The sequence below is a fragment of the Methanothermobacter tenebrarum genome (assembly GCF_003264935.1).
In the GTDB taxonomy this organism is placed as follows: Archaea; Methanobacteriota; Methanobacteria; order Methanobacteriales; family DSM-23052; genus Methanothermobacter_A; species Methanothermobacter_A tenebrarum_A.
In genome coordinates this window covers 1-54581 of sequence record NZ_QLOE01000010.1, presented here as the reverse complement: position 1 = coordinate 54581, position 54581 = coordinate 1, and the positions used below count along the sequence as shown (strand labels likewise).

54 protein-coding genes and 2 tRNA genes are annotated in these 54581 nt (G+C 39.0%); 24 read left to right on the top strand and 32 right to left on the bottom strand.

The window, feature by feature from the left end; translation table 11 throughout:
- Positions 1–741: pseudomurein-binding repeat-containing protein (locus DPC56_RS07245; RefSeq protein WP_281267927.1), on the bottom strand; the 741-nt coding region annotated here is incomplete at its 3' end.
- Positions 742–1191: 450 nt separating this feature from the next.
- A tRNA-Leu gene (locus tag DPC56_RS07240) sits at positions 1192–1275 on the bottom strand.
- 131 nt (positions 1276–1406) lie between these two features.
- Here DPC56_RS07240 and DPC56_RS07235 point away from each other — a divergent pair.
- The 3 genes from DPC56_RS07235 to galU are packed head-to-tail and all read left to right on the top strand — an operon-like array spanning position 1407 to position 2832.
- Complete coding sequence (locus DPC56_RS07235) at positions 1407–1715, top strand: DUF167 family protein (protein ID WP_112094407.1); 309 nt, start codon at positions 1407–1409, stop codon at positions 1713–1715.
- Positions 1712–1963 carry a hypothetical protein gene (locus DPC56_RS07230; protein ID WP_112094406.1) on the top strand — a complete coding sequence of 84 codons (252 nt, stop codon included), beginning with the start codon at positions 1712–1714 and terminating at the stop codon, positions 1961–1963. The genes DPC56_RS07235 and DPC56_RS07230 overlap by 4 nt, the downstream gene beginning before the upstream one ends.
- A gap of 11 nt (positions 1964–1974) precedes the next feature.
- Positions 1975–2832 carry a UTP--glucose-1-phosphate uridylyltransferase GalU gene (gene galU / locus DPC56_RS07225; protein ID WP_112094405.1) on the top strand — a complete coding sequence of 286 codons (858 nt, stop codon included), beginning with the start codon at positions 1975–1977 and terminating at the stop codon, positions 2830–2832.
- Here galU and DPC56_RS07220 read toward each other — a convergent pair.
- Entirely contained in the window at positions 2804–4060 is a 1257-nt protein-coding gene (locus DPC56_RS07220) for a tetratricopeptide repeat protein (RefSeq protein ID WP_112094404.1), read from the bottom strand. The genes galU and DPC56_RS07220 overlap by 29 nt on opposite strands.
- A gap of 15 nt (positions 4061–4075) precedes the next feature.
- The gene (locus DPC56_RS07215; RefSeq protein WP_245923965.1) at positions 4076–6052 is read right to left on the bottom strand and encodes a P-loop NTPase family protein; all 1977 of its coding nucleotides are present in this window, start codon (positions 6050–6052) and stop codon (positions 4076–4078) included.
- 99 nt (positions 6053–6151) lie between these two features.
- Here DPC56_RS07215 and DPC56_RS07210 point away from each other — a divergent pair, with 99 nt between their 5' ends.
- Positions 6152–7423 carry an MFS transporter gene (locus DPC56_RS07210; protein ID WP_181454422.1) on the top strand — a complete coding sequence of 424 codons (1272 nt, stop codon included), beginning with the start codon at positions 6152–6154 and terminating at the stop codon, positions 7421–7423.
- On the opposite strand, the gene galE is transcribed toward DPC56_RS07210, so the two are convergent.
- Positions 7416–8393, bottom strand: coding sequence for a UDP-glucose 4-epimerase GalE (galE, locus tag DPC56_RS07205; protein ID WP_112094401.1), 978 nt, complete (start codon positions 8391–8393; stop codon positions 7416–7418). The genes DPC56_RS07210 and galE overlap by 8 nt on opposite strands.
- Before the next feature lie 78 nt (positions 8394–8471).
- On the bottom strand, positions 8472–8990 hold the full coding sequence (locus DPC56_RS07200) for a metal-dependent hydrolase (RefSeq protein WP_112094400.1): 519 nt from the start codon (positions 8988–8990) through the stop codon (positions 8472–8474).
- Positions 8991–9256: 266 nt separating this feature from the next.
- On the opposite strand from DPC56_RS07200, the gene DPC56_RS07195 reads away from it, so the two are divergent.
- The 3 genes from DPC56_RS07195 to DPC56_RS07185 all read left to right on the top strand — a co-directional run bounded on the left by DPC56_RS07195 (position 9257) and on the right by DPC56_RS07185 (position 11185).
- A complete protein-coding gene (locus DPC56_RS07195; RefSeq protein WP_112094399.1) occupies positions 9257–9574 on the top strand; it encodes a DUF4064 domain-containing protein in 318 nt (105 codons plus the stop codon).
- A 7-nt stretch (positions 9575–9581) separates the two neighbouring features.
- Entirely contained in the window at positions 9582–9995 is a 414-nt protein-coding gene (locus tag DPC56_RS07190; RefSeq protein ID WP_112094398.1) for a hypothetical protein, read from the top strand.
- Between the two features lie 167 nt (positions 9996–10162).
- Positions 10163–11185, top strand: coding sequence for an adenylosuccinate synthetase (locus DPC56_RS07185; protein ID WP_112094397.1), 1023 nt, complete (start codon positions 10163–10165; stop codon positions 11183–11185).
- Here the strand turns inward: DPC56_RS07185 and thiD are convergent.
- Genes thiD through proS form a run of 4 tightly spaced genes read right to left on the bottom strand, consistent with a single transcriptional unit; the run spans position 11180 to position 14725 of the window.
- Positions 11180–11923: a bifunctional hydroxymethylpyrimidine kinase/phosphomethylpyrimidine kinase gene (thiD, locus tag DPC56_RS07180; RefSeq protein WP_112094396.1), complete on the bottom strand. Its 744-nt coding sequence runs from the start codon at positions 11921–11923 to the stop codon at positions 11180–11182. The genes DPC56_RS07185 and thiD overlap by 6 nt on opposite strands.
- Positions 11924–11929: 6 nt before the next feature.
- On the bottom strand, positions 11930–12607 hold the full coding sequence (cofC, locus tag DPC56_RS07175; RefSeq protein WP_112094395.1) for a 2-phospho-L-lactate guanylyltransferase: 678 nt from the start codon (positions 12605–12607) through the stop codon (positions 11930–11932).
- A gap of 22 nt (positions 12608–12629) precedes the next feature.
- Positions 12630–13304 (bottom strand): ARPP-1 family domain-containing protein, encoded by a 675-nt coding sequence (locus tag DPC56_RS07170; RefSeq protein WP_181454421.1) that lies wholly within the window; start codon positions 13302–13304, stop codon positions 12630–12632.
- A gap of 20 nt (positions 13305–13324) precedes the next feature.
- Positions 13325–14725, bottom strand: a complete 1401-nt coding sequence (gene proS / locus DPC56_RS07165; protein WP_112094393.1) for a proline--tRNA ligase — start codon at positions 14723–14725, stop codon at positions 13325–13327.
- Between the two features lie 148 nt (positions 14726–14873).
- On the opposite strand from proS, the gene DPC56_RS07160 reads away from it, so the two are divergent.
- Genes DPC56_RS07160 through rpiA form a run of 3 tightly spaced genes read left to right on the top strand, consistent with a single transcriptional unit; the run spans position 14874 to position 17037 of the window.
- Positions 14874–15920, top strand: a complete 1047-nt coding sequence (locus tag DPC56_RS07160) for an NAD(P)-dependent glycerol-1-phosphate dehydrogenase (RefSeq protein ID WP_112094392.1) — start codon at positions 14874–14876, stop codon at positions 15918–15920.
- A complete protein-coding gene (locus DPC56_RS07155) occupies positions 15921–16361 on the top strand; it encodes a UPF0179 family protein (protein WP_112094391.1) in 441 nt (146 codons plus the stop codon). It begins immediately after the preceding gene.
- A 13-nt stretch (positions 16362–16374) separates the two neighbouring features.
- The gene (gene rpiA, locus DPC56_RS07150; RefSeq protein WP_112094390.1) at positions 16375–17037 is read left to right on the top strand and encodes a ribose 5-phosphate isomerase A; all 663 of its coding nucleotides are present in this window, start codon (positions 16375–16377) and stop codon (positions 17035–17037) included.
- Between the two features lie 395 nt (positions 17038–17432).
- Here rpiA and DPC56_RS07145 read toward each other — a convergent pair whose 3' ends face one another.
- The 3 genes from DPC56_RS07145 to DPC56_RS07135 are packed head-to-tail and all read right to left on the bottom strand — an operon-like array spanning position 17433 to position 19839.
- Complete coding sequence (locus DPC56_RS07145; protein ID WP_112094389.1) at positions 17433–18230, bottom strand: metal ABC transporter permease; 798 nt, start codon at positions 18228–18230, stop codon at positions 17433–17435.
- Positions 18231–18240: 10 nt separating this feature from the next.
- Complete coding sequence (locus DPC56_RS07140; RefSeq protein WP_112094415.1) at positions 18241–18984, bottom strand: metal ABC transporter ATP-binding protein; 744 nt, start codon at positions 18982–18984, stop codon at positions 18241–18243.
- Positions 18985–18996: 12 nt separating this feature from the next.
- Positions 18997–19839 (bottom strand): metal ABC transporter solute-binding protein, Zn/Mn family, encoded by an 843-nt coding sequence (locus tag DPC56_RS07135; RefSeq protein WP_112094388.1) that lies wholly within the window; start codon positions 19837–19839, stop codon positions 18997–18999.
- 109 nt (positions 19840–19948) lie between these two features.
- On the opposite strand from DPC56_RS07135, the gene DPC56_RS07130 reads away from it, so the two are divergent.
- Positions 19949–20332, top strand: a complete 384-nt coding sequence (locus DPC56_RS07130) for a CopG family ribbon-helix-helix protein (RefSeq protein WP_112094414.1) — start codon at positions 19949–19951, stop codon at positions 20330–20332.
- Here the strand turns inward: DPC56_RS07130 and cobM are convergent.
- The 3 genes from cobM to DPC56_RS07115 are packed head-to-tail and all read right to left on the bottom strand — an operon-like array spanning position 20329 to position 21866.
- Positions 20329–21087: a precorrin-4 C(11)-methyltransferase gene (gene cobM / locus DPC56_RS07125; protein WP_112094387.1), complete on the bottom strand. Its 759-nt coding sequence runs from the start codon at positions 21085–21087 to the stop codon at positions 20329–20331. The genes DPC56_RS07130 and cobM overlap by 4 nt on opposite strands.
- A gap of 13 nt (positions 21088–21100) precedes the next feature.
- The gene (locus tag DPC56_RS07120) at positions 21101–21355 is read right to left on the bottom strand and encodes a TIGR00304 family membrane protein (RefSeq protein ID WP_112094386.1); all 255 of its coding nucleotides are present in this window, start codon (positions 21353–21355) and stop codon (positions 21101–21103) included.
- A 28-nt stretch (positions 21356–21383) separates the two neighbouring features.
- Positions 21384–21866 carry a methyl-coenzyme M reductase family protein gene (locus DPC56_RS07115; RefSeq protein ID WP_181454420.1) on the bottom strand — a complete coding sequence of 161 codons (483 nt, stop codon included), beginning with the start codon at positions 21864–21866 and terminating at the stop codon, positions 21384–21386.
- Positions 21867–21967: 101 nt separating this feature from the next.
- Between DPC56_RS07115 and DPC56_RS07110 the strand changes: the two genes are divergently transcribed.
- From DPC56_RS07110 to DPC56_RS07080, 7 genes are all read left to right on the top strand, one after another.
- Positions 21968–22411 (top strand): hypothetical protein, encoded by a 444-nt coding sequence (locus DPC56_RS07110; RefSeq protein ID WP_112094384.1) that lies wholly within the window; start codon positions 21968–21970, stop codon positions 22409–22411.
- A gap of 2 nt (positions 22412–22413) precedes the next feature.
- Entirely contained in the window at positions 22414–22905 is a 492-nt protein-coding gene (locus DPC56_RS07105; RefSeq protein WP_146737622.1) for a hypothetical protein, read from the top strand.
- Between the two features lie 139 nt (positions 22906–23044).
- Positions 23045–23422, top strand: a complete 378-nt coding sequence (locus DPC56_RS07100; RefSeq protein WP_112094382.1) for a roadblock/LC7 domain-containing protein — start codon at positions 23045–23047, stop codon at positions 23420–23422.
- A 2-nt stretch (positions 23423–23424) separates the two neighbouring features.
- Complete coding sequence (locus tag DPC56_RS07095) at positions 23425–24600, top strand: GTP-binding protein (protein WP_112094381.1); 1176 nt, start codon at positions 23425–23427, stop codon at positions 24598–24600.
- On the top strand, positions 24593–25300 hold the full coding sequence (locus tag DPC56_RS07090; protein WP_394339531.1) for an RAD55 family ATPase: 708 nt from the start codon (positions 24593–24595) through the stop codon (positions 25298–25300). Before DPC56_RS07095 ends, DPC56_RS07090 begins: the two co-directional genes overlap by 8 nt.
- A 15-nt stretch (positions 25301–25315) precedes the next feature.
- Positions 25316–25996 (top strand): RAD55 family ATPase, encoded by a 681-nt coding sequence (locus DPC56_RS07085; RefSeq protein ID WP_112094379.1) that lies wholly within the window; start codon positions 25316–25318, stop codon positions 25994–25996.
- The gene (locus DPC56_RS07080) at positions 25993–26868 is read left to right on the top strand and encodes a tetratricopeptide repeat protein (protein WP_181454419.1); all 876 of its coding nucleotides are present in this window, start codon (positions 25993–25995) and stop codon (positions 26866–26868) included. Before DPC56_RS07085 ends, DPC56_RS07080 begins: the two co-directional genes overlap by 4 nt.
- Here the strand turns inward: DPC56_RS07080 and DPC56_RS07075 are convergent.
- The 4 genes from DPC56_RS07075 to metG all read right to left on the bottom strand — a co-directional run bounded on the left by DPC56_RS07075 (position 26848) and on the right by metG (position 31877).
- On the bottom strand, positions 26848–27729 hold the full coding sequence (locus DPC56_RS07075) for an MraY family glycosyltransferase (RefSeq protein WP_112094413.1): 882 nt from the start codon (positions 27727–27729) through the stop codon (positions 26848–26850). The two genes, DPC56_RS07080 and DPC56_RS07075, sit on opposite strands and share 21 nt — an antisense overlap.
- A gap of 87 nt (positions 27730–27816) precedes the next feature.
- A complete protein-coding gene (locus DPC56_RS07070; protein ID WP_245923963.1) occupies positions 27817–28278 on the bottom strand; it encodes a helix-turn-helix domain-containing protein in 462 nt (153 codons plus the stop codon).
- Positions 28279–28328: 50 nt separating this feature from the next.
- Entirely contained in the window at positions 28329–29891 is a 1563-nt protein-coding gene (locus tag DPC56_RS07065; RefSeq protein ID WP_245923961.1) for a DUF530 domain-containing protein, read from the bottom strand.
- Between the two features lie 24 nt (positions 29892–29915).
- Positions 29916–31877 carry a methionine--tRNA ligase gene (gene metG, locus DPC56_RS07060; RefSeq protein ID WP_181454418.1) on the bottom strand — a complete coding sequence of 654 codons (1962 nt, stop codon included), beginning with the start codon at positions 31875–31877 and terminating at the stop codon, positions 29916–29918.
- A 453-nt stretch (positions 31878–32330) separates the two neighbouring features.
- Between metG and DPC56_RS07055 the strand changes: the two genes are divergently transcribed.
- Positions 32331–32636 (top strand): hypothetical protein, encoded by a 306-nt coding sequence (locus DPC56_RS07055; protein ID WP_112094375.1) that lies wholly within the window; start codon positions 32331–32333, stop codon positions 32634–32636.
- Between the two features lie 31 nt (positions 32637–32667).
- On the opposite strand, the gene DPC56_RS07050 is transcribed toward DPC56_RS07055, so the two are convergent.
- From DPC56_RS07050 to DPC56_RS07010, 8 genes are all read right to left on the bottom strand, one after another.
- A complete protein-coding gene (locus DPC56_RS07050; RefSeq protein ID WP_112094411.1) occupies positions 32668–34083 on the bottom strand; it encodes a Mur ligase family protein in 1416 nt (471 codons plus the stop codon).
- A 906-nt stretch (positions 34084–34989) separates the two neighbouring features.
- Complete coding sequence (locus DPC56_RS07045) at positions 34990–36054, bottom strand: hypothetical protein (protein ID WP_245923959.1); 1065 nt, start codon at positions 36052–36054, stop codon at positions 34990–34992.
- A gap of 1395 nt (positions 36055–37449) precedes the next feature.
- Positions 37450–37695 (bottom strand): hypothetical protein, encoded by a 246-nt coding sequence (locus tag DPC56_RS08235; RefSeq protein WP_181454417.1) that lies wholly within the window; start codon positions 37693–37695, stop codon positions 37450–37452.
- Between the two features lie 847 nt (positions 37696–38542).
- Complete coding sequence (locus DPC56_RS07030; RefSeq protein ID WP_181454416.1) at positions 38543–42091, bottom strand: cobaltochelatase subunit CobN; 3549 nt, start codon at positions 42089–42091, stop codon at positions 38543–38545.
- 41 nt (positions 42092–42132) lie between these two features.
- Positions 42133–43500, bottom strand: a complete 1368-nt coding sequence (locus DPC56_RS07025) for an ABC transporter ATP-binding protein (RefSeq protein ID WP_245923966.1) — start codon at positions 43498–43500, stop codon at positions 42133–42135.
- A 44-nt stretch (positions 43501–43544) separates the two neighbouring features.
- Complete coding sequence (locus DPC56_RS07020; RefSeq protein ID WP_112094369.1) at positions 43545–44294, bottom strand: energy-coupling factor transporter transmembrane component T family protein; 750 nt, start codon at positions 44292–44294, stop codon at positions 43545–43547.
- A gap of 18 nt (positions 44295–44312) precedes the next feature.
- Positions 44313–44864, bottom strand: coding sequence for an MptD family putative ECF transporter S component (locus DPC56_RS07015; RefSeq protein ID WP_112094368.1), 552 nt, complete (start codon positions 44862–44864; stop codon positions 44313–44315).
- Positions 44865–44883: 19 nt separating this feature from the next.
- Entirely contained in the window at positions 44884–46668 is a 1785-nt protein-coding gene (locus tag DPC56_RS07010; RefSeq protein WP_112094367.1) for a VWA domain-containing protein, read from the bottom strand.
- 179 nt (positions 46669–46847) lie between these two features.
- On the opposite strand from DPC56_RS07010, the gene DPC56_RS07005 reads away from it, so the two are divergent.
- On the top strand, positions 46848–47186 hold the full coding sequence (locus DPC56_RS07005; protein WP_112094366.1) for a hypothetical protein: 339 nt from the start codon (positions 46848–46850) through the stop codon (positions 47184–47186).
- A gap of 3 nt (positions 47187–47189) precedes the next feature.
- On the opposite strand, the gene DPC56_RS07000 is transcribed toward DPC56_RS07005, so the two are convergent.
- The 3 genes from DPC56_RS07000 to DPC56_RS06985 all read right to left on the bottom strand — a co-directional run bounded on the left by DPC56_RS07000 (position 47190) and on the right by DPC56_RS06985 (position 49352).
- On the bottom strand, positions 47190–47522 hold the full coding sequence (locus tag DPC56_RS07000; protein ID WP_112094410.1) for a DUF3147 domain-containing protein: 333 nt from the start codon (positions 47520–47522) through the stop codon (positions 47190–47192).
- Positions 47523–47599: 77 nt separating this feature from the next.
- Entirely contained in the window at positions 47600–48679 is a 1080-nt protein-coding gene (locus tag DPC56_RS06995; protein WP_112094409.1) for a DUF763 domain-containing protein, read from the bottom strand.
- Between the two features lie 499 nt (positions 48680–49178).
- Positions 49179–49352 carry a carboxymuconolactone decarboxylase family protein gene (locus DPC56_RS06985; RefSeq protein WP_112094364.1) on the bottom strand — a complete coding sequence of 58 codons (174 nt, stop codon included), beginning with the start codon at positions 49350–49352 and terminating at the stop codon, positions 49179–49181.
- 241 nt (positions 49353–49593) lie between these two features.
- Between DPC56_RS06985 and DPC56_RS06980 the strand changes: the two genes are divergently transcribed.
- A tRNA-Ala gene (locus tag DPC56_RS06980) sits at positions 49594–49665 on the top strand.
- A 316-nt stretch (positions 49666–49981) separates the two neighbouring features.
- Here DPC56_RS06980 and DPC56_RS08475 read toward each other — a convergent pair.
- Positions 49982–50104: a hypothetical protein gene (locus DPC56_RS08475; RefSeq protein ID WP_281267926.1), complete on the bottom strand. Its 123-nt coding sequence runs from the start codon at positions 50102–50104 to the stop codon at positions 49982–49984.
- A gap of 1215 nt (positions 50105–51319) precedes the next feature.
- Between DPC56_RS08475 and DPC56_RS06970 the strand changes: the two genes are divergently transcribed.
- From DPC56_RS06970 to DPC56_RS06955, 3 genes are all read left to right on the top strand, one after another.
- Positions 51320–52225, top strand: coding sequence for a C39 family peptidase (locus DPC56_RS06970; RefSeq protein ID WP_245923958.1), 906 nt, complete (start codon positions 51320–51322; stop codon positions 52223–52225).
- Between the two features lie 36 nt (positions 52226–52261).
- Entirely contained in the window at positions 52262–52717 is a 456-nt protein-coding gene (locus DPC56_RS06965) for a hypothetical protein (protein WP_112094362.1), read from the top strand.
- Between the two features lie 1268 nt (positions 52718–53985).
- Positions 53986–54581, top strand: a 596-nt coding sequence (locus DPC56_RS06955) for a pseudomurein-binding repeat-containing protein (protein WP_281267925.1), incomplete at its 3' end; no start/stop codon positions are given.

Genomic DNA, 54581 nt, shown 5'->3' with positions numbered 1-54581 from the left:
GGCGGTCAATTGGGCTGCAAGCGATCTTATACTTGGATCGTTCACCTGACAATTTGCCGTTGCAACCAAGTATTGGCTAAGTCCTGAATTGGAGGTGTTTCCTTGGTTTGTTGTGGATGATCCTGAACTTCCTGAATTGGAGGTGTTTCCTTGGTTTGTTGTGGATGATCCTGAATTTGTTGCTTTGATATATTTCACTGTAACATAATTGGGTAATCTATTGTTGTCATTATAGAATGCGAGTATCCTGGCCATTGTATAGGCTATGCTTTCTGGGTTTATCTTCCCGATAACGGTGGTTACATAATTGGGTAGTCTACCGTTTGTCTTTACGAAATTGGCCACTGAAGATGCTAATGTGATGTAATTTGATTTTGTTAGCGTGCCCGTTGCAGTCCCTGTTGGAGTGGGTGCTGATGAAACTTTTATTGGATTTATTGTGGTTGTTTTTTTACCGTCTCTGTTGATATTTAGAATGGCTTGTGCCATAAGGTATGTGAATTGTTCTTTTGTCACATTTTGATTTCTAACTTGTACAGTTGATGGAAGTGCATTATTTTTCTCTGTATAATCTTTTGCCTTTTTAGCCGCGGTTATCACATCTCCTGTTGTAACAGGTGTCTGGGCATCACCGGCTGCAGCATATAAGTTTTTGGCTTCTGCTTGAGTATTATTGGTTGTTATGTTATCTTGTGCATGACATGCCCCTAGATTCAATATGAGGAGGCATGCCATTAGCATATAGATTAACCCTTTAATCGAAATTTTACCGCCTCCATATCCCAGCACTCATATGGGGTGCTGAGATGATATAACATTGTGACACGGACCTACTATATAAATATTTTGGTCCAATTTTGAGAAAAAAATAATCTTAGAGCTTCTTAAAAACTAAAAGACGTTATTAAAAGTTTTTATTCATCTAAGGTGTTGGTTTAAATTATCGGAGAGTATTTTAAAAATTTGAACTCTAAACGATCCTATATTGTTCAACAAGATCATCTTTAAACTCATGAAGGCAATAGGATGTGAATGGTATTGGATAATCATCTATAAAGAAGCGTCCTTGACTCTTCTACCTTTGATATCCTCTCTTTTATATTGTCTCCTATCATATTTTCAAATGAATATAACAAAAGGGGGGTTATGCTTGGGATTATTCGCTGAAAAATAGGAGATAATTTATTATAATGCAGGGGACGGGATTTGAACCCGCGAAGGGACTCCCCCACTAGGCCCTCAACCTAGCGCCTTTGACCACTCGACCACCCCTGCATAAACTGGTAGAGAACAAGAACTGTTAAAGTGGGGGAAAACCTTTAGCTTCTCTGACTATTCGAATATTATAATAATGATGGTTATATAAATTTTTTGGAGTAAGCTTTTGACTTTATTTAGGTGATGATATGGGGATTAGAGAAGACAGTGACGGCGTTTTAGTTGATATAGAAGTTTCTGTAGGATCGTCAAAATTTGAAATAGGCGATTATAATCCATGGAGAGAAAGATTAGAAGTTAAAGTGAAATCTCCACCATCCAAAGGGAAAGCTAACAAAGAACTTATAAAAGAATTTTCCAATATTTTCGAAAAAGAAGTTAAAATTATACATGGTATCAAAAGTCCATATAAAACCTTAAGGATTAAAAAAATTAATAAAAGTGATTTTATAAAAAAATTAAAATTGGAGAAAGTTATCAAAAGAGGATCAGCATGATATTCACAATATCCGTGACAACCGGCAATATCCCGACCACGGGTCAGACCATGATATATGGGGTATTGGCAGTTATTACGCTCATAGCATTCCTTGGGTTGAAGGAAATCTTAAGTTCAGAGGAACTCAAAAACCAGCAGATAAAAGCTTTTATATCAGGACTCAACATAGTAATAATACCTCTATTAATAGTATTCCTATGTATATTAGTCTATAAAGTTGTCACAACATTAAAAATTATTATCTGAGGAGAGAGAATATGAAAGCTGTTATACCCGCAGCAGGTCTAGGCACACGATTTCTGCCCGTCACAAAAGCCCAACCAAAGGAAATGTTACCAGTATATGATAAACCAACAATACAATATGTCGTCGAAGAAGCTGTTGCATCAGGTATAGATGACATACTCATCATAACAGGAAAAGGTAAAAGATCAATCGAAGACCATTTTGACAAATCCTTTGAACTCGAATACTCCCTTAAAAAGAATGGAAAGCACAAACTTTTAGAAGACATTGAAAAAATCTCTGAACTGGCAGATATATACTATGTAAGACAAAAGGAACAAAAAGGCCTTGGGGATGCTATATATTGTGCCAAAAAGCATGTTGATGGCGAAGAGGCGTTCGCAGTACTTCTAGGGGATACCATAACAACGTCGGACATTCCATGCACTAGAAAACTTATAGATATCTATGAAGAGTATGGTTCATCAGTTATTGCAGTAGAGGAGGTTCCTAGGGAAAAAGTTGAAATGTATGGTGTGATTAAACCAAAGCCCATAAAAGACGACCTTTATATAGTAGAGGATCTTGTTGAAAAGCCTTCACAGGAGGAAGCCCCTTCTAATTTCGCCATAATAGGACGCTATATACTAGAAAGTGAAATATTCGATCATATAGAGAACACCCCACCAGGTGTAGGTGGTGAAATTCAACTAACAGATGCTATGAGGTTCCTCGATGAAATTTATGCTTACGTATTTAATGGCAAAACATATGATATTGGTAACAAGGTTGACTGGCTTAAAACATCCATAGAATTCGCATTAAAAGATGAAAATATAAAAGGGACGATTATAGAGCACCTCAAAGAGCTGCTAGATGGAAGGGCATAAAAAGGAATAGCATAAAATTGGATAATCCATGTGAGAATGTAACACCAAGGATGCTCCCAGTTTTTTGATACATATAACCATAGAATATGGCGATGAAGAATACTAATATGAACTCATAAATGGATCCCCATCCAATATGGCATATAGTAAAGAGTACCGAGGCATATAATAGGCCAGGTAAAACTCCCAGAAGCTTTTCCGAATTCTTTTGTAATATTCCTCTAAATAGTAGCTCTTCTGAAAATCCTACTAACAATAGTATGAGGAGACCTACAAGCAAATACAGAAAGTTTGATGTGGGTATAAATGGTTTCGGATATAGAATCATGAATTCAATATAACCTATGGGAAACCCAGTTAAAGCCACTAAAAACTGTAGTTTAGGTTTCTTCCAAGTTAGACCAACATCTCTACCCTTCAATTTCTGGGTCCTCATTAATACATAGGCTAGGGCAAAAAGTGGCAATGACATTATTAATAACCGATAAATTTCTGGAGTGTCCACTACAGGTATTGAAAAACTTACAATCCTAATCAATGGCAATATTGTCATGGAATTTAGAAGTCTTTTAAACTTTTCATCGGAAACAAGGGAAGAATGAGCTAATAAAGCAAATAGTATGAGGGCGTGGATTCCTAGGCCGGCTAAAACATTTATGTAGGTTGTTAGAATTTCAGCAAAGAGTATAAAAATGGGATATCCTATAAGTGATAGCCAACTTCTATTTTTATAGGATATAGGATGTTCTTGGGATAAATATTCTTCCATACTTTTTATTTTGGCATAGGACGCTAAAATTTTTCTATTATCATCCATTAGAGTGCAAAGTTTGTGATATTTCTTGTATACTTTGAGGGCATCTTCGAACCTGCCTTGTTTTTCTAATACTCTAGCATGATGGTATATAGCTGTAGCCTGGTTTTTGATGTCATTGAGTTTTTTGAATTTCTCACAAGCCTCTTTATACATTCTCTGAGCCTTTTCATATTCTCCTTTTTTATCATATATTTGCCCGACATTGAGGATTGACTGCGCTTCTCCTCCAATATTTTTGCATTTGTTGTAAAGTTTCTTGGCGTTTTCATAACTCTCGAGGGCATGATCTTCCATCCCATGTTCTTGGTAGATTTTACCTAATTTTAGGAGCGTTTTCGCCGTCTTTTCAAGATCTCCTATATGGGCAAACTCTAGGAGTTTCAGTTGAAGTTTCTCCAACTCTTTTTTCAATAAATCCTCTCCTTTTTATCTGGTTACTAGTTTGTGGAAGAGTTTTCCATCAACGTGTAGGTCTAATTGGCTTGCAGGTGGCAAGGATGCTTTCTCGAACTTTTTAACATCTTCTAGTAGGCTCATTTCTAGGATTGCTTCCATTGATCTTACACCATGTTTATAGGATGGTATCATGAGGAATGCTTTGAGTACACCTTGGTCTATTCTTAGCTTGCCTCTGCCGTCAAGAAGGTGGGGTGTTTTCCTTTCAAATAATGATCTTAGTAGTATAGCTCTTCTCAATATATAGAATCTGTCTTTTTTATCCATGGGGTCTGGGCCAATGATGTTCACATAACCTCGCAGTCTACTTATGAAATCTCGGACTTTAGCTCCTTTTAGGAGTTTTTTGTCTTGGGATTCGAATTCCTCGAAGGTATTGCTTGTACCACCAGCGAATATTAGTATCGATTTTCCTAGGGGGTGTGTGGTGTCTCCTTCTCTGAATTCTCCATCTTGCATTGGGGCTAGGAAATATTTTATCCATCCGAGTTTTTTACCCTTATATGGTGAATCGAATTCGTCGAAGAAAGCCTGCGGTATCTTACCCTTTAATACAGCGTCTCTTATCTGGTGGAAGGCGTCTATAAGATCGTTTTCTTCCCTAAATTGTGAAACGTTGAAGTTGAGCGTTTTTATTCTCTTCGGGTCCACGCTCGCGGCTAGTTGGGATACTGCGAATGATTTACCGGCTCCTGGAGGCCCGAACACTCCTATAGAAAGTGGTCTTTCAACTCTTTCATTTTTAAGGTATTCTATTATTATATTTCTTATACTTTGATATCCTTCTATCTCTGTTCTATCAGCAGTTATGAGCTTCCCGAAATGGGCTATTGGCAAGGGGTATTTCCTTTCCTTGTAACCTTCTATGACGATACGCTCTGATACTGATTTTATGTCGAAGTGTGGGGGTGATGTGGCTATAGTCCACCCTTCTAATCTTTCAAGCGGTGGTATTTCTACCGTGCCTATGTTGGCCTCCTCACCATTATAGAATATCTCCTTGGTGGGATAATCTGGTTTTGAACCGAAACCTTCATCCAGTAATCTCTGAGAAGCTTTTATACCCTCTATTATACCTCTTTCGATTTCTAACCCCCTTTGTAGAGCTGCTGTGAAGGCTGCTGTGAATGCACAACCATGGCCTTGCATTCTACCTGGAGATTGTTCGTTAAGGTTACCCTCAAATAATTGTGGATGGTAGAAAAGTTTAGCCTTTGACCCGGCCTTGTAGTATATGGCACCTTCTAGGTTTATTCTTACTATGAGATGTTTCAATTCTTTAAGTTGGGCTAATAGTGGATTATGGTGTATTTGCCAAATGAAGTCTTCTGCTGTGCGTTCCCATGAAAGTCTCCGGCTTATATTAGCGCCCATTTCTCTGAGATCATCTACTGTTATTATGACTACAAGATTTTCCTCGTGGTTTTCTTTGAGGTGGTGCCATAATTTGCCTTCAAAAAGTGGTGCTGACATTTTGAGGATGATAAGTGGCTTGTCTTCGATGATTGATGACGGCCATTTATCTTCTAGTTCTCTGAAGCCGTTGCCAGCATCATCTATCACTATAATATCTGCTTTTCTGTCTTTAAATTTGAATGGCAATTTTGGGAGCCCTTCTTCAGGTCCTGTGTATCCCAAGAAACTCTTTATAAGATATTTTCTGTTGTATAATTCTAGGTCGGCGAATGAGTGTATAAACTCTTCGGGGCTGGTATTTTCAAGTTTACTCAATATTTGGGGGTGTTCAACTCTTGGAACTAGTTCTTTCAACATTTTAGCAAGTAGGAGGGCCCCTCCTTCTAGGGCTTTTCTGTGGAATCCTAGGTGGGTTTTCCAGTTTTCGCTATAATCAGCTATTTCATGGGATTTTATGGGCCATTGTATCCAATCTATGGTGATGTCCCCTGTTACTATGGTTTTCATGTTATGAGTTTCATCAAATTTCATATAATAGCTTTTATAGAGTTTATCTATATGAGGATTATGGAGGATTCGCGATCATATGCTCTTCTCATGGCGATTTTGGCATCTTTTTTAACACCTTTTGTGGCTTCATCCATAAATGTGGCCCTTCCGAGTTTGGGTTCTGACCTTGGTATGGACCCTTTTATACTTGCATGGGTGCCTACTATCTATTTACTTGCTGTGGCTGTTTTACTTATCCCCATGGGCCGTCTTGCTGATATTTATGGTAGGAGGAGGGTATTCCAGTTTGGTATTATAATTTTCACGGTTTCTTCTATATTCGCTGGATTTTCTATTTCTGCAGAAATGCTTTTATTGCTTAGGGTTATTCAAGGTGTTGGGGGTGCTATGATTTTTAGTAATGTTTCAGCTATTATATATTCTGTTTTCCCACCATTTGAGAGGGGTTATGCTCTTGGATGGGCTGCTACTGGGACTTATTTCGGATTATTTTTCGGCCCCACCCTTGGAGGTTTTTTAACCCAATATTTTGGTTGGAGGAGTATTTTCTATTTTAACGTCCCATTGGGTGTTATTTGCGCCTATGCCACTGGTAGGATAGTATCTGAGTGGAGAGAGGCTGAAGATGAGGAATTTGATCTTCTAGGCGCGTTTTTAATGGCCCTTTCTCTGATTTTTGTTTTGGTGGGTTTTTCATCAATCATTTTCTATTATGGTTTTTTACTTTTTGTTGTGGGAATTTTCTTGTTATATTTTCTTTATAGGTATGAGTGTGGATGTGAGAGTCCATTATTTGACTTTGAATTGTTCGAAAATAGAAGTTTCACATGGAATGGTTTCACAACTTTTATAAGCTATTTTGCAGGGTATCCTGTGGTTTTCCTTTTGAGTTTGTATCTTCAATATTTTCATAGTTTGGATCCTTGGAGGACTGGTGTTATACTCTCTATCCAAGCTTTTCTTATAGCATTGGTGTCCCCTGTAGCTGGGAAATTTTCAGATAGGATGAGTCCAAGGATAATTGCCGCGGTGGGTTTGCTTGTCATAATCTTGGCTATGCTTATCTTTTCATTTTCAAGGTTTCTTTGTTGGATTATCATTGGTTTGGTTTTTATGGGTGTGGGTTTCGGGTTCTTTTCGGTTTCGAATAGTAAACTTGTCATGGGCTCTGTGGAAAGAAAGTTTTGGGGAGTGGCATCAGCGACCCTTGTAACATTTAGGGTGTTAGGTCAACTTATTGGCATGGGTTTAATAGTTCTTCTCGTTAATGTATATCTTGGTGGGGGATCTGTAGCTAATAATGGATCTTTCCGGGCTCTTATGATTGTCTCATTTATATTATTTGTCCTACTTTTGGTTGTGGGGCTCGTGTTAACATTGAAGGCTAAATAATTTCATTGTTAAGTTTCTGGTGCCATTCCCATGCTGTTTCAATTATGTCTTTTATATCAGAGAACTCTGGCTCCCATCTGAGGATCCTCTTGGCCTTTTTTGAGCTTCCGATCAGTATTGGTGGGTCTCCTGGTCTTCTATCCGATTCTATTGTGGGTATTTCTTCCCCTGTGACTTCTCTGCAAGTTTCTATAATCTCTTTCACTGAGAATCCATCACCATTGCCTAGGTTGAAGATTTCGCTTTTATCCTCTTCTAGGAGTTTGAGGGCCTTGTAATGTGCATCTGCAAGGTCCATTACATGGATGTAATCTCTTATACATGTGCCGTTTGGTGTTGGGTAATCTGTGCCAAAGATTTGAACATTTTCCCTTTTACCAATTGCAACATCTAATATTATTGGTATTAGGTGGGTTTCTGGTTCGTGCCATTCCCCTATCTCGGTTTGGGGGTCTGCGCCAGCGGCGTTAAAGTATCTTAGTGAGACATAATTGAAATCATATGCGTTACTATAATCTTCTAGGATTTTTTCTATCATGAGCTTGGAGCGGCCATAGGGGCTTATGGGATTGCACGGGTGGTCTTCGGTTATTGGAGTTTCTATGGGATCTCCATAGACTGCACAAGTAGATGAGAAAATGAATCTGTTAATATTATTCTTTTGCATGGCATCTAGGAGATTTAATGTATTCTTGACATTGTTCCTGTAATATGATCCTGGGTCTTTGATAGATTCTCTTACATCGGTGAGGGCTGCGAAGTGCATTACTGTAGTTATATTATATTCCTTGAAGATCTTATCAAGGAGTCTTTTATCTTTAAGGTCTCCTTTTATGAATTCTCCCCATTTAACAAATTCTTCATGTCCTTTACTCAGATTATCAAGTATTAGCGTCTTATATCCTTTCTTTGATAAAAATTTGTTAACATGGGATCCGATGTAACCCGCACCACCAACAATGAATATCATATCAGTGATATCTGAAGGTACTCATTATTATATAATTCGGGGGGATTTTCACACCATGGTGTGGGGTCCCTATTCATGTTACTGGTTCTTTCCCGCTTTTTTTGTTATTATAAATAGTGTGATGAATAGGAGGGCTGAGGTTATCCCAAAACCTGATATAATCCCGTTATATGTGTTAAAACCTGTTTCGAGTCTAGTGTAGGTTACTTGTATGAGAGAGCCTATGAATGAGAAACTGGGGCCATTAAAGGATATTCTTAGGGGGAATTCTATTATTATGCCAATATTTGAGAATGGGTAGAATGGGAATATTGGGGAAGCGTCTAGGAGGTCTAGTAAGAGATGGGAGAATATGAAGAAGGCTATTATACTTGTATAGATCCAGGATCTTTTTGCGATTTTTTCGATTATAAAAATGGGTAATATGATGATCGTTAGTGTAATGATGGAATGTAGGACACCTGGCAATCCCATGACCTTGTCGAGGTCTGGGAGTAGACCAAAGAAGGCTAAAGTGAGGATATAGTATGGGTTGGATTTCTTTTTTAGGAAATACACTATTGTCAAGGGTATGAATATATGAGCTAGTACATCCATTGTGTTATCTCCTTCTAGGTATTATCTCCTTTTTATATTCGTATGGGGGATATAACACTTTTAATATCTTTTTTCAGTTTTTTCAATAGAGTATATAATTAGGTCTATTCTGTATAGTATAGCATGATCTTTGTGTCTATATCCTATTTTACCTGAATTATTATTAATATTGCTGGTTTTATTACTTGATAATAGTTATATTTATATATTAGATGATTCAATATTTTATGTATACAATGTAATGGATATTGTGGAGAGTGGTTAAATTGGTTGAGGAAGTGCAAAATTCTAGGATACTTGAACTGGTGCTTGGGATAATTGGGAGCATCTTCGGACTCCTTGGCGGCCTTTTTGCAATCTTTTTTTCAGTGTTCAGATCGGAGGCGCTCTATCTTGGTATAAGCGCAATAATGGCGTCTATCCTTGGTATAATAGGGGCTGTTTATGTGCGTGAAAATCCAAGAAACGGCGGTATACTCTTGATTGTGAGTGCTGTATGGCTCTTGATAAGCATATCAGCGGTTGCGATCCCGGGGACAATATTCTTGGGTATAAGCGGTATTCTAGCCATTATAAGGAGGTGAGAAGGATATGAAGGCAATTGTACCCATAATATTATTAGTGGTGCTTACAGTGGCTGTGTGTGGATGTACCAGCACATCAGACACGGGCACTTCATCCGGAGGCGACCTAAAAGTAGAAGGTCTTGAAATAATCCCTGAAGGTTACGGTTTTTATTCCATAAAAGGCAAAATAACACCATCAAGGGATTTCGATTATCTTGAAATCGTTCTTAAATGGTACGACGCAGAAGGCAATGTCATACAAACAGACCCACTCGCATGGAACATTAACAATGCAAAGGCAGGTCAACCTATTAAATTCAGCACATACTCATACATAGATACAGGCACACCAGCAAAGGTTGATCTAATGATATTCGAGGATCCCTTCTCAGGTGGAGATGAAAGTTCAGCCATATACAAAACAACACTAAAACTTTAACAGCCTTCTTATTTTTCTTAAATTTTATTTTTTTGAGTAGACTTTTTTCATGTTTTAATCCACCAAAAGATTATTTTCTCTATCTCATAAGAGGATGAAAAAATTTTTATTAATTATCCCCCTTATATAAAAGAGGCAGAATAAAACTAAATCAGGAGATCATAAACATGACATGTACTGTGCTAGTAGGTGGCGGATGGGGTGACGAAGGTAAAGGAAAATGTATAACATACCTCTGTTACCATGATAAACCATCCATAATTGCCAGGGCTGGTGTAGGACCCAACGCAGGGCACTCAGTAGAATTCAAAGGCGAAAAGTACGCCTTAAGACTTACACCATCCGGTTTTGTTCATAGAGACGCTAAACTGCTAATTGGAGCTGGTGTACTAATAGACCCTGAAGTCTTCCTCTATGAAATGGAAAATCTGAAAAAATATAACGTTCGAGGAAGAACCTTCATAGACTATAGATGCGCCATCATCGAAGAAAAACATAAAATCCAAGACAGATCATCTGATTACTTGTCAAAGAAGATAGGAAGTACAGGTACAGGTTGCGGTCCTGCAAATGCAGAACGAGTCATGAGAACAGCCAAACTTGCAAAGGAAATACCCGAACTGGAAGAATATTTGACCGACGTCCCCCTCGAAATAAACAAGACCCTTGACGAAGGCGATGATGTTTTCATTGAAGGTTCACAAGGCTTTGGCCTCTCACTCTATTATGGAACCTATCCCTATGTCACTAGTAAGGACACCACCGCAAGCACAGCCGCAGCTGATGTAGGTGTCGGGCCAACACGCATAGACGAGGTTATAACAGTATTCAAAGCATATGCCACTAGAGTGGGTAAAGGGCCGTTTCCCACAGAGATAAGCCAGGAAGAAGCCGAGAAGATGGGATTAGAAGAGTATGGTACCGTTACTGGTAGGAGGAGGAGGATAGGCCTCTTTGACATGGACATGGCAAGGGAATCATGCATGATAAATGGTACAACACAGATAGCGGTTACTTGTGTCGATCGTTTATATCCAAGATGTGAAAGGGTCCGTGAATATTCCAAGCTCTCAGGCGATGCTAAAAGGTTCATTGAAGAGATAGAGGATGCTACAGGAGTTCCAGTAACTATAATATCCACCGGTCCAGATCTTGAGGATACTATTGATTTAAGGAGTGAACTTTTATAGTTTCCAGAATTGGTTGAGTGTCCCCCACTTGCCATGGCGTATGGCTTCCTTTACAAACCTTGTAGCCATTTTTATACTCTCTTCTAGGTTATGGCCTCTTGTTAGGTAGGCGACTATAGCCGCTGAAAATGAGCACCCACTTCCATGGGTATTCTTGCTCTTGATTAACTTCTCTTCGAATATTTTGACTTTACCATCGAAGAATATGTTTTTACCCTCTAGGTGGCCTCCTGTGATTATTACATTGCATTTTTTGCCTATTTTTTCAGCGGCTTGTTCAGCATCTTTAATTGTTCTTATTCTTGTGTTGGATAATGCTTCTGCTTCTTGTAGGTTGGGTGTTACTAGTATGGATTCTTTGAGTAGGTATTTTTTAAAAGCTTTTATCATCCCTTCTATTGCTAGCGGGGAGCCTGATTCTGCTATCATCACGGGGTCTGTGACTGTTTTAAGCTTGTATTCTCGTATCTTCTTTGCAACTGTTTTTATGATATCCTCTGAATATAGCATTCCTGTTTTCGCGTATTCTATGGGTAAGTATTCCATGATTAGGTCTATTTGTTCTTCTATGAAACTTGGAGGTAGAGGGTATATGCTGGCAACTCTATTTGGATTTTGGGCTGTTAGGGCTGTTATGGCAGCTGCCCCGTAAACTTTGAGGGCTGAGAATGTTTTAACATCGTTTAGGATGCCTGCGCCGGCGGATGGGTCGAATCCTGCGATTGTTAATGCGATCATCTAAAATTACCCTTTGGATTCTTTTTCTATTCGGAGTCTTTCAGCGCCTCGAGATGGCTTCACTTTTAATTTAAGATCTTCTAGATAGGATCTTGTGTAGGTGTTTTTTCCATGGAGTATTATTTCGCCGAGGTCTTCGGCTGTGTTAACATCTAGTGATAGGTAGAACGAATCATGGATTTTGATGGAGAGTTTTAATCTTTTAGCCTCTTTTATATGTTCGAAGAAGCTGCAGTCCCCGAAGCGCAATTTTATAGTCCTTGGGGGGAATAGGAGGGCGTTTGTCCCACCACCCTTGGCGGGGGCTATTATAATATCATATTTTTCCGCGTCTTGTATTAGGCCTTTTATGTTGGCTTTACCGATTAGTGGCACGTCTGAGGGTACTATTATGACTTTATCACATTTAGATTCGCACCATTCGACTGCCTGCTCTAGGGCCCCGTTGAGGTCTGTTTGGCCTTTTTCTTTGAGTGTTTGGACTTTTAATTCATCTGCGAAGTGGAGAACTTCCTTGTCGGCGCTTATGACAATTACTTCATCTACATTTTCTTTCAGGCTTTTTGTAACGTCTTTTAGCATGACCTTTAGGAGGTTTTTTCTTTCTGATGGTGATAGCGTTGGTGAGAGTCTTGTCTTTGCATGTGCGAATGGTGAGACAGGGATGATTCCATAAATTTTCATGTTTTTGGTCCCTCTAGTTTTTTTATTTTAGTCCGAGGAATTCCATGATTTCGTCTAGCAAGCTTTTGCCGCGTGAAAGGATTGTGCTGTTTATGTTTATGGAATTTATCTGTTCTTCGGTGAGGTTGAATTTTGCCATGAGCTCGGCTTTTGTAAATGATAGGTTTTCCTTGAATTGATAGAAATACATGTTGTTTGCCCTTACTGTATAATAGACTTCTCCACTGTATATGTCAAAGTTGGATCCTCTCGCCAGTAACCAGATTTTTAATTGCGTGTTAAACGCTTCTGAAGGATTTTCTGGGTTTGATGATTCTATGACCTCTTGTATCATCGGCGGGGCTTTATCTGACACGTTTAAGCGGCTTCCTTTAATTGCGCTTTGTTCTGGTTCTATGCAATAAGCAGGTATTGTACTGTTACCCTTTGGGGGTATTACTTCGTCCCTTGCGATTACAAGATCTTCTGATCCTGGGTTGGTTAAGATTGTCCCCTTTTCCACTTTCACAGGTTTTTCACTATTGGTGGAAATAAGTACCTGATGTGGGATTGTACCAGCAGGGGTTATCTGGGTTATGTTAATGTTCCCTTTGTCGTATGCTTCCTTGAGGGTTATACCTCCCTGCTGGAGGTAGCAGAGGAATCCTAGGCCTCCTGCGAAAATTATTATAAGGCTGATTAAAATCAGAGCCCTCAAGTTCATGGTATACTCTCCATTTAATATGTTTTAGCTAGGAAAGCTTTATATTCAGCCTCTTTTCCACAATTTATACAAGAACTTTTCTTCTCGGCCTCGGTTATCCCGAGGATGTCTACTCTTATTTTTTCTTCTATGCTTTTCCCGCATTCTTCATCTCCACACCAAGGGAATGAGATTATACCCTTCTTCTCTTTTATTATTTCTTTCGCTTCTTTGAGGTTGGTGGCTGTTCTTATATTCTTTTGCATTTTTGTCCATGCTTCTTCTCTTAGCGTGTTAGTAATATCATGTAGTATTTTATCTATTTCTTCTTCTAGGTTTTCTGTTTTTATTTCAATTTTTTCTTTGGTGTCCCTCCTTGCAAGTACTATCATGTTCTTTTTAAGGTCTCTTGGCCCGATTTCTATTCGAAGTGGCGCGCCTTTCATCTCCCATTCATAATATTTTCTCCCAGCCCTTATATCCCTATCATCTAGTTTCACTCGGAAACCAGCATCCTCTAATCTTTTTTTAATTCTTTCACAAGCTTTCATAACCTCTTCTGCTTCTTCTTTGAAAATTATTGGTACTATAATTATCTGGTATGGTGCGACCTCTGGTGGTAGGCGTAAGCCTGATTCGTCTCCGTGTACAGCTATTATAGATGCTATGACCCTATCAGATAGTCCGTAACAGGTTTGGTATGCGTATTCATGTTCACCTGTGGGTGTTTCAAATTTTATATCAAAGGTTTTGGAGAAGGTTTGTCCAAGGTTGTGAACTGTGGCGATTTGTAATGTTTTACCATCTGGCAATAGTGTGTCAAAGGCTATGGTATAGTCAGATCCTGGGAATTTATCCCATGGTGGCCTCTTAGTTATAATATATGGTATGGATAGGGTGTCGAAGAACTCCTTGTAGAGTCTGATGGCCTCCTGGACTTGCTCTTCGGCTTCTTCCATCGTTTCATGTACTGTGTGAGCTTCTTTAAATGTTGTGATTTCCCTTACACGTATAAGTGGCCTAGTATGCTTTGTCTCATACCTGAAAGTGTTAACTATCTGGTAGATTTTCAATGGGAGGTCTGTGTGGGATCTTATCCATAATGAGAACATGGGGTACATTGCTGTTTCACTGGTGGGTCTGAGGGCTAATTTCTTGTTTAATCTTGTAAGTCCTCCATGTGTTATCCAATAAACTTCATCCTCAAAACCTTTTACATGGACTGATTCTTTTTCAAGTTGATCCTCAGGTATTAAAAGTGGGAATAGGGTTTCCTGATGATCCCGGTCTAGGATGTTTCGGAGAATCTCCAAGGCGTGCTTCCGTAACTGGAAACCATAAGGTAACCATACATTCATACCTTTGATAGGATATCTTGAATCGATTATTTCTGCTTCTTCCAGGATATTATGGAACCATTCACTGAAATCTATCATTTTCATCCACCATTAATAGGATTAATATGCGGGTCCTAGAAAATCCTATAATCTTTTTTCTCCAAAAATATTTTTATCAGTAAATAAAGATCTTCAATGGTGAAAGATTATTTTATCTCACTACTTAAAGCTGTTGTTTGTGATGGAGATGAATCCTAGGAAAATAGAGCTACCAAGGGAAATACACACCGGCCCTGGTGTGATAAAAAATACAGGGATTATATGTAAAGATCTCAGATTCAAGGGTAAGGTGATGGTTGTCACAGGCTATAAAACTTTTAAGATAGCTGCTAAGGATGTTATAAACAGTCTTAAAGCCGAGGATTTTGAAACAGAGTATATGAAGGTTAAAGAGGCTTCTATGGAATCTGTTATGATGGTCAAAGAAAACCTTGATGATATCTCCCTTGTATTAGGTGTGGGTGGTGGTAAGGTTATAGATGTTGCCAAGATGGCAGCAACCCTCGCAGGTTTGTCTTTTATAAGTGTACCCACTGCAGCTTCCCATGATGGTATAGCATCCCCCAGAGCCTCGATCCGCGACGGTGAAAGAGGATCGGTTTCCATGAAGGCAACATCACCAATTGGGGTCATAGCAGATACCGATATAATAATTAAAGCACCATTCAGGCTCCTTGCCTCAGGTTGTGCTGATATAGTATCTAACTATACAGCCATACTAGATTGGAAACTTGCACACAGACTCCTCAATGAACGATATAGTGAATCTGCAGCGGCACTTTCACTCATGACAGCTAAAATGATCATCAAATCGGCTGACGCTATAAAAGAGGGCCTTGAAAGGAGCGCGCGCTTAGTCGTCAAATCCCTTATAAGTAGTGGTATAGCCATAAGTATAGCAGGTAGCAGCAGACCCGCAAGCGGATCCGAGCATAAATTCAGCCACGCCCTCGACAATATAGCTCCTAAACCAGCACTCCACGGTGAACAATGCGGTGTCGGTACAATAATGATGATGCACCTCCACGGAGGGGACTGGAGATTCATAAAAGACGCTCTCAAAAAAATGCACGCGCCCACAACAGCCTATGAACTCGGCATAGAACCGGAGTATATAATAGAGGCCCTTACAAAAGCCCACACCATCCGCAAGGAAAGGTATACTATCCTAGGTGACAGGGGCCTTACAAGGGACGCTGCTGAAAAACTTGCGAAAAAAACGGAAGTGATATAATTGATAACACTGATAGGGGAGAAACTTGCAAAAAAAGGATTAACCTTCATGTATTATGGGCCTGCAAAGGCTTGTGAAGATTGCAGATATAAGTCCGTGTGTATCGACCCCCTAGAGACAGGCAGAATCTACAAGATAAAAGAAGTGAAAGATACTGAACATCCTTGTCCAATACATGAAAGCGGAAAAGTAAAGGTTGTTGAGGTTGAAAAAGCTAACATAGAAGCATTAATAGATGCTAAAAAGGCCTTTGAAGGGTCTGTAATATTATTTGAAACCCTCAAATGTGATGAAAAGTGTGATATGAGGAGTTTATGCTTCCCAGAGGGGATAAAAGCCTCAGATAGATGTAGGATCTTGAAAAATTTTGGCAGGGTCAATGAATGCAAAAAAGGCTACAAATTGAACAAAGTCCTCCTTGAGATCATCTCCAAGAAATAGTAGGGGGATTTTAATGAATTTGAAAAAAATGGTTGCATATAAAGTTGCCGAAGAGATAAAAGACGGGCAGGTTGTCGGCCTTGGCACAGGTTCTACAGCACGATATTTCATAGAAAGAGTGGGCATGCGCATACAAAAAGAAGAATTAGATATATTGGCAGTGCCCACTTCTTATCAATCATTATTCCTTGCAAGGGATTGGGAGATCCCCATTACTAGTATAACACAGCATGATATCGATGTTGCTGTTGACGGGGCTGATGAAGTTGACAAGGACCTCAACCTCCTTAAGGGTGGTGGAGCAGCCCATACAAAAGAAAAGATAATAGACTATTCAGCAAGTGAATTTATTGTTATAATAGATGATTCCAAACTCACAGATAAACTCGAAAGACCAGTACCAGTAGAGGTCATACCAACATCCTCTCGCCTTGTATGTGAAGAATTAAATTCCATGGGAGCCAAGGTCAAAATCAGAATGTCTGATGCGAAAGATGGGCCACTGATCACTGATAATGGGAATTTCATTATTGACGCGGATTTTGGATCTATTGATGATCCATCAAAACTGGAATATGAAATAAACAATATCCCAGGAGTCTTGGAGAATGGCATATTCTCAAGGGGTGTTGACAGGGTAATAGTAGGTACAAAGGATGGGATAATGGAACTCTAAAAAAAATTAAAGTTAAGTTCATGGCCATTTTGTATTTGCATGGAGAATCATTCCTATTACATTTTTTTGTTAATTGTCCTACATTGTCTTGATAAATGTTCGTCCATCATGGGCATAAAATTCACTTGAATTTTATTTACTATAGTGTAAAATGGAGTTTTCATGAAGGCGTGTATCATCATGCCCCTAAAACAAGGTTTGAAACGAAATTTTAGAACTGGTGAAAATCGCGCAATGGAAGACCTTGAAAGGGAGGGTTCAATTAATATGTTATTCTAGGAGAGTGCAATCGCGCCACAAGCATTTTGTAAACATGGAAACTGAACATCCTGGGGGGCCATTTACCTTGAATCCGTGTCCAGCAAATTAATCAAGGTAAGCTTTTTTTAGCATGATTATATTTTAGTCCTTGAAAGATAGGTTATTATGAAAAATATTGCTAGTATTATCACTATTGTGGCCCCGGAGGATGTATCAAGGGTGTATGAAAGCCATAATCCTGTTAGTGTGAATATTATCCCGATTATTGATGATAAGATCATCATCTGGGGGATTTTAAAGGTGAACTGTTTTGCTGTTACGGCTGGGATGGTGAGGAGTGCTATCACGAGTATTATACCAACCACTTTTATAAGGATCACCACACTTAAAGCTACAAGCATTAAGAGCAAAAGATAGAAAAAGTTTACAGGGACCCCTATAACCTGTGAAAATTCCTCATCAAAGGATATGGCGGTAAACTCCCTATTAAATAAAAGCACATTTGATATTATGACCAAGTCTAATATTAGCATCATCCAAAGATCTGTTCTTGTGACCGTTAGTATGTTACCAAAAAGATAATTGAATAGGTCGCTGGCATAACCAGGGGTCAAGCTTATAAATATTATACCAAGGGACATTCCAACTGACCATAGTATCCCAATAGCAGTATCTTCACTAATTTTAACTTTCCTTGTGGTGACGCCCATGAGGAAAGCTGCTATGATACTGAATGGTATTGCCGTGATTACTGGGTTGATGCCGAGGAAATAACCGAGGCCAATCCCACCAAATGCTGCGTGGGATATACCTCCACTTAGGGATACTATCCTTTTAATCACGATATAGGTGCCAACCACTCCACAGGCTATGCTAACGAGTATTGCTGCTATGAAGGCGTTTTGCATGAACTGGTATTCAAGACCTATCATAATGGTCACTTTAATGTTCTCTCAAAACCCTGTGGGGTATCCCATGGGCTATCAATTCTATTGGACACTTATAAACATCCTCAATAGATTCTAAAGCCTCTCTTGGGGGTCCGTGGGCGAATAATCTCTGGTTTAAGCATGCGATCCTGTCCACGTGGGTTGCGACCATCCCTATATCATGGGATACCATTACAATAGCCATTTTCTGTTTAAGTTCATCTAGTAATTCGTAGAATCTTTCCTGGAATAGAGGGTCTACGCTACTTGTCGGCTCATCTAATAGTAGGAGTTCGCCCTCTTTCACAAGGGCTCTTGCAAGGAATACTCTCTGCAATTGCCCCCCTGAGAGATTATCCAATCTTTCATCTTTTAAATTGATGATATCCAATCTTTCAAGCCATTTTTCCACCCTTTCTTTGTCTTCTTGGGTGTAATCTTGGAGTGGGGCGTGGTAGCATCCCATGAGCACAGTTTCAAAGACATTTATTGGGAAATCCATGTCAAAGTGGCGTCTTTGTGGGAGATAACCTACCTTTTTCCTTGCTTCTTCGGGTTTAAGGCCGAATACTTTGATTTTTCCACTGGTTGGTTTTAGGAGGCCTATAATCATCTTTAGTAGGGTTGTTTTACCGCCGCCGTTTGGGCCTATGATAGCTAGGAATTCGTTCTTGTAAATTTCAAAGTTTATATTTTCTAATATTGTCTTGTTATCTATTTTGTAGTATAGTTTTTTAATTTCAACTGCTTTATCCATTCTATCATCCATTCAGATACTCTTGAGGGTTTGTAGCATTTTTTGCATGTTTTCTATGTAGTTTTCTGCGAGTGGGTCTATTATGACTATTTTTGCGTTTATTTCATCTGCTATGGTTTGAGCGCTTTGTTTGTTGGATTGTGGTGAGACTATTATGATCTTTATATTGTTTTTTTTGGCTTCTTGGATGATCTTTGCGAGGGCTTGGGGTGATGGTTCCTTGCCTTCTTTTTCTATGGTTATCTGTTCTATGTTGTAGTCTCTGCAGAGGTAGGTCCAGGCAGGATGGTATACTAATATTTTTTTGTTTTGTTTTCCTGTGAGGGTTTGGTTGAATTGTTCATCTAATTTTTTGAGCTGTGAAATGTATTTTTCCATGTTTTTGGCATAATAGTCTTTATGGATTGGATCTTCCTCTGTGAGGGATTTGTAGATGTTTTTAACTATTATGATGGCGTTTCGTGGCGATGTCCATACGTGTGGGTCTTCTTTCATGAGTTTTATACCCTCTGAGCAGTTTACTATTTTCATGTTTGGGTTTAGTTCTTTTAGTCTTTCCATCCATGTTTTTTCGAATTCTATACCTGAGCCTATTTGGAAGTAGATTTTTGCCTTTGATAGTTCTCTTAGTTGGCCTGGTTGTGGTTCATATGTGTGTGGGTCTGCTCCTGGCGGTACCATTACTATAACTTTTACTTTGTCTCCGCCGACTGCTTCTATGAATTCCTTTTGGGGCATTATTGACGCTGCCACGACTATTTTTTCTTCAGAGCTTGCTTCTTCCGTTTTACTTGTTGTATATAGTAGGGTGCATATTATGATGGTGATTATTAGTAGGATGGCTATTCTTTTCATTGATAGATTTTTATCAGCTTCACCTCTTAAAAAATTTATTAATAATACAAAAATAGTTTAATAATTTTTATGATAATCTTTTTAAATGTTTATTAAAATAGTTTTAGTTATGAGCGTTATCAGCATTTCGATAAATGAAAAACTCCTAGAAGAAATAGACGCTTTGAAGGATGAGATGGGATTTTCAAGTCGCTCAGATATTATAAGAACGGCCTCTAGGATGTTAATAGATGAGAAAAGAAGACAAATGGATATAAAAGGCGAAGTTAATGGGGTGCTTTTCCTAATACACAAAAGGGAAGTTGAAGATAAGGTTAACGACATCAAGCATGACTATGAGAGTATCATAAGTACACAGATCCACAGTCACTTGAGGAACAAGAATTGCCTTGAGATCTTCATCCTAGAAGGTGAAGCTGAAAAAATAAAAGAACTCACCTCTAGATTTCGAAACTGTGGGAAGATGGAACACCTCGAACTTATAATAATCTAGGCTCTACGATATCCATGGCTGAAGGTGGGATCATATAGCTTCGAACTTTCAAAATCTCCAGGTTCGAGAACATCACCTACTATGATGATGGCGGTCTTCTGAATATTACTCTTCTTTACTTTATCTTCTATATCAGAAAGTTTACCCTTTATTATCTCCTCATCATCCCATGAAGCCCTTTTGACCACGGCTATTGGTGTATCATCACTATAATGTTCTCTTAAACTTTTAACAACTTCCCCGATTTTATGAACCCCAAGGAATATACACATAGTGGAATTATGACTTGCAAGATCTCCTAGATCCTCCTTGGGGGGTACTGGCGTCCTACCAGAAGGTCTTGTGATTATAACAGTCTGAGAAACCCCAGGCACAGTTAATTCAGTCTTTAAAGCGGCTGCAGCAGCGAAAAGTGAACTCACTCCTGGTATAATATCAAAGGGGATTCTTCTCTTTTTAAGCTCCCTCATCTGCTCCATTATAGCCCCATAAATTGAAGGATCACCTGTATGTATCCTGGCAATAATCTTCCCAGAATCGGCACCATCCACCATAATATCTATTATCTCATCTAATGTCATAGAGGAACTATCATAGATCCTGGCAGAATCAGGTGCAAAATCTAGAATCTTCTTGTTCACAAGGGAACCCGCATATATTATTATATCAGAGTTTTTAATTATCTTAACAGCCTTCAAAGTTAAAAGTTCCGGGTCTCCAGGCCCTCCACCAATAAAAAATACCTTCCCCTTCATAAAACCCCCCTAATTATATTATACTTCTATAAAATAGTATGTAGGCTACTATCATTAATATTATGGCCATTAGGAAGCCTATAATCGCCATCCCCCTGTCACTTCCGAAGATTATTGGGATGGGTCCTATCATTATAACTCCGCCTGTTTTAACCTCCGCACCTTCCTTTGTCTTACTAAATATGCTTATGATGCTACCAGCGAATATGAGGAAGATACCAAGGATTATGAAGATTATCCCAACTATTATCAGTGTGTTGGTGTTCAACTTTTATCAAACCTCCCTACTAAAAAATTTATTGTATAATTTTTATCCTATATTCTGTTGTGCCTTTATTATTTCTCTTTTCTAATAGTTCCATTTCCACCATTGCATCTAGGACTTCTGACAAGTCAATGAAGCATTCTGGAGAATTTTCACAGAATTTAATTTCACATGGGCAGATTAGTTTTTCTTCTATTTCCTCTTCTCCCATCCATTGGGGGTTCCTAGTCAATGAGTCATGTAGGAGTATGCAGAGTAGTATTCTCCTTTTTTTGTCTTCGTCAAATGGTAATTCTTGGATGAACCCTTTTATCCCAGTTACGATCGTCTTTAATTGTTCCTCTTCTTCTTCGGGTATTATTGTTAGGGCTTTGACTTCCTCGGCTAGGAAGTATTCGCCTCTGCTCACATTGAAACGATCCTTTTTAAGCACTAAACCTCCAATGTCCTCCACATACTCTTCAAATTCTTCGAATCTGTAGGGGCCTCCGCTAAATAATACTATCTTATACATTTTCATTCCCCACTATGATATAATTTGGGGGGCTCTGCTATAAAATTATAAGGGGGAAATTATATTAACATTTTTTCGTATTATCATACTAGGGGTTTCATATGATAGAATGTGAAAGGGGAGTTTTTACAACAGATTTCTTGATCTCATTCCTTTCTCTATCCTTTTTAATATTATATTTGACGAGTATGGCCTCTTATAGGATAGATTATGCTAACGAGGAAAGAACTTTAACTGATTTAAGGGTTTTAATGGATGAATTGGCTGGTAAGGTCAATCTTGTATTGGCTGGCGGCCCAGGACATGAGGCGACCTTCACAGCCCCTACTAGTATTCAGGGTTCGAGATATCAGTTATGGGTCAACTCCAGTGGAGTGTATGGTATGGTTAATGGTAGGTATGGTATGTCACCAATTTACCCTTGTATGGTAGTTGATTCTAATGGGAATCCCAGAACTGCCATATTGAAACCTGGCTTCACTTACAAGATTAAGAATCTTAAAAAGGGTCATGGGATTATTATAATGATAACAGAGGCACGATAGGGATGGGTAGAGGGCAGATAACAGGAGATTATATTCTTATTCTAGGCATTACAATCTTAATACTCTTTCTTGTATCCTCTTTTTTGGGTGATAATCTGGAACTGGATATTGCTATTGCAGCTGCGAGGGATGGTGCCATCCAAGGGGCTAACATGGATGAACTTGCACTTTATCCATGGGATGCATATCATGAATATATAACAGGGAAGAATATCCTTTTACAGCCATCTTCTGTCCAGATAATTAAAGTGGAGGCTATAAGAGAAGGATATAATGAAACTTATGGAAAATATAAAATCAGACTTATAGTATATGCTCATCTAGAAAGGGAAATCCCAGAAGATTGTAAAAATTCCCTGGGAGATCGAATAAACTATTACACGCGGAGAAACATTTGCTTAACATTTAACACAGAGAATATGAGTAATGATTTTTATAACCCGGCCTTTTCATACAATTACATGTTCACCACATCAGATGTGAAATGGGTGTAAAAAAATCGAAAACCACTAGTATGATAAGATTATAAATAAGTTATTATAGTTAAATTCTCAGAATAGGGAGTACCCTTCGGGGATTTCACATATGAGGTTATATATAATGGGATGATAAATTTTTTTGTTGGGTGGACCTATGACTAAAACAAAAAAGGAAAAATTAGATGATGTTCTTTCAAGTTTCATGCAAGTTGGACAAATAAGGGCATCTGGGATAGTATCCAAGGAAGGTCTTCTTATAAATGCACGCACACCCCCAGACGTGGATGCGAGAATCTTCTCAGCTTTATGTTCCACTATCATGGGGGCTGCGGAGGCCGCCTCTGGCCAGATGAACACTGGTGCAGTGGATGAGATCACCGTGAGGACTGAGAGGGGTATAATAATCCTAAAACCTGCGGGTGAGAAGGCTATATTAACTGCGCTCGCAGAACCAGACGCCCAGTTGGGTCTTTTACTCGTTGAAATGGAAAGTAGGGCAAGTCAAGTTGAAGAAATCCTCAAGGAGATGTGAAGATGAAAAAGACGTACATCCCTAAACTTGACGACATACTCGGTGGTGGTATAATCGATAACGCCTCTGTAATGTTCTCAGCCGTTCCTGGCGTGGATTATGAGGCGTTTGGCTATCAGATGCTAAATGGACGACTAGGAGAGGGAGATAAAGGTTTCATATTCACGAATGTGGCCGAACCTGAAACGATAATATATGAGTTCAGATCCTATGGCTGGGATCTTGAAAAATTCTTAAAAGATACTCAAGCTTTCTTTGTTGATGGAACTTCACCGTTCATGGGATTACCATCAGATGCCAAATATTCCATTGAGGACTATTCACAGGTAGAGGATGTGATCCTAGAAGCTATAGAGGACGTGCCAGATGGTATAGGTATCATAAATAATCTTTCAACCCTAATAGATTATCTTGGAGAAGATGAGACAATAAACATTATAAAAAAATGGAATTCACATGGCAAAAAATATAATGCCAGCCTAATTTATCTCTTCACAAAATGGGATTATAACCATGATCTAATCCAGAATCTTAAAAAATCCATGGATTGTGTGGTTGAGATTAAAACAATAGAGGAAAGGGTTATAATAGGTCAAGGTTTTATGGTGGCCCATTCTTCATGGTCCGAACCATCAGATACTATGGTACTATTCTTTGTGGTGCAACCAGGAGGAGTTAAAGTATACATACCCAAGATATTAGTCACGGGCCCGTACAATGCAGGTAAATCGACTTTCGTGAAGAAAATATCAAAGAAGTCGGTTTCAGTTGATAGGAAGGCTCTATCGGCTTTCCCAACCACTATAGCATTAGATATTGGACATCTTGAATATAAAGGTTTTATAGCTGATGTATTCGGCACACCAGGCCAGGAACGGTTCGACTTACTATTAGACGTTTTAGGTAGGGAATCGGTTGGTGCTTTTATAATTGTTGACTCGACAGCCCCGCAAACATTTGCAAGGGCCAAGGAGATGATAAGGAAGGCAAAGGCGGAGGCTATACCAAAGGTTTTAATCGCGAATAAGCAAGACTTGCCAGGGGCGCTTTCACCAGAGGAGATACGTGAAAAAATGAAACTTGGCGAGGACATTCCCATCATACCAGCGATAGTAACAGAGGGGAAGGGAGTTACTGATGCCCTTGAAGCTCTCCTAGGATTGCTCTATGGTGATTGAATTGATTGTAAGGATTTCATCAGGAATTCCAGGTTTAGATAAACTTGTAGGTGGAGGGGGCGGATCATTCGCGGAGAACACTGTTACACTCGTCTACGGTCCTCCAAAGGTTGGGAAATCTGTCTTCTCCTATCAATTTGCATTTGAAGGTCTTCGTAATAATGAACCATGCCTTTATATCAGCACAGATTATGGTTTGAAGGACATTGAAAGGAACATAGCCAATTTTGGTTGGAACCTTGATGAATATATAGAAAATGAAAGTTTTTATTTTATAGATGCCATATCAACAATTGCGGGCGTGGAAGTTGAAAGTAAACCCAATTATTTTTTATCATCTGTGCATAATCCCACAGATATCATGGTAAAATTGGGGATGGCCATGCGCCAGATAATATCAAAGTCTCCCCGTTTCAGATCTGTTCTTGATTCGTTAACGACTCTCATGGCATTCAATGACGAAGTTCTGATTGTAAGGGTGCTCACAGTCTATATAATGCGTATAAAAGAAAGTGGAGGAACAGCCATTGTAACTTACACTGAAGGTTCAGCCTCCTCCAAGGTTGAAAACATGTTAAAGGCCATAGTAGATAATATAATTCACCTTGATGGGGAGAATCTCACCATAGAGGCCATGATTGGGGGTGGTAAGGTAAAAGGACAATATGATATAACCCCTAAGGGTATAGTAGTTGACTAAATTTGTGTGATAGTTATGACAGACCAGAAAGTGAAGGTTTTGGATGATCTATTGGAGGATGTGACACCAGGGGATCTTATATTACTTTACGGCCCTCCTAAGGTGGGTAAGTCCATATTCTGTTATCAGTTTCTTTATTCAGGCCTTGAAGGTGGTGAACCATGCTTGTATATAGTGGCTGATTATGGTTCTAGGCAACTTGAGCAGAGGATGATGGAATTTAATTGGTTTCTGCGACCATATATTCAAAGCGGTGACGTTTACATAATAGATTTGCTAACTCGCTTGGCTGGTGTTAAGGTTGAGGATTCAGGGACATTAAAGTTTTCTTCGGTTCAAAACCTTACTGATCTTATGGTAAAGGTGGGTGTGGGTACACGTTCATTATTTAGGAGATCATCCAAGTTTAGGGCTATATTGGACTCTCTCACAATGATATTCGCATTCAACCCTCCAAGTCTGGTTTTGAGGCTTGTTAGAGCTTATAAGAGTCGTATAAGTGAAGCTAAGGGTGTGGGGGTTGTGGTACATACAACGGGGACTGTTGAATCTCAGATTGAAACTTCTTTGATGGATTTAGCCGATTTAAGATTATGTTTAGATGGGGAGAAAATCCAAATAGAATCTTCAGCAGGTAAAAAATCTGCCCAATACACCATAACAGATAAGGGGATCGAATGTTGGGGAATAAAATGATATCAATATTGGGCCTATTTGACCTATTTGGAAGAGGAAGGTCATTAGAAGATTATATTCGTCGCCTCCAAGAATTATGGGAAGAAGAGTTCGATATTTTGTTATCCATAGCAGGATATTATCTTGATGAGGGTGAACATGAGAATGCTATGGAATACCTTGAAAAAGCGTTTAAAGTAGCTGTTGAAATGGATGATAAGGAACTAGAAGCTGTTGTACTCGATTTTATGGGTGATGTTTACCTAGATAAGAGAGAGATGGATATTGCTATTGAGTATTTCAAGGAAGCATTCAAAATTTATTCTTCAATTAAATCACCCCGCAAAGCTGAGATGAAAGAGAAGATAAGCGAAGTTGAGAAGATGAAAGAAGCCATAGAAATGGCCGAATTGCATAAAAAATTTGAAGAAACCCCAAAGATTTTTGAACCGGGAAAGTTAGAAGTTGATATCGACAAGATAATCCCAAAGTTGAGAACATTACTTGGACGTCTAGAATCAGAATACAAACCATCTGAGGGCACCATTGAAGAGTTGAAAGAGGCCCTAGATATAGCTACTGCAATAAATGATGAATCAGGTGAAGCTTCCATCCTCCTAACCCTTGGAACCCGTTCTTTTGAAGATAAGAATTATGATGATGCATTCAATTATTTTGAACGGGCTGCGGAGATATTCGCTAAGAAAGGGAATAAAATGCCACTTGGGGTTGTGAATGTTTTCCTAGGCGTCATACATTTCATAAAAGGGAATGAAGAAGAGGCTTTAGAGAATTTTAGAAATGCAATTAAACTATTTGGAAGTTCAGACGACTCTAAAGCTTCTAGGCTTGTGGCGGATATTTGTAGATTATTATATCGGGTCAAGGGGTAATATAAATGCTAATAGTATTCCAAGGGAGCCGAATAATATTCCTATAAACCATACGATGAGTACAACATGTTTTTCCTTCATGGGTTTTCTAAGTATCCATCTTATAAGCGAATTGAACCCCTCTGGGGGGGCTACGAGTCTACCATCTTCTGTAACCCTTGTAGGGGCGTGTTGATGCCTCTCCATCACACCCGCACTATAGAATTTCAGGATAGAATCTATTATATTGGGCAATAATACGATGAATGCTATGCTCTTTATACGTCCTATGAATGCCACAGCAGCTATACATGCCCCTATTATAAGTGTACCAACATCTCCTGGAAATACACGTGAGGGGTAACGATTGTATATTAGAAAGGCTAACAGCGAACCTAACATTGTCATTGTAATGAGTGAAACGTCATATTTTCCCATTATTATACAGGATGCCGTGAGTGATATCATAGCTATAGATCCTAATCCTGATTCGATCCCATTCAAGCCAGCTAACATGTTGGTGAGGTTCGAAGCAATGGAAACTGCTATCGGCATGCTTATAAGATATAGTATACCCACGTTAGGTGGGGCCACCCATATAAGTGGGAGTCCAGCCAAGAATAAGAGGAATAATTTTTCCTTTGATGATAGCCTTACAAGGTCGTCTACCATACCCACGAGGCCGACTAGTATGATAACAAGTAAGGTTACCATGAGTTCATAATGAAGTTTTGGGAATGTGCAGATTGCTATGAACATTCCTATTATGAATCCGAATAGTATTCCAATACCACCCATTTCGGCGACTATTGGCTTGGAAATCTTGTGGATGTCTTTACCGACCACGTTAGCATTCCTTAGCTTGTTTATTAATCTTGGCATTACAAGGTAGGTTGATGAAAATGCCACTATGAAACAAATGATAGATATTGTTATTATAGTGTTAAATTCAACTGTTAGCAACTGGGATCACCCTTTTTTGATTATATAATAGACTGTCCTTAAGGGTATATTAAACTTTTCAGCTATTTTTTTCGCGGGCACGCCTTCTTCTGCCATTTTACGTACGCGCATCCTCGTGATTTTATCATATTTGGGCTTTGGACCCCTTTTGAGTTTCATGTCCCCTTTAAGGTAGTATATGGTTTTGATGGGTATCTTTGTTATACTCGCTATTTCTTTTGGGGTTTTACCTTCGCTTATAAGTTTTCTGATCATCTTCACATCCTTTTCAGCATATTTTCGCCGTCTTCTAGGTTCTACTTTTATCCCTAGGTTTTTGAGGGCTTTGAGGTACTTTGGTGGGATTCTATCATATAAGCTGGGCGGGCATGTGATCTTTTCAAGCTCGGGGTTTTTTTCAAGGACTTCTATTATTCTACGTGAAGTTAATGGCTGGTTTATATGTATTTTCCTAGCCAATATGATCACTTTCTTCTTAATTTTAATATTATGGGTCCATCATATTAGGGGCCTTTTTTTTATTTGATCATTTCCATGAAGAGCCTGGCCTTGTCTGTAGGTTTTCTAAGAGCCTTTATATTCTCTCTTTCTCTCTTTAACTCCTCTAATGTCACAGAAAATATATTAGCACATGTTTTCTCATCTATACCAGATTCCAGGTTGATTAGAGCGGCTCCAAATGCCCTTGGATTGATTTTCATGTGCAAGCCTTTTATTTTTTCTTCTATCTCAAATTTTTTCAATAATAATTTTTGAAGATTTTTTATATAAAATATTTTCTCACCATATTCCTTGAGGAGTTTAACAGCTTCTTTATCCATTTTATCAAATGTTTTAACCTGTTTACGGTCTAGGACCGGGCCCAAACCTGGGAATGGGCCCGCATATTTACTTCTTCTGTCATAGGATGTTGTAAGATAATAACATGCTATATCCCATAGTATTAGTGTTATGGGAGTTCTTGAGAAAATATTCATTATTTTCTCTCTCAGTTCTAAGTCTGATTTAAGATCTGGTTTTAGATTTCCATTTTCATCTGCCAGACCCTCTTGGATGAGAAGGTCTTCAAGTCTTCTTTTTCGGATTTCTTCAAGCTCTTTACCTTCCCTTACAAACGTTGGTGAATATTCCTCGGCCTCTTCACGTATTTCATCATATCTTTTAACTATATGAGGTTTTTTTAATCTCTTTTTAAGGATTTCATCTTCTATTTTAGCTAGGAAATCTTGGATGAAGCCAGAATAGCCTAGTGCTAGCGCTGTTCTAACGTGTCTATCATTGATTATTGTGGATTTTCTGCGGTGAAATTGTATGAATTCTATCCTCGCATGGGGTCCGTATTGTTGTTTTAATTTCTTCTCATAGTCGATGTGGTCAATGTCTTCGATGGTCATCCTTTTTCTGACCCAGCGCCCAGATTCTTGGACTTTAATGATCATGGTCGCTGAGGTTATAGTCCCACTTTTCTCATTCTTTAGGAGTCTTATAATCTCTTTGAAAGATTCCCTGGCCCATGGGGTTAATTGGGAGATCTTAACCATATAGTCTCCTGAAAGTGGGAGGTATGGTATTATTTCAAGACGTTTTATATTCCCATCCTCGAATTTTACTTGGAGGGTGGAGCCACATTCACATTCTCTAAGTTCATTTTCTGATAATTCGCCAAGCCTGAAGGTTCTTCTGCACATTTCACAAGTTAAAGCGCCGTGTTCTTCAAGGTGGCCTAATGCTATCCTATGGGATGCTATTGCAGAATTTACCCTGTCGAGGATGTTCTTTTTAAGCGAAGCTTTCATCCTAAAGTATTGTGTTTGTCTTCTTATGTCATGGAGGTCCTCTGCTTTTAACTCTCCTTTTAGTGGAGGGCCATAGATTGCCATTGAACGGTATGGTGTTTTGAATCCTTTTAATTCCATTCTCTTTTTTATTTTTTGGAGTTTTCTTAGATTGGATCTTAGATAGGTGTATGTTTCGATGAAACCTTTAGGGTCTATAAGATCGTCTGGGTTTATCTTCCGAATTTTTATACTTTCTAGGAATTTTTCAGATTTTGCTATGAGGGCTGGTTCCTCCATTTTCATCAACGGTACAAATCTGTGTGGGGTTTATTTTATCCTTTCACCTATTTTACCATCTTCTACTGTTAATAGTCCCATTTTTTCTTCTGTTGCGAGTATCATGCCCTCAGATTTTATGCCGAATAATCTTGTAGGTTTTATATTGGCTAGTACTATAACCTTTTTTCCTATGAGTTCATTTGGTGAATATTTTGATCCTATGCCAGCCACTACTTGGATTTTCCTATCATTTAAATCAACTTTCAATTTTAGTAGTTTGTCTGAGCCTTTTATCTTGGAGGCTTCTAATATTCTCCCCACTCTGAGGTCTAATTTTGCGAAATCTTCTATGTTAACATCTTCTCGGGTTTTTGTTTTCTGGTGGAGTTTGCGCTTCTCCTCTTCTATGATCTTTTCCTGGATCTTGGCGAATAATGGCTTGGCTTTTCTGATTTCATGACCGGATTTTATTGGGGTGGTGGCATCGTCCCATGAAGCACCCTCTAAATTGAGTATTTCTAGTATCTTGGCGGATTTCCTGGGCATGTATGGCCTTAAGAACGAGCCTATTGCCTTGGCTAACTGGTTACAAGTGAATATACAAGCCGCAGCCCTCTCAGGGTCTTCTTTGATGGTCTTCCATGGCTCTTGGTCGTTGAAGTACTTGTTACCTTTCTTTGCCAAGCCTATTATCTCCACGAGCCCTTCCCTGAAATTGAATCTTTCAATAGCATTTTCAATGTTTTCTTTAGCCTTTTTTATATCCTCTATGATTTTAATGTCCTCATCTTCTAGATTGGCTTCAGGTATCCTACCATCATAAAACCTGTTGGTGAAAGAGAATGTGCGATGTAGAAAATTACCTAGTATATCTGCTAGTTCATCATTCACCCTTCTTTGGAAGTCTTCCCATGAGAAATCAGTATCCCTTGTCAAAGGCGCATTTATTGTAAGATAATATCTTAGAATGTCGCTTTCAAACCTTTCCAAGAATTCTGATGTCCAAACAACCCAATTTTTGCTCGTGGACATCTTCTTACCCTCAAGGGAAAGGTATTCTCCTGCTATGATATTGTCTGGGAGTTTGCAACCATACGCCATTAAAAGGGCGGGCCAGAAAATCGCATGATGATAAATTATATCTTTACCTATGAAGTGTATTACAGTGTCATCCCAGTACTCTTTCCAATCTTTGCCTGTTTTTTCACTCCATTCAACCGCTGATGAAATATAGCCTAGGAATGCTTCCCCCCAGACGTAGATTATTTTCCCCTTGGCTTCCTTAAGGGGGACTGGTATGCCCCATTCCATGTCCCTTGTAAGTATCCAATCCTTCAAGCCCTCCTTGACCCATTGTAGTGCATAGTTTCTAACATTTGCAGGCAAGTTCTTATTTGATTTTATCCACTCGAGAATCTTATCCTGGAATTTGCTTAACCTGAAAAAATAGTGTCTAGATTTTCTGACTTCTGGTTTTGAGCCGCATATCATGCACTTAGGGTTAACTAATTGTAGGGGTTCGAGGTGTCTGCCGCAGGCTTCGCAGTGGTCTCCTCGAGCCCCCTCAGCCCCGCAGTATGGACATTCACCTTCAACGTACCTGTCAGGGAGAAAACGTTGACATTCATTGCAATATAATTGTTTTATATCCTTTTCATAGATGAAATCTTTTTCATAGAGGTTTAGGAAGAATTTCTGGGCTATTCTATGATGTAAAGGGTTGCTTGTACGTGAAAAATTATCAAATGATATGTCACATGCTTCAAGGTCGCGTCGGATCATCTTATAATAATGGGTCGCCACATCTAGTGGGTCCCTTGATTCTTTCTCGGCTTTGACAGCTATTGGTGTTCCATGTTCATCTGTTGCACATACGAATAGGACTTCCCTCCCTTTCAGCCTATTGTAGCGAGCGTATATATCTGCTGGTATATATGTTGATCTTAGATGTCCAAGGTGCGTTGGACCATTTGCATATGGAAGTGCGCAAGTGATGAATATTTTTTTCAATGTTCCCATGCCTCCCTTCAGAGGAAAATCTTAGATCGAGTATACCATAAATAAATTTTATCTAACTGGCTTATATTATTAGCCAATTTTGAATTTAAGCTAATATATATTTATCCTTTCTTCTTTGCAAATACTTTATTGGAATTAGAGATGTTATAGGTTTGGATTAAAAGAGAGGACCTAAAGTCATGACATTTTAAATTATAGGAGGTTGGATATGGATAAAATTTTCTGTTATTGTCATGTAAAAGATGATTTTGCCTCGCCTACTGGCACCCCATATGGAATGTGAGCATGCTAATATTCACTATTATAAATCGGAGAGATGTCCTTTATTCTCCAATTTTCTTGTTGGGGGAAGTGAAGATAGTTTTATATGTGATGTGGAATATAATAAATGATTGGAATCTATAACGGATTTTCCACCAATAATTAGCTGGGGGGGTGAAAAGTATGACAAAAATAGGAAACATATTATATGACGTTTTTGTGAAAAATCCACAAATGAAAGAAAAACTGAAAGAATTGGTCGATAAAGGATTAAAAGCCAAAGAACTGAATGTTAACATGAAATTACCATGTTATTTTCTGTTCCCGGATCCTACAAGCTTCGGATGTGAAGGATGCGACCTTAAATGTAATGGAGCTTCTACAGCGTCACTAAAATTGAAAGAACATTCATTTAAAGAAATAGTTGATAAAACACATTTTTATAAGCATTTAGAGATATTACTCCGCCCAACAATAAACCCACAATAAAAGTCTTTTTTTCAAGTTTAGAGGCCGCGGCCTAAATAAAGGTTGATTTAAATTTTGATTTTAATTTGTTCCAGAATAGGTGTTCTGGTCCGCAGCCACTGACCATGACAGATTCTGTAGATGACTCGTCTATGATTCCGAGGATTTCATCTATTTTCTTGTCCATCTCCTTATTTGAAATCGGATGGAAACTGGCGTCGAAATATTCTTTAATGGTCTTATAATAATTTCTCGCGGCAGAGGTTGATTCTCTCCCTGGGAAAACATGAATTTTCATAGGCTTTGCGGATTTGATAACCCTTAGGTGATCTTGGAATATTTCATCTTCCCCTTTGTCTGGGGTAGTATAGATAAGCGTCATCTCATCTGATGGATGGACCTGGAGATTGGCTTTTAGCGCGTCTCCATTGTCTCCCTGGCCTATCCCCACAGTCTTGTCACCTAATTTGAAAATTTCAAATCTTCCAGGTGGTAGGGTGAATTTTTCAAGTTCCTGGGCTGTTTTTATTATTGTTTCTTTTATATTTTCTGGATGGGGTGTGAATGTTATATAAGCTGTGGATGCGCAAAGGAAATTGTAGAGGTTGTGTATGCCGAAATTTGGAACTTCTAATTTGAATTTTGATGATATCCTTTTTTGGCTTGTATAATTGCATGTTTCACTACTAATTTCTATTTCCCATTTTTTGTCCTTTTTGGATAGTCTTGTTAATTTGACGTGTGGCTCTGGCCTTGAAAATCCACATTTGCACCTGTATATTCCCCGATGGTTCAAGTACCTTTTTGAATATTCTAGTTTTTCCTCGCATATTGGACAATGAACTGGTGCGCTTAGCGGTGTTTCATCCTCCAAGCCCACCTCAAGGCCATAATAGGCCACTTGGACGTCTTTTTCTTTTTCCATCCCAATGAAGGCTGTTCTTGGGTCATCGGCGTTACAAATTATAAAACCTTTTTTCATTGGAGCTGAAAGCAATCTCTTGGCCTTAAAATATTCTCTGAACGGGTTTTTTTCTCCAGCGACCATTGTATGTTCCCTTGAGATTGTTGTGTATATGACGCCTATTGGATCCACATATTTGCAGACTGTATCTGGCATGGAATATTTAGCTGTTCTTATACCATACTCGAATATTCCGAACTCGGCTTTTCCACCGAGTAATCCAGTTGCAACAGCATTTACTGTGTTGCTGTCGAAGTTGCATGAGACTGAAGAGTCTTTCTTTAAAAGCAAGCATAACATTTTTGTGGTTGTTGTTTTACCATTAGTCCCGGTTATGAGTATATTGCCAATTTTCGATCTTTTTGAAAGTTCCCTTAGACAATCAAAACCACCTATTCTAAGGAATAGGTAGCCTGGGAAACTCCTACCCATACCTCTTCCAAGCTTGACTATGAAACGAGCCAATCTCCCAGCTAAACTCGCTGTAGTGCATTTAAATTTCATTTCCACATCCCTTTCTCGTGTTTTTGAATCCCCACCCAAAAGCCGGTCTGTTGTTAACTTAGAAAAATGTGGGAGGGTGGATACTATTTCCATAGTATTCCTAGAATTGTATTATATGTGATCACCTTATTTCTTATATAACAATATGTTAACTTATATAGTTACATAAGATATTTTCTACAAATTCTAAAATCAAAAGCTATCACTCTAATCCGCACTCTCTTGGCATGAAATAGAATCTTCATTTTTTTGTTTTACAAGTTTTTCAAGTCGAAATTTCCCTTCAAACAAGGGGGTGATTCTCGTTTACAAGTCGAAATTTTGGTGTCTGCCTCATGGCTGGGATCCTATAATTTGAGGTTTAGTAATACTTGTTTTCAAATCGAAACCATGAACAAGATAATTGTAATAGAAATAATCTTCTTTTTTGACTTGTGATTAGAAGCAGGGTGAGTGTGCGCCTGTAAAAAACTGGGGACATATAAGGCGATGAAATAAGCCCCCTTGAAAATCTCCTAACCAGAAAAACCTTATGTTCATGCCAAAAATGGGTGATAACCCTCCAAAAGAATTTAAAGGAGATAATCATCTGCTAAATGGGATGTTACCCCCCCCAGAAGACTATAACATGAAAGGATTAGCCATAATTGCATATCTAGCCTTTGATTATGTGGGGGGCACTATGTTATTTCCCTTGGGCTAGTGATATTACTATCCCCTATTTTGAAATTTTTCAGATTTACACAAATTTGGGGGGGTCAAAAAAAGTATCATGGCTAACCAGATGCTCAAACTAATGATAGGTGATAATAAGGAATCCTATCATCATATGCCCACTCATCCCCCCGATATATCTAGTGGCTGTATGGGGGCAAATAGGGGATCATGTGAGATCCTGGGGTTTTTTTATCCACCCCACAAACTCCTTATCTTATCAAATATCTCCTGTATCTGTGAATCTGAAATGTTCCCGATAAATTTTGGGTTTGGGTCTTGTCCGGCCACTTGGTATGGGAATTCAAAAAACAGGGAGTAACCTGGCTCATAAGCGGCGGAGTGGAATAGGATCGCCCTATGACTCCTATCTTCCCTTAACCATTCTTCAACTGGTTTTTTATCCTTTTCATTCAGTACTCTAACCCCTATAATCTTGGCTCCAGTTTCACGCGCCTTGTCAACAACTTTATAGGCTTCCCCGGCATTGGCATCAACAACCACTAAATCCAAGTCAATCCCATATTTGCGTTCTAGGCTCGTGAAATACCTGTATGGGGTGTCACAATATTGGTCAGGGTAGGCTCGGGTGGTTGTTTGGACCACTATCTTCTCATCCACGCTGAAATATATTGGTTGGGCTCCGATAATCGCACCCTCCCCATCCTTTAAGGGTCTTATGGGGGCGCTGCCTAGGATAGTCCCAGGGCCTTTGTAGGGCATTATGTTGGATGTGAACCTGTCACAGGGCGCGTAACAATCTATACCATGCTCTGCTAGGTATGCTTCAGCCTTTGCCTTCCCAGGGTGATCACCACAACCAACAACCAAGGATGCATTTTCTTCAATTGCCGTGGGGACTAGTACATTCATCCCGTGCGTGTCTATCTCTTTCCATGTATTCTCATCAATTCTAATCGAATTTAAGCGGCCCAATTTACTCACATCAACTTCAAACACGAAATTTCCTTTATCATCAGGTGCAAAATAGCTTCCATTAATCTTCTTAACAGTTACATTTGTCGCTGGTATCACTGTGATATTGGCATATTTCATCAATTCACGTATCCTTGCACCTTCCATCCAAGGCACGACTTCGCTAGGATCACGGGGTCTATGATCTGGGGGGACATCCAAATTATAATTTGATGCCCTGTCTCTTATCACCCTATCTACTTGAGTGACCACCCTCTCCCTTGGGGAGACCTTAATATAGGAATCGCCAACCACTATATATGATGCATTAGAAGGGCTCACCTCAAAAGCACTAAAATTATATCCTTCTCCACTACTTGTGGCGTTAAAAAAAATGTAAATACCAACAATAAACATACTAACAATCAGTGCTAATATTATCCTTTTGTAACTCAACAAATTTGATACCCTCCTCATGATTCATGGATATGGATATAATATATTATCTTAAATATGTTTCCCTACATTTTAGAAAAGGAAATCTTACTGTGATCAAAAAAAGGTTGAATGCCATGATATATGAACTCACGCAGCCCAAAACCCCCCCATAATCTGCTAATATACCCCATTGTATTCAGGATTGGGATCCTTCATGTTCATAGAATTTCTTTTGGGCTACCCATAAATTTCTTGCTGATGAAAGGATAATGAACCAAGGGCCATGTGAAATTTATTATTGCATCAACCCGGCTTTCTCCAACAAAATTATAGACAAAAAGGATGATCCGCTTGGATAGTCAAGGGGATTTCAAAGAATTCCAAGACCCCCCCAAATGGTATTATAACCAAGATCCCTTTTTGTGCAATTTCGTGGAAAATTGGATAATCTTTTTTGTAGTTTTTTTAGCGCTTAGACAAAAAAATATGCCAGAAGTTGACTAGTCAAAACTTCCGGCCTCTCACATCTAAAGTCTCTAAGGGTTTTTCGTGATAATATCAGTTAACCTAAACCCAATCGGAAAAAAATTGCATCGAAAGTACAAGATTTACCTTATCCCCCTACTAAAGGCCTAAACTCATGAAAAAAGCTAACGGGGGGTTACCAGTAAAATATTTTTCGGATTCTTGTTAGGACCTTAGAACCTCCCTTTTTCCTGGGGTCCCATGAAACTTACATGACAACATTTCGTTCAACATCTTACATATAATCTAAAAGGCCAATAGAAGGCCTTTTGCTCATCCCCATTTTCATTCGTTTGCCGGGTGAAGATTTTGCATCTTATGTAACTTTCGTCATATGCATGCTAAGGTAAAGTGGACCTGTCATTTCCCCATTAGACATTCGTACATATGCAACAGGGTATGAGATAGGAAGGAAACACTAAGGGTGAATTATTATATGAGATCCCCCCTTTAAACCCATAAGAAAACTCCTTTGGGAGAGTCATCTCTCTACTTTTTGAACGTATTCTATCAACCTTCACATAAAATCTTATCTGATGGATCTCCAATGTCTTATCCACTAACATAGTGTGATCTTATCCATTTTTCAATTTTGTCAGATGGGAAATCGCCATAAATTGCATCAGGCACACTTATCCCAGCCGAATATACATCCGGTGGCTCATCACCCGAAAAAGAAGCCCCAGCCTCCAACTTTCTTTTCTGGCCAGTAGACAACGATGACGTTTACCTGCAGCTTGTATCCAGGTGCAACTTTGCTACCTTGTACTCCAGTTATCTACATAATCTCTTTCCGCCGTATAAAATAGTATTTTTTGTGTTATTATCGAAAGTGGGAGGAGCCCACAATTCTGAGGGTATGCTATCTCCAAATTTAGATCTAATTGATTCGGGCAGTTCAGGATCAAGTTTATTATGTTGAGGATTAGATGGGAGGTTCATAAATAAAATCTTCAAAATCAGGGAAAGATAGAGGACAGCAAATAATTTTTCCCTTGATTGGAATGTCTCTTGTATCATACTCTTTTGTCTTATTATATTCAAGTGCTAATGGTAATGTTTCATTTATGACATCATCTTGCGCCACTGGTCCGCTGAAAGAGGCGTATATATATACTGATAAGAACACAACTAATAACAATATCCAAGTTTTTTTTCATTTGCTCACCCCAAATTCAAAAAATTTATGTTTTTTATTTTTTTGTGTTTCTATTCGATCATAAAACTTAATTGGTGGTGGAATAATCATTCCTTGGATCTTATACCCACTAGGCTAATTTCTCTGATAGTTTTGATCAATAGCCCTTTAAATTTTAAGAGAATATAAGTGACTTTTTTGGACAGTGAGAGGATGCAAAGGTTCTTTCATTATTTTGGAGATCCTAACCCTTTGTAGAATTAAGAGTGTGTTTTTCGTGATTTTGTCCTAATTGCGGGGGTCAGAGACCTTGAGGGCGTTAAATTTTGTCGGAATTGTGGTGAAAAGTTGGAATCTAAGACTGAATGGTGTAAAACGGCCAAGATTTTAGTGACCGTCGCTTGTTGCCTTAGTATATTGTTGATGAGAGGAATCTGGGCATTAACCTTGCTAGGAGAGGTTTCAGGAATTAACGGAGAATTTCGCCAAATTATACATAAGATTTTTTTGTCCATTGCCAAGATCTAGACACTAAATTTGATTTTTAATGGACGATAAACCCATGCTTAGGTGAAGTGTACACACATGTATCTTTAGGCGGCTATTTTTGGGATAAACCTTCTTTTTAACATGGAGGGGGGAATATAATATCATCTCTTGTTGTTATCCGCAACTTCACACTGTAAGAGTGGAATAGTGGAATGTCACCCTGCTCGTAGGGAGGATGTTTTATTCTAGTTTGTATTCTATTGATATTAGCGTTTCCCTGATTTTTTGGATTTTTTCTTTTGAGGTTTTCCAGTATCCTCTTCTTTCGCTTTCGAGTAGTATTTCGCCAATTTCAATGGTGGCGAATGGATTGTTTTCTATGAGTTTTTTTCTCATTTTTGGATCGAGTATTAACTTGTCGGCTACGTTTTCATATATCCAGTTTTCAACTTTATTTGTGGTGGCTGAAAATCCTAGTAGATGTTCTATCCTGTCCCTGATATGTTTTGCACCGTGAAATTCATGTTTTAGCATGCCATTTAACCATCTGGGGTTAAGTATACGAGTTCTGGCAGCCCTTTCAATCGTCTTGTCAAGGTCTTCAATGTATAGTTCTTCCTCGGTCGAATCTATGACTTTTATGGTGGCTTCTTTGCCTTTACATGCTTTTACTGAACTTGAAAGTCCGCCGAGGAATTCATAGTAATGGTCAAGGTCTGTGACCTCATATTCAACATTGTCTCTCTCTTGGGTTACGAGGTCGACACGTGCCAAGTGTTTCTTTAGGATTTCATCCTCTCTCCTTATGCCATCTGGCAAGTATGCATAGGACATGCAATCTGTGTAGGCGTCTGATAGTTCTCCTTCTTCGTCCCAGGAGCTGTTTTCAATGAGCTGGGGGAGGTTAGTGGCATATTCTTTTGGTGAGGGTCCGAATACCCTTGCGAGGGATTTGTCTTCAAGATAATGTTTTCTTATGTAGTTCATTTCTTCTGGTTCGTTGAGTTCTGCTACTTGTTTGAATGCCCTGTTTAGTAGGTCTATCTGGGTGCCTAGTGTGTCCCTGAATATTCCGCAGATATTCACTAATACATCGATTCTGGGCCTTCCAAGTTCTTCTAATGGGATTACCTCGAATTTTTTGACCCATGGCCCGTATTTTCTTGTTAGGCGGAGTCCTAGAAGTTCTAGTATCATTGATATTGTGTCTCCGCCGGTTTTGAGGGTTTCGAATCCCCATAGGATTATTCCTATACTTTCGGGGTATTCTCCATGTTCTTTTAGGTGTTGTTTGATTAGGAGTTCTGCGGCTTTGCGCCCTCTGTTTTCTGATGCTACTGTTGGTATTTTCATTGGATCGAATGCAAACATACTATAACCTGTGGGGTATGTTTCCGGATCTTTTATGGGATCCCCGCCCCGGTTGGGTTTGATGTACTCGGCATTTAAGGCTTTTATGAGCGATTTGCTCTCTGATGAGAAGTTGATGGTATTAGAGAGTTTTTTCACCCATTCTATGTAATCTTTTGGCAGGTACTCTGGGATTTTGCCTTCTAGGATATTTTTCAGTGCTTTTTTGGCTTCTTTTTCCAACTTTTCTGGTGACGCTTTCTTGAATTTTTTGGATAGTATTTTGAGTATTGATGGATATTCCCTATCAAATCTTAAAACTCCTAAGAGATAATCTATTTTTTCTTTTAGGCTCCATTCTCTGTCCATATAATGTAGGCCTGATGGTATTAGGCGTTTTTTCATCCTTTGGAGTTCTTTTTCGATTTCGTTCAAGTCGGTGGGCATGTTTAATGTTTTGGCTTTTTCTTCTATGAGTTTGAGGGTTTCCTTTTCTTTATCTTCTTTGTATTGTTCTATGAGGTCTTCAAGTATTAGATATTCTCCGTATAGGTTTGATGGTCTCATTGGAGGTGATGCATGTGAAATGCAGAGTGCATAGGATCTTCTTTTTGCTATGGTCGACTCTGAGGTGTTACCCACCCAGTAATAGTATATGTTGGGTGTTGTGCCTATCAGTAGGTCTGGGTAGCATGAACTTGAAAGGCCTATTTCTTTGCCTGGGGTGAATTCCAGTGTTCCGTGCATTCCAAAATGTATTAGGGCATCTACTTTAAGAATATCTTCAAGATAGTGGTAAAATGCTAGATATTGATGGTGTGGAGGCAAGTCCTTGCTATGGTAATTTTCTGGGTCCTCATGGACTCCCCTTGAAGGTTGCACACAAAGATATATTCTTCCAAGGTCGAGTATGGGTAATGTTATCCCTTCTTGGTCTGTCATTATATTCCCTGGGGGTTCGCCCCAGTATTCTATTATATTCTCTTGGATTTTTTCTGGGAGTTTGTTGAACCAGCTGGTATATTCTTCTATGTTGAGATGATGACCTGACCTTTCGAGGTATCTTGGAGTGTTCATGATACCATTTTCTAATAGAAGATCTTTAAGGTTTTTTTCTGGTATCTTGACTTTGTATCCGTGTTTTTTGAGTTTTTTGAGGAACCTTTCAAGGCTTTTGAAGACGTCGAGGTATCCTGCATTCCCGAGATTGCCCTCCCCTGGAGGATAATTATAGATGATTATGGCGATCTTTTTTTCATGATTCTCTTTATTTTTGAGTTTTAACCAGTTAAGGATTCTTTTGGAGAATTTTTCCATCCTTTCAGGGACTACTTCAACTATTCTGACTTCTCCAAGGTCCTTGTCATCTTTTGTCCGCATAGCTGCCGTGAAAAATGGTTCAATCCCACCATCTAATTCTGGTAAAATCACAGCTAATATTACTTCCATCGGTTTAAGACTTTCGTCGCTGGTCTCCCATTCATCAAGATCTGTCTCATAACCCCTCAAGCATATAAGATAAGGGGCATTGATTTCTTCCAGTAATTGGTAGGTAATTTTGGGGTCGCCTCCATATGGGCCGCCGTGGAGTTGGAAGTATTGTAGGTTTATGAAGAGGTCGATGTCCATCATGTATTCTCTGAGGGCTTTTATGTTGTGTTCGATGCCGTCTGAGAAGACCATTATACAATTTACTTTATCATAGAGGTTTTCGTAGAGTGATTCTACGAGTGGTCTTGTGTCATCAAAGTGCATTCCACTATAGAATAGTATGCCAACCGTGTCTAGTTCCGGGTTGAAACCAGAGGCGGCCTTATATTCTTCTAAGTCTTTGTAGATTCCTTTGTATGGGTGGTAGAGTCCATATTTGGGCATTTTTTCTGGTTTAGGTATCTTTCCTATCTTTGTGTTGCAGTATTCTCTTAGTATGTAGAGTAGCATGTTTTTGAGGTTTTCAGGGTCGCCTTGTTTATAATATTCTAGGATTCTGAGCCATCTTTTAAGGTCTTCTTTGATTTCCTCTGAGCCATGGATTTCTATTATATTTTTAAGTTCGTCTTCTCTTATGAGTGGGTCTATATTGGCTCCTTTTTTCTGGAATTCTTTGATGAGTTCTTTCAAGTTTAGTTTTCCCATTCTTGTGAGGCTGAGTATCCTTTGGCTTCCCCAGACTAGTGAGATGACTGTCTTTTTTTCACCGGCTAATAGGTGGGGTAGTTCTCTGCCTAGGCGTTCATCACCCCTTATATCAACTAGTATAACATCAGATTCCATGATATCCTTTTTTATATCATCTAGGGGCACTTTTGGGTCCTCATACTTGTCAAGGTATATTTTCTTGATTTTTAGGATGTCCCCATACTTGTCCTTTATCTTGTTCAAGGCGTCCTTGAGGGATATTGTATTATTTATTGTGGTGATTGCCAATATTTTATTCAAAATAAAAGACCTCCCTACCATTTTTTTTGTTTTTCTGCAAATTAATTGAATATGGAATTTATATCAGCTGATATTTGGCGTCCATTTTTAAGCATTAGGACATTGTCAACGACCATTTCGAGAAATTCAAGATCATGTGATATTATTATCAGGGACAAACTCATCCTTTTAAGTTTCTTTATCCAATTTACAAGCCGTTTCATGTTCTCCAAGTCCATTCCAGTTGTTGGTTCATCCATTATGAGAAGATTAGGCTTTCTTACGAGAAACACTGATATTAGTGTTCTCTGTTTTTCCCCGCCGCTGAGTGAATGAGGGTGCCTTTTCATCAGATGCTGGAGATTCATACTCCTTATAACCATAATTGGGGGCTTTTCATTTTCCAGTCCAAAGGTAAGCTCCCTCTCCACGGTATCCATGAAGAGTTGATGATCAGGATCTTGCATCACCATACCTACACTACCCTTCAGTTCAATTTTTCCTTTGTCAGGTTTTAGGAGTCCTGTGATCAATTTTGCAAGTGTAGTTTTTCCCGAACCGTTAGATCCAACGATCCCAAGAACTTCACCTTCACCAAGTTCAAAGTTAACATCTTCAACTGAAAAACCATCCCCATAACTGTACGATACATTAGAAACCTTCAAAAGTGATTTCCAACCCATTTTTTGCGAATAATTCAAATTGTAAACCCTTTCAGGACGCCTTAAACCATATCTATCCCTGAAATCAGGATCTAAGAGTTTTTCACTGTCTGTATCTTCAACTATCATCCCACTATCCATTACAATAACCCTTTCAAAAATTTCAGGGACCCTATAAGTGCGGTGATCAATAAGTATCAATGTTTTATCCCTCAGATTCCAAAGTATATTAAAGAAGTCATCAGTAGCTTTAGGATCTAGATTTGATGTGGGTTCATCCATCACAATCACTTCAGGCGACATTGCAAGCTGTGAAGCCAATGCAACCTTCTGTTTCTCACCCTCTGAAAGGTTAAAAACGCTCTCATATCTCTTATCCTCGAGGCCGACCAGCTGGAGCGCCTTTTCAACCCTTTTATCGATTTCATCGAGGCCGAGATTTTCCGCTCCAAGTGAAACTTCCTGGTCTACAGTGAGGGTGAAAAATTGTGATTCAGGGTTTTGGAACACATATCCAACGTCTGTGGCAAGTTTCCTAACAGTTACATTCCTGGTATTCTTTCCATTTACGATGACGTTACCTTCAAGGTTTCCCTTGATTATGTGTGGTATTATTCCTATGATTGCTCTTGCAATCGTTGATTTTCCACTTCCACTTTTACCTGTTATGAAAAGAGATTCACCTTTTTTAACCTGGAATGTGACTTCTTTTAGGGCATTTTCTTTTTGATTTGGGTAAGTGTAGCTTACATCATCAAATGACACCATGTCCAATTTATCACAACCACATATTCTTTGGTTTATCTTTGGAATCAGGGGGTCATGTAGGTGTATTCGATTATCTTTAGGGTAGTGAAAAATCCTAGGAGGATAAATACAAATATAAAATCCCTGTACTCAAATTGAAGACTTTCTACCGGTTTTTTACCGGGATCGAAGCCCTTGGATTCTGCTGCGATCGCAACCTCGTCTGATATCTTCACAACTCGTATTATAAGGGGTATTATAAGGCCCCTGTAAAGGAGTGATGGTTTTTTTAGGATTTCAATCTTTGGAAGATTAACTCTCAGTTTAAGGGAGTCCCATATGGCGGCGGTTTCAAATGCTAGTGTAGGTATATATCTGAGGGCTACTGTGAGTGTGAATATGATTTCTCCAGGGATCTTAAGGGATTCAAGTGATTTTGCAAGTTTTATTGGTGATGTGGTGAATGCAAAGAAGAGTCCTGCTGCAGAGATTATGAAGAATCTTGCAAAAAATTGGCTTAAAAATCCTAGAGCATATTCAAGGTTTCTGTAAATGGCTATTATTATGACAATTGATAGAAACCAGAAGAACACGATGAACGATAAAAATGGGCTGGCTGCTCTTAGCGTCCCTGAATATGATATGAGAATGAGGAATACGATCCCCATTAGGATAAGAAGCCAGATATTAGATATTATCACAGATAAGATGGTGGCTCCGATTATCACTAAGATCTTTGCGATGGGACTGATATCTTCAAAGATTCCCCCTTTACTTGTCCATATGAACGGAGAAAATATCTTGTTGAAATCCAAAGGATTAAACCCCCACTATTATTCCATCGCACCCGCCTTTCTGAGTTCGATTATAATCCCATAACCTACAAGAGCTCCTAGAATCCCAAGGATTGCCACGACAACCGCTGAAACTATTATAAGTGCCGGTGCCAGCATAAACTTTGAGAAGCCGAATATAAACGGTACAGTTAAAATCACCACGGTCTCAATAAATTTTGCAACACCAATGCCCGTGACCAGTGAATTCCTTGAAGAATATGCCCCATAAAAAGCTCCTACTGTAATATCACCAGCCAGACCTCCAAGAAAAGTTGCTGGTAAAAGTGGTAAGAATGCGGGCATTATGAAACCACATATTATCCCATTCACGAGGCCTATTATGGTGAATGTTCCTATTTTCCCAACCTTTGCAAGACCAATACTTATTACTATACAAACGAAAAAGGCTGATGCAATTGATTTGAATGCATCGATTGGGGTTAAGGCTGACACGCCAAGAATTGTGATTGTTTGCACAATATACATGATTGCTATTATAAGACCTATAAAGGCAAGATCTCTTGTTGTGAAACTTTTGAATTTGATCATCTTCAACCTCCCCAAAAATTTAGATTAATATATCGTCAAGATAGAATATCGGAGCATTGAACTTGTTCGCGATTTCTTCAAGGACTCCTATATTGCGTCCTTTAGGCTCCGCATCCACGAATATTAGGTTTAGTTTTTTGAGTTCTGGGTAGAGTATTTTAAGGTCTTCTTCGAGGTTAGATTTTATGAAGATGTTGCAGCGGCCATCAGATATGACTATGATTGTGGGGGCTAGTTCCTTGTATTGGGATGCTAGTTTAGCTGCTTCCATAAGAGCTGGGGTTAATGGTGTTTTACCCCCGATTTGCAAGTTTTCAAGGGCTTCGTTGACCTTTGTAAGGTCTGTTGTGGGTTCGCTTATTATCTGGGCTTCATCGCCTTTGAATGATATGAGGCCGACTTTGTTCTTTTTTTCATAGGATTCTTTGAGTAGTAGCCATGCGATGGTTTTGGCGAATTTTATTTTTTTGTCGAGTTTCATGGAGGATGATGAGTCTAGTAGTATGAGGTATAGTGCTTTTGCTTTGCTTATTCTCACTTTTTCCATTAGGTGTTCTGGTAGTGTTTCCATGGGATTTTCTGGGTTTTCTCTTATGGCTTTTTTTATTGTTGCGTCGATGGCGATACTATCTGGGTTTGTGGTTTCCTTGGCTTTGATGTATTTGCCCCTTTTTCCTGTGATGTTGGCGGAGTTTTTGCCTTGTATGGTGCCTGTGAATTCAGCTATTTTCACATCTTTTTTGAGTCTTCTCTTTTTATCTATTTCGAAGTCGTCTTCTGGTTCCTCTATTAGTTCTTCGATTAGTTCTTCGTCGATTTCTTGTTCTTTTTCGAATGGTAATTGTTTTATTCTATGTTTTAGTGCGAGTAGCGCGGCTTCTTTCACATCTTCTTCTTTCACTTTTTTTCTTTGGTTGAATGCTGCTATTGCCGTGGCGGCTTTTGCTGTTATAATATCTGCTCGATGTGTCCTGATACCTAGGGCTGCTGATATTTTCACTATAAGCTCGAGAAGATCCTCTGAAATTTCAACTTCATCTAGGAGGTTTTTCGCGTTTAATATCATCTTTTGTAATCTTTTCTGTTTTTTTCGGAACTTTTCCTGGAATTTTATTGGGTTTTCATCGAATTTCATCCTATATTTTATTATTCTGAGTCTTTGCTGGGGGTCTGTTAAGGCTTTAATTTCTACGCAGAGTCCGAATCTGTCAAGTATTTGGGGCCTTAGGTCTCCTTCTTCTGGGTTCATTGTACCAACTAGTATAAATTTGGATGGATGGGATACTGAGACTCCTTCTCTTTCGATGATGTTAACTCCCATTGCAGCTGCATCAAGCAGAACATTGACAACATGATCATCTAGGAGGTTCACTTCGTCGATGTAGAGTATGTTACCATTTGCACGGGCGAGTATACCAGGTTCGAGGGCTTTAATGCCTTCACGCAATGCCTTTTTAATGTCAAGTGACCCTACTACCATGTCTTCTGTGGCAGAGACTGGGAGTTCCACTATTGACATTTTCCTTTTTATGGTGGGTAGTCTGCCCTTCTGTTCAAGGGTCTTTTTACATTCTTGGCAGAGAAGATGGGTTTCATTTGGGTTGCAGTTGAATGTGCAACCGTCAACCACTTCTCTTGCTGGTAGTAGTTCTGCGAATGCTCTTACGGCGGTGGATTTCCCAGTGCCTTTATCTCCTTTTATGAGCACTCCACCTATGGTGGGGTCGATGGCATTTAATATGAGGGCTTTTTTAAGATGTTCTTGTCCTATGATTGCCGTGAATGGAAACACTGAAAATTTCAAATTGGATCACCATTAAAAGATTATAATGGAAGGGGTATATAAACACACAATAAAGTATTAACAGTTTAAATATGGAAGAAAAAATAGTAATACGGAGTGTGTGGTTTTCATAAAAAATCCTATTTTAACCACTACAAATATTAAGATCCCCCTCTATAAACAATGGGGGGGTAAAACACATGAATATACTAAAGGCTTTGAAGAAGGCTATAGGTGATGGCGAACCTTTCATAGACTTCCTAGATGCATGTAAAATGGTGGAAATTCCACTAAGAACCACTATAATATATCCTGGAAGCTGCGGGGGCTTCGTGAACATAGAATACTACAAAGGACTTGACATTCTCATCATAGACCCTACAAGGCACTGGGGCGAAGAAAAAATAATCATAAACGCTTCAAAAACAGAAAAAGCGCGACTATACCAGCCTAAAAATGGTAATATAATCAGGATGGACACCCTAACCAAGAATATCATGAAAGAATTCTTCGAACTCCTAGAAGTGGGAGGAGTATAGATCCTAAAATCCAAAGACTATCAAACCAGCAAAGACAAGATACAAGACCACCCCCGAGGCCAAAGCCGGCCAGAAACCATGCCTGGGAGCTATATAGACAAGACAAATAAGATATAAGATCCATGCTGGTGTGAGAAGAAGCAAACCCCTAATATATGAGAGTACGGGGCGAATACCAGTCTCCAGATAGATCATGGACAATGTAAGGACAGTTACAGAAGGAAACATGGCAATAAAAGCCGCAAGGACGCCTTTATTTTCACTCCCGAAATATGTGGTTAAACTTACAACAATTCCGCCGAGGATAAAATAAAAAAGCAACTTTATTGATTCCAATGATTTCACCCAAGACTTATATTGACTTTCTCCTTTTACATAAATTTTTCCTTTCACAAAAAAAGAGATTCCCCTTTTTATCCTTGTTTCCCTGGGATGAAAGCTTTAAGTGATTTAAGCGCCTTTAACTTATCTTCTCTTCCCAGCTTAGAATCATTGATGGCATCTTCAAGAAACTGGATTGTATTATCATATACCTTTTTTTCTACTGGATAAGGATGCCCGTCTTTTCCACCATGAGCATAAGTATATTTTACAGGATCCTCCCAACTTGGAGGTTCACCATAAACTAGATCTGAAATGAGCGCCAAAGCCCTTATCTTCTTAGGACCCATACCTTTAACCAGGAGTAGTTCCTCATAGCTTCTTGGTTGTAGTTCATAAGCTCGCTGGAACACTTCCAAATCCCTCTCTGAAAACTTTATTTCATGATGTGATGGCATCTCAAGTATACTATAATTATAAAGTGTTCTTTGACCTGTATATTCTTGTAAGCGCCCTTCACATACAATATCTAAGCTGATGTTCCTGGCACTTCTACTTTTAGCTGAGGTCATGTTCAAGACCTTCTTTTCTCGGCTAGGACTTGCAATACCAGTATGTGGCTCTTCAATAAAATCTTCCAAGTTTTGGTTTGACCAGTGGTAGCGGCGTGCATATCCACTATTATTGTTAAGTCCCTGTTGGATTACTGTCCATTCCCCATTTTCATCTACTATGAATGTATGATGATATAACTGGTATGAATCTTGTATACATGAATTATCGACCTTGGCCACCAATCGACTTGCACGAATCAAATCCTGGGATTCGATGTCGAAGAATCTTCCAGCATACTCTAGTTCTATTGGTGTTTTCCTTGAAGCTTTGCCTTTCCCACCAGCTACAAATATTCCATGCTCTTCTGGCCTGACAGCACTTTTCAAGGCTGCGCAGGTCGTTGTCGTGGCCCCGGAGGAGTGCCAATCAAAGCCGAGTATGCAAGAAAATGATTGGAACCAGAATGGGTCGGAAAGTCTCATTAAAAATTCGCGACTACCATGTTCCTCTATTATGATAGAGGTTATGGCATTGGCAAGTTTCACCATCCGGTTAAATAGCCACCTTGGAACATGACCACCATGAAGTGGCAAGTTAGCATGACCTGTTCTCCTCATAACACAAACTCTTTTTATTATCATATGTTATATATTATTATTTCCTTCTTTTATAGAGGAAGCATTAAAGTGTTCCTAGCTGGGAAAGGGGAGCTGGACACTATCAGCCTATGATGGGGGCCTGTGCCAAGACCATACTTGTCAATCTAGACGATCTAGGCGTGGAGGGGGATCCGACACCTACTCCCAGTCCCCCTTTATTAACGGGTTTCACATTTTCAAGGCCTACGCTGTATTCTAGCTTTTCGCGATCTGAGCACTTCAAATTAGACTTGCCCCATATGAACAAAGAATTATAGGTCTATAGAGCATCCCCCAAGCTTACAGTGTACTCGATTGGCTGGCCATTTTACTGAAAACCCTTAGATTCTTTCACTATTTTATGTGGTTAGGCATGGAGCGGTTATTAGCTGGTTTGTTGCAGAATTGTGGAGGTTGGAGAGGACTGCAAATATTGTGAGCATTTTTTACTGGGGACCTTTCTGTGACGAAATGACCCCTACAATGGGGAGTTCAAGGCATGTTGCTCTTTTAATATCACTGTGTTGAAGGCCGAGCCTGCGCAGGACGCGGCGACAGCCACTGCTTCAACAAGTTCTTCGCGGGTTATCCCTGCTCTCATCGCCCTTTGCGCGTGCTTTAATGTGCAAGGTTTGCTATCGCCACTGGACATGCGATATCAACATCTTCTACCCTTCTTCCCTGCAGCCATGATAGCTTCTTCATAATTTAATGCCTTCTCTAATTTCATGGTTTGTATTCGAATTTCCTTCATGTCTTCCATTCAAACTTAAAGTTTAAGTAAAAGATTAAGTAGGAAAAATATATAGGAAACTTGGCAAGTATTCTTAGAAATTAAACCATCCCATAGAAGAGGTACCCTGAGTAGTGACCATGGAAAAATTAAAATGGGGGGGCCTGTAGCTCAGTGGTAGAGCGCCGCCCTCGCAAGGCGGAGGCCTCGGGTTCAAATCCCGACAGGTCCACTTTAATCTATGTCCAAAGAAAGCCTCAAGCATTAGAAGCCAATTCCCTCCAAACCTTAAGATTTTCCAATGAAACTGCACTATTAAAAATATGGCATGATCTTAGGCCAAAAGAACATAATCTGGAAAAATTAACTGCCATTTTTTCCTCGTATATCCCACCCAAACCTTGTTGCTCTCAAATTCCCATTAAATGGCAACTACTTCTTCATCGAGCGAAACCATAAACAATTCCTGCTATCAAGGAATCCCCCTTAAAAAAATTCTACCCCCTCCAAAAGAAAGTTAGAGGATTCTATACATTTCAATTTCCATTTTAGATAGGAAATTCTTCTGCAGAATTTTTAATCATATCTTTATCCACATTTAAAACAACATAAAGATTTTTAAAATATTCATTTTCTGTTAATCGCCCAGCACCCCCTATTGGACTATCCATTATAGTGAGTAGGATGATTTTTTGCTTTGTGGATGAATCTGAATATGATAAAAAAATCTTGTGGTTTATTTTGCATTTTAGTTAGCTCCGTGAGCTAACATCAAAAATTAAAATTTTCAGAAAATGATTTAGAGAAGATGAAAAGATTGTCGGAGAATGTGAATTGTCTGAATAAGAGACATAATTCTTATTTCATTTTTGTTCAAGTCATAAAATTTCGTAGGCCCCTCTATCAACTTTTTCTGATCTTACCATCAAGGACTTTTAAACTTTTTGCCTTGACAGTCGAATCGTGGAATTCAAATAAAGGGTTTGTTCTTACTTTGGTCAAAGTGTATTGTCATATGCTAAGAGAGGCTATATCTCCCTGGTTTTACATGATTCTAATTTAGGTATGGTATGACCTCTAAAATCAGATATGCCCATTAGAAGGGGGTGACGATTGGCTGCTTTAGCGTTTTTCACGAATTATCCCCATTATTTAGACTTTTACGTGTTATTGTGAAGTTTTCAAGCTTTTCGAGCAAGTTCTCTAAACCTTCGGGTTCGAAGAATTTCTCGGATTTCATGCTAATTAAGTTTTGGGGTCTTTAATTTGAATAGATAAGATGAGATGATTGGGTCAACAAAAAAGGGGGTTAGTGGATGGAAACATAAAAAAAACTTAACCATATTTCGGCAAGATCTCCATCCCAAAAAATTGGAAGTATCCTAGATGATCAGAATAATGTTCGTTATAGGTTTTGAACAAACCAAAAAAAAGGGGCGCCCACTTAAACAAGAAAATGAAAAATAGGAAGAAGCCAAAGACAGGAAAAGAGGGTGATTTAAATATGAGATAAAATGCTAATTATATTTTTCCTCCATCTTGGTTTTCACAAAGTCGCCTAAACTCAAAAACAGAAGTACCAATAGAGGTTGTCTGCATTGAAAAGATAAATTAACATCCATACATGCACTGAGCGTCCAACATCCCCCCTTACTTAAATACAGCATCATGCAAATGGATTCTTTAATAGTGTTAAGCATCCATAATTCATTGAAAACTCCTGTTCCCCCTCCATCTTTCCTTATTTGCTACTGATCACCTCAGAGGTGAGCTGAGTGATGTTTAAAGGCCTCCTTTTATGTGATTAATACATTAAAAGTGAACCGTAATATATATATGAGTTTTTTTATAGATTTATTATCAACCTGATAGGTGGTGAATAGTGGATGAGAAAGTCGTGTCTTTGGGGTTTGCTGATCCTCTTAACACTCGCAGTATCTTTTAACGCTGCTGCGGCCGCACAAACCCCACGGGATAACAGCAGTAACTCCACGAATCCCATGGACTTATCCACAGCAGATAACTTGGAAGAGAACTTCACGGATCCAGCAGAGTTCACTATAGACGATAACATCACAGCAGATACCACCGGCGTGGTCCTGCAGACCAGGAACTACACTTGCGGACCGGCAGCACTCGCCACCCTCCTCAGAAAACTCGGAATAAACACAACCGAAGATGAACTAGCAGCACTCGCCAGGACCACAGAAGAAGGTACAACAATGCAGGGCCTCCTAGAGGCGGCAAAGGCCAAGGGCGTTAACATGACAGGCATGAAACTAAACATCACAGAACTCCACGAGAACATGATCGCCTATACAATGAGTGATGGTGTGGGACACTACACCCTCATCAGGGAAGTCAACAATGAAACCGTTAAACTAGCAGACCCCACCATGGGAAACATAGAAATGTCACTGGAAGAATTCCAGGAAATCTACACAGGATACGCCCTCATAATCAAGAGCAGTGATAACACAGAAGCAATGGAAAACAGAACGGCATCAGACAACCAGACAGAACATGAAATGAATTCAATGAATATCTCAACAGATCAGCCAATACAAGGCACAGACTCAGCTAAAATCCTCAGCACAGAGGAAATGCAAAAGATTAGAGGCAAGTTGTGGTGGCTTCCTATTACATTATATGGTTTGGGTAATATAATAGTCACTGTCAGGGATAAGTATGTGCCGCGAAAGTACTGGAAATACTGTGCATATCACCCGCCAAATAAAAGAGTGAAAGCATACTTGGGGCGTGATCACTGTATACATTATGTAGAATACTAACCATCCAACCAATTATTTTAAAAGAGGAGAAAAATCATGAAAGATAAAATGTTTATATTAACGTTGCTGGCGGTTTTTGCCATAAGTGCGGCTGTAGTTTTATCAGGGTGGATGCAGGGGGATGAGCTGGCCCCATTCTTCTATATTGTCTCAGGAAACGCTATTAATTCAGCAGCTTATATCCTCATTTTAGATGTCATGGTTATACTGTACATGACCGGTTTGAATAGGGTTATCAAAGGTCTTGGTGGATGCTATGATCATTGCCTTACCAGGACACTACTGATCAGCGCGCTGTTCACACTGGGATTCAACCTCATAGGTTTAACAAATGCCATCCTCACAAAAACACCCATCAACAAAAATGTTGTGGGGGCCACATGCGTCGCGCTTACAGTAACCGCCGTCGCATATATCGTCTTTACAGTGCTAACCATCAAAAGACCAGTAACTGATCCAAAGACTGAGAAAAGCCATCAAAAGCATTATTAAAATACAGCGAACAAAAAACAAAATGGAAGCCCAGATCTTAAACATCTAAGATGAATAAACATGGATGTTACAACAAAACCGCGGAGAACACAGCGAATAGAACCCTCAGCACAGAGGAAATGCAAAAGATCATTGGTAAAAACTGGAAGTACCGGTTGAAGAAGAAGGGTAAATGGCATGGTAAGGAGTTTATCCAGTGGGTAAGTTTTTTGGTTTATTAGGGACAGCTTACTTAGGTACTATAGGAACAGCGCATGTTAATGAGGGATGGTGGACATATACCTAATTATTATTTTAATTTTAGGGAGTGGAAGAAGTATGTTTGAGATAAGTGAAAAAAATGAAAAAAGAATAACATTACTTTTGTGCGTGGTATTTTTTGGCATTTTTTTATACATAGAATTTAATTTTTTCCAATATTTAGAGTTAAGATTGTTAATGTTCATGTTAATGATACTAACTTTCTATGGATACATCAGACTTCAAAGTATTTATAATAGTCCTGGAAGAAGATTAAAACTCTTGTTTTACACAATATTTTTGGCTTTATTTTTTTATATAGTAGTATTAACCCAACAGCCATTATCACTAAGAACTATTATGACTGTAGTGGCTATAGCGGCGTTAATTTTACTTACATTTGATCAACAAAGAAGGAAATAAACTTTTGACATATATAAACTTAATTTGGCATAAAGTTGGAAAATATGTAATTGGCGGCACTTTAGTTGGGGTTGTATAATAGGTTTGTTTCTGATGCTTGCATGGTTGCCTGGTGGTTGGGCTACACACTTGAAGAGGCATATTAGCAATTTGGAGTGGTTGTGCCTATTTATAGGAATGATACCTCATAACATCAAAACTTTGATTTTTTTAGATATGAAAAATTATTTCACTTTTTCAACCTGCTGGGCTTTGGTGTTATAGCTTTAGGAGTATTTAATGATCTGGAAGCTATTTAGGTTGGAATCCTTGGGGTGAGCTGTTTCTGGAGTCGGTATTACAGTTACAGGGGCTGCAGGTAAAAAAATGGAACAACAACGTACAGATTAGCAGAGGCAATTATGTTAAGGAACACCAGAAAAAAATGAAGGGAGAACATGATCATGCAACATTACAAATAAAACAACCCCCAAAATCCTCATATTTATATTTTTCGTCCCTAAAAGAGATAGTAATCTTTTTATACTATAATGTGTTATCATATTATGGTGGTGGCTGTGAGGAGGTTGTTGTTTTTTCTGGCAATCCTCTCTTGTTTCTGTCTTTTGGGCAGTTCTTCAGCTGTGAGTTTATCCTATAATGAGATTTGTGACGCTTCAAAGCTGATCGGAAACTACACCGCACAACATGAAAAAATACCATCACAGGTTGCGATTAACGGTAAGAATGTGTCGGCAGACGACTACCTCTACGCCTCATCCACAACCATCATAAACCTCGATCAGGCTAGGAGAGTTGGCTTGTCATTCAATAGTATGGCCTCCCCGCCCAGTCCAAGTGGAACAGGAACAGGAACACTCCAAAAAGCAGGATACCTGCAGGTGGCAAAGAATGTTAAGGCTTTCATGGAATCCTATGGGAGGTCGCCGAATTATGCCAGCACAGCCATCGGACAAGTCCGCCCAGAAAGCCTAATATATGCCAATGCAAGGATAATAAACTTCTACAACAGCACAGGAAGACTACCAAACTATGTAACAGTAGAATATGTTACAGGTAAGGGTGGAATTATAGTAAGGCCAAGGGCAGACTACACCTACACAATACAAGGCTATAATGTCCAATTCCAGGATAAAAGTACAGGGACAATACAATACTACAAATGGGACTTCGGAGACCAAAGCACAAGCACCCAGAAGAA

Excerpts from the sequence above, each read along its gene's own strand:
- DPC56_RS07025 (WP_245923966.1), bottom strand. The coding sequence starts at position 43,500 with ATGGTGTCATTTGATGATGTAAGCTACACTTACCCAAATCAAAAAGAA.
- DPC56_RS08475 (WP_281267926.1), bottom strand. The coding sequence starts at position 50,104 with ATGGATAGTCCAATAGGGGGTGCTGGGCGATTAACAGAAAATGAATAT.
- cofC (WP_112094395.1), bottom strand. The coding sequence starts at position 12,607 with ATGAAAATTTATGGAATCATCCCTGTCTCACCATTCGCACATGCAAAG.
- DPC56_RS08235 (WP_181454417.1), bottom strand. The coding sequence starts at position 37,695 with ATGATACAAGAGACATTCCAATCAAGGGAAAAATTATTTGCTGTCCTC.
- DPC56_RS07110 (WP_112094384.1), top strand. The coding sequence starts at position 21,968 with ATGATAGAATGTGAAAGGGGAGTTTTTACAACAGATTTCTTGATCTCA.
- DPC56_RS07085 (WP_112094379.1), top strand. The coding sequence starts at position 25,316 with ATGACAGACCAGAAAGTGAAGGTTTTGGATGATCTATTGGAGGATGTG.
- DPC56_RS07075 (WP_112094413.1), bottom strand. The coding sequence starts at position 27,729 with ATGCCAAGATTAATAAACAAGCTAAGGAATGCTAACGTGGTCGGTAAA.
- cobM (WP_112094387.1), bottom strand. The coding sequence starts at position 21,087 with ATGAAGGGGAAGGTATTTTTTATTGGTGGAGGGCCTGGAGACCCGGAA.
- galU (WP_112094405.1), top strand. The coding sequence starts at position 1,975 with ATGAAAGCTGTTATACCCGCAGCAGGTCTAGGCACACGATTTCTGCCC.
- DPC56_RS07095 (WP_112094381.1), top strand. The coding sequence starts at position 23,425 with ATGAAAAAGACGTACATCCCTAAACTTGACGACATACTCGGTGGTGGT.
- DPC56_RS07130 (WP_112094414.1), top strand. The coding sequence starts at position 19,949 with ATGAGCGTTATCAGCATTTCGATAAATGAAAAACTCCTAGAAGAAATA.
- DPC56_RS07160 (WP_112094392.1), top strand. The coding sequence starts at position 14,874 with ATGAATCCTAGGAAAATAGAGCTACCAAGGGAAATACACACCGGCCCT.
- DPC56_RS07185 (WP_112094397.1), top strand. The coding sequence starts at position 10,163 with ATGACATGTACTGTGCTAGTAGGTGGCGGATGGGGTGACGAAGGTAAA.
- DPC56_RS07080 (WP_181454419.1), top strand. The coding sequence starts at position 25,993 with ATGATATCAATATTGGGCCTATTTGACCTATTTGGAAGAGGAAGGTCA.
- DPC56_RS06985 (WP_112094364.1), bottom strand. The coding sequence starts at position 49,352 with ATGTCCAGTGGCGATAGCAAACCTTGCACATTAAAGCACGCGCAAAGG.
- proS (WP_112094393.1), bottom strand. The coding sequence starts at position 14,725 with ATGATAGATTTCAGTGAATGGTTCCATAATATCCTGGAAGAAGCAGAA.
- DPC56_RS07105 (WP_146737622.1), top strand. The coding sequence starts at position 22,414 with ATGGGTAGAGGGCAGATAACAGGAGATTATATTCTTATTCTAGGCATT.
- rpiA (WP_112094390.1), top strand. The coding sequence starts at position 16,375 with ATGAATTTGAAAAAAATGGTTGCATATAAAGTTGCCGAAGAGATAAAA.
- DPC56_RS07100 (WP_112094382.1), top strand. The coding sequence starts at position 23,045 with ATGACTAAAACAAAAAAGGAAAAATTAGATGATGTTCTTTCAAGTTTC.
- DPC56_RS07145 (WP_112094389.1), bottom strand. The coding sequence starts at position 18,230 with ATGATAGGTCTTGAATACCAGTTCATGCAAAACGCCTTCATAGCAGCA.
- DPC56_RS07015 (WP_112094368.1), bottom strand. The coding sequence starts at position 44,864 with ATGATCAAATTCAAAAGTTTCACAACAAGAGATCTTGCCTTTATAGGT.
- DPC56_RS06965 (WP_112094362.1), top strand. The coding sequence starts at position 52,262 with ATGAAAGATAAAATGTTTATATTAACGTTGCTGGCGGTTTTTGCCATA.
- DPC56_RS07190 (WP_112094398.1), top strand. The coding sequence starts at position 9,582 with ATGAAGGCAATTGTACCCATAATATTATTAGTGGTGCTTACAGTGGCT.
- DPC56_RS07140 (WP_112094415.1), bottom strand. The coding sequence starts at position 18,984 with ATGGATAAAGCAGTTGAAATTAAAAAACTATACTACAAAATAGATAAC.
- DPC56_RS07005 (WP_112094366.1), top strand. The coding sequence starts at position 46,848 with ATGAATATACTAAAGGCTTTGAAGAAGGCTATAGGTGATGGCGAACCT.
- DPC56_RS06970 (WP_245923958.1), top strand. The coding sequence starts at position 51,320 with ATGAGAAAGTCGTGTCTTTGGGGTTTGCTGATCCTCTTAACACTCGCA.
- thiD (WP_112094396.1), bottom strand. The coding sequence starts at position 11,923 with ATGATCGCATTAACAATCGCAGGATTCGACCCATCCGCCGGCGCAGGC.
- DPC56_RS07065 (WP_245923961.1), bottom strand. The coding sequence starts at position 29,891 with ATGAAAATGGAGGAACCAGCCCTCATAGCAAAATCTGAAAAATTCCTA.
- DPC56_RS07055 (WP_112094375.1), top strand. The coding sequence starts at position 32,331 with ATGACAAAAATAGGAAACATATTATATGACGTTTTTGTGAAAAATCCA.
- DPC56_RS07235 (WP_112094407.1), top strand. The coding sequence starts at position 1,407 with ATGGGGATTAGAGAAGACAGTGACGGCGTTTTAGTTGATATAGAAGTT.
- DPC56_RS07230 (WP_112094406.1), top strand. The coding sequence starts at position 1,712 with ATGATATTCACAATATCCGTGACAACCGGCAATATCCCGACCACGGGT.
- galE (WP_112094401.1), bottom strand. The coding sequence starts at position 8,393 with ATGATATTCATTGTTGGTGGTGCGGGTTACATCGGATCCCATGTTAAC.
- DPC56_RS07050 (WP_112094411.1), bottom strand. The coding sequence starts at position 34,083 with ATGAAATTTAAATGCACTACAGCGAGTTTAGCTGGGAGATTGGCTCGT.
- DPC56_RS07115 (WP_181454420.1), bottom strand. The coding sequence starts at position 21,866 with ATGTATAAGATAGTATTATTTAGCGGAGGCCCCTACAGATTCGAAGAA.
- DPC56_RS07135 (WP_112094388.1), bottom strand. The coding sequence starts at position 19,839 with ATGAAAAGAATAGCCATCCTACTAATAATCACCATCATAATATGCACC.
- DPC56_RS07200 (WP_112094400.1), bottom strand. The coding sequence starts at position 8,990 with ATGGATGTACTAGCTCATATATTCATACCCTTGACAATAGTGTATTTC.
- DPC56_RS07215 (WP_245923965.1), bottom strand. The coding sequence starts at position 6,052 with ATGAAATTTGATGAAACTCATAACATGAAAACCATAGTAACAGGGGAC.
- DPC56_RS06995 (WP_112094409.1), bottom strand. The coding sequence starts at position 48,679 with ATGAGGAGAACAGGTCATGCTAACTTGCCACTTCATGGTGGTCATGTT.